Below are 57,671 nucleotides of genomic sequence, written 5' to 3'. Positions count from 1 at the left end.
GGTTCATGGGAATTACTTTTAACGTAGCTCCTGAACGTTCACAGGCAAATTGCCAAGGCACAATATTCGAGTGGTGTTCTAAAGCGGAAATCACCACTTCATCTCCAGGTTGCAACAAAGCACCAAAACCACTGGCCACTAAATTGATTCCAAACGTAGTTCCCGGGGTAAAGATGATCTCTTTATCTTCTTTTGCATTGAGGTGCTTCTGTACTTTTTTTCTTGATTCTTCATATGCATCTGTTGCCAATTGACTCAACGTATGAACACCTCGATGAATATTTGCATTAATTGTATCGTAATATGTTTTGATCGCTTCTTCTACCACTTTGGGTTTTTGAGCTGTAGCAGCATTATCAAAATATACTAAGGGTTTTCCGTTTACCTGTTGCTTCAGGATCGGAAAATCTTCTCTAACTGCTTTTATATCTAACATAATCTGTCTTTTTTAGTCAAAATTATAGACAAAGATAGTGAATCCCATTGGTTTGCAGAAAACAATCTATTCGCAATACATTGCGTTATTTTTTAAAAATTAGCTGTTTAATTTGCTAAAACACCTTATACCTTTTACTTCTAAAAGGTGAAATATAAAAACTCTACGACTAAATGTCTTAAATACAAGACCTAAAGATTTTAGATTTAACTTTATTTTGACTTTTCGATGGGATGAGATGAAAACTTCATACGATGGATCAAACGAAAAAAGGGCAGTTTCAATTAAAACTACCCTTTTATCTATGAACTCATCTTGACTATCTCTTCAAGCAAAAAAGTCAAGATGAGTTCTATTTAATAAAAATTACTTTTTATCTCCTTTTTTAATTTTGTCTTCTACGCGTTTCACGCGTTTTTCACTATCGGGGTGACTTGAAGACATCTTAGCTCCTAAAGATTTATCTGCGCCATACTCTTTTTCCATATCTGCAAATTTCTGAAACCCATCAGCTAAAGCTTGTGGATTCTTTCCATTTGCAACCAAAAACTTATAGGAATAATCATCTGAATCCGTCTCTTGTTTACGCGAAAAAGAAGCGCTCATAAATTTTTCAGCCATTCCTCCTAAATTGGAATTCATCAAATCTGCGGCAGTTCCTTTTGTAGAACCAACAAACTTAACAGCACCTTCAGCGATTAAAATTTGCTTATATGCATTTAATGTATGTTCTAACTTCACATGCCCAATTTCATGTCCTATAATGGCTAATAACTCGTCATCTGACATAATATCCATCAACGAAGAAAATACGCGAATACTCCCATCCGCACAAGCGAATGCGTTGATATCAGTTACATAATACACTTTGTAATTTAAATTTAATCCATCATAGTTTTTATAAGGACCAAAAATGCGTTCTAAACGCTCAGCATACTCGCGCATGTCTTTTTGCTTAGAATCAAGCGAACACACTTGATTGTTCTCATCCATCCACTTAACGGCTTCTTGTGCCGATTGTTTAATCTCAGCATCTGATACCGTAAATGCAGAAGCAACCGTTGTTAAAGCATCGATTTTTTTTCCACTCAATTTACCCAATTGAGCTTGAGCTGTTGTTATCCCCAAACAAACGACAGCTGCAGTAAATACAAATTTTTTCATAGTTATTCTTTTAATGAAGCAAAGATAACCCAAATAAAAGATTAGCTATTCCACCATACAAGAATAAACCACCTAAAAAAGCGACCGCTGTTCTTGTTCATTTTTTATTTTAACTCTTCGATTTTAAACCCTTTAACGACTAATTTCTTAGAATTGAACTCATCTATATTTCCATACGACTCTATTATTTAAAATTAATCTTAATATATTTTGTATGAGTTTAAAAAATCCTATTTTTGCCTCTATTCAGATTTAATTAAAATAAGAATCCGGTATGAAAAGATCTGCCCTTTTAGTCCTACTCGCATTATCCGTTGTTGCGTGTAAGAACAGCAAAGAAGAGAAAGCTGTTGAGACAACGAACACAGAAGTAGCAACTTCAAACGAGCGTATTGTATCCCTAAGTGGAGCCATTACAGAAACTTTAGTTGATTTAGGTCAAAGAAAAAATATCGTGGGAATCGATATTACCAGTACCTATCCAACAGACATGAATACGACAGCGACACAATTAGAGCACGTAAATAAAATCAATATTGAGGCTTTAATGGCGTTGAAACCCACACTTGTTTACATCGCGAAAAAAGATTTAAACGACAATTTGAAAAAACAATTGGAAGACGCTAAGATTAAATTAGTAGTCATCGACCAAGATTTTTCAATTGAAGGGACAAAAACCTTAATTAAAGACATAGCTGCTTCGTTAAACCTAACAGACTATGATGGGTTATTGGCTAAAATTGACCAAGACACAGCACAGCTAAAAACGTTGGAGAACAAGCCTAAAGTACTATTCATCTATGCAAGAGGAGCAGCGAACTTATTTGTAGCTGGAGACAAAACGCCAATGCAAAATATCATTGAATTAGCAGGAGGACAAAATGCAGTAACTGGATTCGACGATTTCAAACCGCTTACTCCAGAAGCTTTATTAAACAGCAATCCTGATTACATCTTGATGTTCGACACAGGATTACAAAGCATGGGTGGTGTTGATGGCGTTTTAAAAATTGAAGGTTTAGATCGTACAAATGCAGGAAAAAACAAAAAAATCATCGCAATGGATGGTTTACTTTTAACAGGTTTCACTCCTAGAGTTGGAGCTGCAGTTACACAATTGAATCAACAGTTATCAGAATAAGGGAAACAACATGCAAAAAAAGCTCTCTTTTTATATAGGCACCTTGAGTATTGTAGTATTGGGTATGGCAGCTGTGTCTATTTTTTTAGGAGTTTACAACTTTGAAGATAGTAGTCTAAATACCATAATCCATTTGCTTTTTCATCCTGAGAAGGTAAATGCCAGCGATCAATATGTCATAACTCATGTGCGATTACCACGTATTCTTATGGCTATACTAGCAGGTGGTGGTTTGGCATTATCGGGTACAGCGTTACAAGGGATGTTCAAAAATCCCTTGGCATCGCCAGATTTAATAGGAATTACCTCTGGATCTGTGCTCTTTGCTTCCATTACTATCGTTTTAGGCGCCTTTATCAAGCCGTTTATCCCCGAATTTCTTCACTATTCGCTTTTGAGTATTATGAGCTTTATTGGGGCTATTCTAACGATGAGTTTTGTTTATAAAATGTCCACTGTAAACGGCAAAACCAATATTAGCATCCTCCTGCTCTCAGGGGTTGCCATCACAGCATTATCAGGTTCTATTACAGGATTGCTAACTTTTGTTTCCAACGATGAAGAGTTAAGAAACTTAACCTTCTGGACATTGGGAAGTTTAGCTGGTGCTACGTGGACGAAAATAGCCATTTTAGCCGTTGTTATCGGAGTATCATTAATTTATTTACTTAACTTAGGCAAAGCATTAAATGCCATGATGTTAGGAGAGAGAGATGCCAACCATTTGGGTATAACTGTAGAGCGAATCAAGAAGAGAATTATTTTGTTTTCCGCTTTAATGGTGGGAACCATTGTTGCTTTTACAGGAACCATCGGTTTTGTCGGCTTAGTAGTACCGTATATTTTGCGTTTAATCTTTAAGTCCAATTACTATTTTATTCTTCCTCTGTCCTTTCTCGCAGGCGGTATTTTACTGTTACTTGCGGATGGGGTTAGTCGAACTTTAGTTCCTCCTACAGAAGTTCCCATCGGAATCTTAACTGCTATTATGGGAGCTCCGGTTTTCATTGCTATTTTACTTAAATTCAAAAAATCACTGTAATTATGATTGAAGCACTTCAAGTTAGTTTTAAAGCCAAAGATACCTTTCTGATCAACAACATCGATTTTAGTTGTCAGAATGGCGAATTTATTGCGGTATTGGGACCTAATGGTGCAGGTAAATCAACCTTTTTGAGTTTGCTTGCGGATGAATTACATCAACCAGGTAATCGCATTTTACTCAAGGAATGTGAATATCCAAAGTGGTGCAAGAAGACATTGCCAAAACACAAAGCAAAATTCTCTCAATCATTTAATACAGATATTCCCCTTCAAGTGGAGGATGTTGTCATGATGGGGCGTTATCCTTATTTTGAACATACCCCTTCTGAAGAAGATAAAAAAGCCATCCAACACAGCATGGAGTGCATTGATGTATGTCCGCTTCAACACCGGGAGTACAATCACTTGTCAGGTGGAGAAAAACAACGTGTACACTTAGCGCGTGTTTTATCACAACTCAACAACTCCATCGAAAACAAATTGTTATTTTTGGATGAACCTTTAAACAATTTAGATGTTTTACATCAACATAAAATTCTTGATTTAATCAAAGAATTTACCAAACAAGGCAATACAGCCATTGTTGTGATTCACGATTTGAATATTGCTGCTCAATATGCGGATCGCATTCTTTTACTCAACAAAGGAGAAAAAGTATTATACGATACACCTGAAAAAGTTTTGACCCAAGAGACCATTTCTCAAGTTTACAAATTTCCGTGTATCGTAACGAAAAACCCAGTTAATAACGCTCCTTTAATCATCTTTGGAGTATAAAAACATTAAAAATGAATACTGAAATATTAGCTTTAAAAGAACGTTGGTCTAAATTAAAAGAAGAAAATCCACGTTTGCGTATACGAAATGCCGCTGCTGAATTGAATGCAAGTGAAATGGAATTACTAGCCACTACTTTAGGTGAAACAGCTACTTTGTTAAAACCTGAGATGGTTGCCATTTTAAGTGAAATTGAATCTTTGGGAAAAGTTATGGCCCTAACGCGCAATGACGAATGTGTACACGAAAGAAAAGGCGTGTACAGCAATCCTGATTTTTCAAACCCTCACGCTGGTTTGTTCGTAAACCCTGATATTGATTTACGCATCTTTTTATCGCATTGGAAGTACGTTTTTGCCGTTGTAGAAGAAACGGGAAATATTGTGCGAAAAAGCTTACAATTCTTTGGAAAAGACGGAGAGGCCATCCACAAAATCTATTTAACCTCAGTGAGCAATGCCGAAGCCTTCGACGCCTTAGTTAGCAAATACAAAGCTGATGTTCAGGAGTTTAACGAAAAAACAGAGCCTTATATTCAAAATCTTGATGAGCGTTTAGACGAAGAAGTTGACGTTGAAGCATTTAGACAAGAATGGGAAAGCTTAAAAGATACACACAATTTCTTCAGTTTACTAAAGAAATACAATGTAACGAGAACACAAGCTTTGCGTTTAGCACCAAACGAATTTTATGCCAAACAAATTTCCAAAGAGGCTATTATTACTTTACTGGAACAAGCTTCTGCTGAAAAAACGCCAATTATGGTATTTGTAGGAAATAGAGGAAATATCCAAATCCACACTGGAGAGGTAAACAAAACGATGTGGCACCAAAACTGGTACAACGTATTAGATCCAGATTTCAATATGCATCTAGACATGGATAAAGTCGCTCAAACTTGGATTGTCCGTAAACCAACGGAAGATGGTATTGTTACCGCAGTTGAAGTTTTCAATGAAATGGGAGAAATTATCGTTCAGTTCTTTGGAAAGAGAAAACCTGGGATTCCTGAATTAGAAACTTGGAGAACCATTGTTGCTCAATTAAACTAAATCAAAACATACCCATACTCTTGTGCATCTATTCAAACAGAATGGATGCACTTTTTGTTTTCAACGCCCGTTATTTTTTCTCCTCCACCGTTAAAAAAACTTGATTCCTATAACCTTTTTTTTCACATAAATAAGCATTTTTTTTTCAAACATCGGCTAAATTAGCGCAAAGTCAAGGTAGAATCAGGGGTATAAAAGTTATTAACAATATTTGATAACTTAATCTAAAATAAAGTTGACATCATAGCTTCTAAATAGTAACTTAGCACTGTTCACTTTTGATTTACCTCTTCTTTGTAAGAGTATAAACCCAAGAGAGTTAAGCAAAAACCCTGTGATATTTTCAACCAATACATCCAGTGTTTCCTGCCTTTGAAAAACCTACGTCTGTTATTAATTTAAAAATATATTGCTATGTCTATTTTTGATAAAAGAGTTAACTATAAACCATTTGAATACCCAGGTATCTATCAATTTACGGAAGCTATCAACAAATCTTTTTGGGTGCATAGTGAAGTAGATTTCACCGCAGATACGCAAGATTTCCATTCTCACTTAACCAAAGAAGAGCAAATGGCAATCAAACACAGCTTGTTGGCTATTGCACAAATTGAAGTAGCAGTAAAAACATTCTGGGGTAATATTTACGGCCATTTTCCAAAGCCAGAATTCAACGGTTTAGGTGCTACTTTTGCAGAATGTGAATTTAGACACTCAGAAGCTTATTCTCGCCTATTGGACGTGTTAGGTTACAATGACGAATTTGAAGCCTTATTAACTATTCCAGTAATCAAAGAACGCGTTGAATATTTATCTTCTGTTTTAGAGAATTCAAATAACAGTACCGATCGCAAGAAATATGTAGTATCGCTTATATTATTTGCATTGCTTATTGAGAATGTATCTTTATTCAGTCAATTTGCCATCATCCTATCTTTTACAAGATTCAAAGGATTAATGAAAAACGTAAGTAATATTATTGCCTGGACTTCTGTAGATGAGCAAATTCATGCGAATGCGGGAATTTATATCATCAATATCATCCGCGACGAATACCCAGATTTCTTTGATGATGAATTAATCAACCACGTAAATGACGTAGTTAAAACATCGATTGATATTGAAGCGAAAATCTTAGATTGGATTTTTGAAACTGGTGCTATCGAGACAGTAAACAAACATGACTTACTAAACTTTATGAAATTCAGAGTAGACGAGAGTATGTTGAAAATTGGATTGAAAAAAGTATACAATATCACACAAGAACAGTATAAACCCATGGCATGGTTTGAGGAAGAAGTTTTCGCTAACAGTTTAGATGATTTCTTTGCCAAAAGACCCGTAGATTATACCAAGCACGACAAGAGTATAACCGCTGAAGATTTATTCTAATAACCCCTTATAATTGCACAAAATACTATGAACAATTTCGCATTACCACTAGAAGTAAAAGAGAATGATAACCTACAAGAAAAACTGTGGTGGAAAAACTCAGAGAGTGAGCAGATTCTAAACAGAGGTTATTTGTTGAAAGGAGAAACGGTTGAAGGAGCTATTGACCGTATTACAACGGCAGCTGCAAAGCGCTTGTTTAAGCCTGAATTGAAAGAATCGTTTCAAGAGATGATTGAACGTGGATGGATGAGTTTAAGTTCGCCGATTTGGGCAAATATGGGAACAGAACGCGGATTGCCTATTTCTTGTTTCAATGTCAATATTCCAGATAGCATCGAAGGAATTACACACAAATTAGGGGAAGTTATTATGCAAACTAAAATCGGTGGAGGTACTTCGGGATATTTCGGAGGCTTACGCGAAAGAGGAAGTGCAGTTACAGATAATGGTAAAAGTAGTGGTGCAGTAAGCTTTATGAAGCTTTTTGACACGGCTATGGATACGATTTCACAAGGGGGCGTAAGACGCGGTGCATTTGCGGCTTATTTGGATATTGATCACCCAGATTGTGATGAATTCTTAAACATTAAGAATATCGGAAATCCAATTCAAAACTTATTCTATGGAGTAAGTATTCCTGATTATTGGATGAAAGAAATGATTGACGGAGATAAAGAAAAAAGACAATTATGGGCAAAAGTACTGGAAAGCAGACAGCAAAAAGGAATGCCTTACTTGTTCTTCTCTGACAACGTAAACAGCAATAAACCACAAGTATACAAAGACTTAAATATGCGTATCAACGCAAGTAATCTTTGTTCAGAAATTATGTTACCTTCTTCTGATGATGAATCTTTCATCTGTTGTTTATCTTCTATGAACTTAGAGTTATACGATGAGTGGAAAGATACAGAAGCAGTAAAACTAGCTATCTTCTTCTTAGATGCAGTATTACAAGAATTCATCGAAAAAACAGAAGGAAATTACTATTTAGCATCTGCAAATCGCTTTGCTAAAAGACACAGAGCCTTAGGTTTAGGTGTTTTAGGATGGCATTCTTACTTACAAAAGAACATGATTCCTTTTGAAGGATTAGAAGCTAAAATGTTGACGAACAAAATTTTTGAGGATATCAGTGCAAAAGCAGATAAAGCTTCTCAAGAATTAGCTCGTATTTACGGAGAACCAGAAATTTTAAAAGGATATGGCAGAAGAAATACAACAACGATGGCGATTGCGCCTACAACGTCGTCTTCTGCTATTTTAGGACAAACATCTCCTGGTATTGAGCCTTTCAGCAGTAACTATTACAAAGCAGGTTTATCGAAAGGAAACTTCATGCGTAAAAACAAATACCTAACGACTTTATTAGAGTCTAAAGGAATGGACAATGAAGAGACTTGGAGAAACATCATGCTTTCTGGCGGAAGTGTTCAACAATTAGAAGGCCTAACAGAAGAGGAAAAAGCAGTATTCAAGACGTTTAAAGAAATCAGCCAGTTGGAAATTATTCAACAAGCGGCAATTAGACAAAAATACGTTGATCAAGCACAGAGTTTGAACTTGAATATTCCATCTTCATTGCCAATTAAAGACGTAAACCGCCTAATGATTGAAGCATGGGAATTAGGAGTAAAAACTTTATACTACCAAAGAAGTCAAAGTGTTTCTAAAGAAATGGTGACTAATTTAGTAAACTGTAGCAGTTGCGAATCTTAATCAACAACGATAAAAAAAGCCTCAAAGAGAAATATTTTTTTGAGGCTTTTTTCATTTTTCTTGTCAATTAGGTTATGTACCCCTTGCTTCAACCTCATCAAAGCGATTTTAAAGGCTGTTTTAGGCTGTTTTTTTGTTGTGTCGCCTCAATTACAATTAGCCACTACTATGTGTCTTAAAACAAGTCTTGACCGTGTTTTTGTCTATATTCACCTTAGTGCAGTACAACGAAATGAACTAGCTCTCCCAATTAATTGAAAAAACCTCAACCTTTTAAATACGTTGAATTTCTTTGAAAAACCAAAGACGATAGAACAACTTCTACTTCCCAATCTACTCCTTTGCACATTGGATATGCAACAAATCGTCCTGCACGAAAATCGTTGATACAAATGCTACATCTTCTCTGTTGTTTTGCCAATTTTTAACGGTTGTTTTGTGAAAAGGTAAACCGATGAGTTCAAAGGTGATAATATTGTAATCCTTCCCTCAAACGCCCCATTTTTCCACTTGAATTGCTGGAGCTGTTTCTTCATGTAACACCAGTGTTATTCTATCTTGTGACAAGGCAATAGACCCTACAAAAAACGAAGTAATCCAGTAGGGTAAAGCCTTTTTAGAAAGGTACTATTGTCTACGATATCGAGTATATTCATACTTTTGCTATTACAACAACTTCAATTACATACTCGAGTATATCTAACCCAAGTAGTTTGGTCAAATCTTCGTTAATCAGCAGTAAATCAACTTGGTGATTGTACGTCATTTTTGCTATCTCATTGCTATCAAATAACAGCTTTAATCCAAAATATTCTTCTTTAAAGCGCAGAAAAAAAATCACAACTTCTCCCTCGCTAAAAATATGTCTATTCTCTAAGAAATACGCCTTTGCTTTTACATATGATTCTTCTTTATCCAAGTACACATGTGTTGTCGAATCATAATAACTGTATTCTTTTCGCTCAACAGATGACTCTATGCTTCTACTCTGATTATATTTCCAGTACACCGCAAGTTCTTCTCCATGAAGAACCTTTATGATTCCACTATTTGCATAGATCTCTTTAAGCTGTTGCTTATACAAATTGATCTTTTTTTCCTCAAAGCTTGAATTCATCGTTATCAATAATTATGTTTTTTTATATTACTTATCCCTTTCATATTTTCGGGTATATGTCCATCATGTTGATTGTATTTACCAGGTGATAATGGAGATCCCTTTTTATCATCTGCTGTGTGTAAATGAGGTCCTCTACCAAATTTATCCTCAGCATGCATAACAATAAATTTCCCAGAATGGTCTCCTGTAAAAGCCCATACTGTTCTATTTTCATATTGCTTATCAAAAACATAAACAGGCTTTGGATTATTAACTACTTTTGGTATTCTCAATTGTTGTTTGGCTCTTCTAAAGGCTTCTTTAAAAGTCATCTGATCCGTTAGATCCAACCCAAACACATCCAGCCATCTCGTAGGATCGGCCACATACCCATACAACGTAGGGTTGTTACCTGCTAAACCAATGGGATCTTGAGAAATATAGTTTCCAATTTCCGGATCGTAATAACGGAATCGATTATAGGCTAAGCCTGTTTCCCTATCGTAGTGCTGTCCTTGATAAAGGTAGTTACAAAATCCTTCTTCACCAACCGTCATTCGCGCATTTCCACAACTATCCAACTCGCGTTCCCACACTTTATCTCCGCTCGCACTATAGGCTCGAATGGGAGTTCCCAAATGATCACTCACCAAACTATAGCACTTCTCCCCTTTTATCTTCGCCATTGGAACAAAGCTATTTTCTTCAAATACCCAAGTAATAATATCCTCAGCGGTTGTCTCGCGGGCATCCCAAGTTTTGTACTCATGCAATACAACATCGCCTTGCCAAACATAATGCGTAGTGGTACTCTTATATCGCTTACTCACCCGTCTACCCAAAGCATCGTACTGAAACTCTACTGCATATCCGTCTGGTCGCAATACTTGACGCAGCATACCAGCACCATTCCATTGATATTGCCACTTTTTACCTGTGCACTTTTCTTCTTTCTCAATCAAATATCCTTCTTTGTCGTATTGATATCGGGCTACTTTCGTTTCTTCTAAACGATTTTTGTTGTACCTTCTATCCTTGCAATTCAACTGACTATATAAGTTTCCACTGGCGTCTACTCCTCTTTCCTCTACGTCATTTTCTCCGTAGTGAATCTTTTGCAAAGAACCGCTTGTGTTGCGTTGAAACAACCTGTGTTTATGCCCAATCTCAGTAAATTGACTCAATAAACCTCCTACATCCCAAACATAATCTCTATAAAATTGAGGAATGCTTACACCAGATACCTCTTGTTTGTTGACACGCTGCGTTCTCAACCTTCCAATTGCATCATATTCCCATATTTGTTGCATTCCCCCAGCATAGGTTCGCAAACACTCCATACCGAAAGAATCATACGCATGCATCACCTTCCAATCGTTATATTGACTCGCTATGACTTGTCCGTTAGCATCAAACTCATACTCAAAATTAGCCCCTAAACTGCTGTGTACACTCAAATGACGTCCATAAGCATCATATGTGCTTTGCACTTTTTGACCATTAAAACATTCCTCCACAAGCTGGCCAAGTAGATTATATTTCATTTCAAGTGTTCCACTGCTATTCACTGCTTGTTGCAACAGCCCCGCTTCGTAAGTATACGATTCATGCGTTTCATCGCTGTAGTTCACTTGAATCACTTGTCCCATTTCATCATGCACATAGTTGGTCCAGCGCTGATTAGGGCGGTGAATCGCCGTAATCCAACCTACTTCGTTGCGTTTATACTTCTTTACGAGTCCATCGAATCCCCTCTCCTGCACAATATTTCCTACCACATCTAACTCAAATTCAAACTGTTGTCCTTCTTCATTCGTAATAGTTCTCAACCGTTCATTTGAATCATACTGCAATCGAATTACTTTTCCATCCTCCCTTCGACTCACCAATTTATGTACCCCCTTATAGTTGAAGTAAATGCAACGGTGATGATCTTCATATTGAATTACATTATCTAAGGCATCATACTTCAAGTGGATGGTATTACCATCAAAATCATGAACCCATAAAGTGCGTCCTAATCGATCTAATATTCTACGCTGTTCGGCCCCATAAGCATTTGTCGTTTGCGTACAGCGATTCCACAAATCATAGTGATACTGTGTTCTTCTATTTGCAATTCCAGTAATACTTGCTACATTATACCGTTTATCATATTCCAACACAGTAGACATCCCGAAACCGTTGGTAATCGTTGATAATAGCCCATCCATATTGTAGGTAAAACAAGTCTTCGCACCTAAGGGGTTAAACTTTTCGCTTAGACGACCTTCTCCTGTGTAGTGATACCTCCATTTTCCTCCACGTGAATCAATAACTTCTGTTGGGAGATAAGGAAAATTTCTATTGAGATACTTCAAGCGAGTAAATTGTCCATCAGGTTCAATAATTTGTATCACATTTCCCCAATCATCTCGAATCAGGTTTTTTACATTCCCTAGAGGGTCTGTACTGCGTTCAAGTTCACCGTATTTATTATGGCATTTTTTCCACACAGCACCTTTGGCGTCAATGGTTTCATATACCATTTGATTGCGATGTTTGTAAATGGTCTTATTTCCCTCTCCGTCCAATACATGTGTTTCTCCTTGATAATAGTTCAATTTAAAATGTTGAATCCCGCCATCGCCCCATGTTTCAATACAACGCGCTCCAGTTTGCTTACCCTCGTACTTAAAAAACCAACGATGCCCATTGCGCCAAACTTCTTTGACTAATAAATGTTGCTCGTAGTACAGTTGTAACGGCTGACGAACCTCATCATAATGCACGATTAAATCTCCCGCATCACTATAGGCATATTCAGAGATGCACACCTTCGGCATTCCTCTTTCTGGAGCATCTGTCCACACCTTAATTATGCGTCCTTGCTGATCACTTTCAATCTCGTAAATGCGACAAACCGAATCGATTATCTTGGTTAAAATTCCTTTAGTCGTATACTTAAATCGTATAGCAAACCCTTGATTATTACAGATAGCAGACAAGAGATATGTTTTTTGCTGAGCGCCAGATACAAGCGTTTTAAAGTGATACTGTTCTTCCTTTTTGTTTTTGAGGTAATAAAAACCTTCCTCGTGATAACAAAGCCATACTTGTTCTGAACGATGGTAGCGAGGTTGTTGGAATTCTGGAGTTGGAATTCGATCAAAATTAATTAATCGGCCATCGCCTAAACGCACTTGGGCTCTCCGTTGCGTAGTATCTACAAACAAGGCCATATCATAGCTATGGTGCCAACCATGACCTAGAGGTCCTATATAATCACTATCGCTATACCAAACGCGCTCAAACGACAAGGGAATAACTCCAGAGAAACTAAAGTCAATACTATCTGTAAAAAGATCCCCTCCTGCTACATCGACAGGATGTCCTACATAGGTCTTTAGTTGTTTGTCTATTTTGTCATACAGCCCTTGGGTATACTTATGATTAAAAAGTTTGTTGTTTACTTTATTTAAGGCTTTAGAAATAGCACTACACGGTTTTCCTTTTTCTGCATTTTTCTTAATTCGATTTGTATGTTTTCCCTTCAGCTTATTAAACCCCATTCGAAAGAGTATTTTGGGTATTTCTAATGGATTAATCGCCGAAGGTATTGGGTTAGTCAATACATAACGAGTTAAGGGTAAAGGAATAAGTAAACCTGTTGGCGTATAGAGTTTTGCTTTGACTCCATTTTCGGGATCTGCAGGTGGTCCTGCATCGTGAATCGAGGTCATTCCAACATCAGAACAAATATTTTGAAGATGCAATAATGACCCTGCAAGTGGCGAACCATCAGCCGAAACAAACATACTTCCCATCCAAGCATGTCCCATATTCTTTTTTATCATACTCTCCACAAGGGAATGAAATCCCACTCCGCTTGGTATATGTGGAATAGGTCGAATGGGCGTTCCAGCAACGGCACGAGGTATCACTTCGCCTATTTTAACAGAAGCACCAAGTTTACCAATAAAAATACGAGCAACATTACTAATCAATCCAGCAGTTTCGACAATCATTTCTGCTCCTTCTTCTGATAGTCCTTCACGCTCTACTTCCTTCTCAATCGATTTTTCAACGCCATCCTGAGCAGCAATACACACTGTCATCGCTACTAGGGCTAAAAAATCCTTCACATTAAAAGAAATACCAATAAAGGGATGAGGTAATGGAGTTGGTGAGGGGGATGGTGGTACTTTAATCATGTGGATATTCATCAAATTAATGACGGGATCCAATTGCTTTGCAATAGGTAAATAACCAATACCTCGAGTGGCATTCGTTACCCGCAAAAGCGGATACATTAAGGTTGAACTCAGCTGACTCGCAAACCCAGTTACTTCAGCAAATGCAGCTAGACTTGTTTTTCCTACAGTAAAAACCATCGAAGTAGCTTTCAATTCGGGACCATAATGTTCGTTGTTCATAATATGGTGCTGGTTATTCCATATACTAGTAAACGTCTCCTTGTATTTGTTATACGCAGCTACAAAAGCTTCATCATACAAATTGGGGTACTCTTCTTGATTCTTTATATGTCCATCAGATGCCGTTTTTCTTGCATTTTCTTCTTCTATCATAATGATTATTCCTTTTTACAATAACAATACTTATGACTTTTTTTCTCTACCTCACTATAACTAAAATTTGTCCATTTATTTGCCTGTCATACTCACAACCCGCAACCATATCCCTAGCGCTATGAAAGCGAGCCCCACTAAGATGATCCCCCAAGCAATAAACAAGTTTAAACGCTGTGCAACAGCCTCGCCAAATGTATTCCTGACCCAAGTAATATTGCTAAAAATCCCAGGGCCTCCTGTATCATACATCCATTCCTCTCCCTTGATTGCCCAATACCGTATCAATAGACCAATCAACAACAATAGAATACCTGGTAATTCAGGAAATACCCATAGTAAATCCATGAACCACCCTTGCTCCTTTTTATTCATTTTAAATTATTATTTACAATTATACTTTTTACATTTTTACCTTTTACCCGCCATTGTCTTCCTAACAAAGGAGTAACAATGGCATCGAGCTCCTGATCTGAGATATATGAATTATATCGAGACTTCAAAACGTCCATAACCAATAAGGAATACGTTGAAGACTGAGCTAATGTTGCATCCATATTTAATCCTAACCGCACTCCTTTATTCAAAGCTTCATGTTTTAAATTTTGATTGCCCATCTTTCTAGCTACTTCTGCTATTAATCGCAAAGCTTCAATTTGCATCAAATAATCTTGACCGTTTTCGCAATACATTTCTCCTTTCACAAAGTCTGCTTTAGCCACTTCATATTGTTTCAAAAGAAGGTAAATATTACCCCGAAACAGCAGTCCTTGTACCAATAAACTTTTAATTACTACATCTGATAATCCTTCCTTGATATCTTGTATACTTTCAATCCCTTGATCAATGTAATTAATTGCTTCCTTATACTGTTTTTCACCATATTTAAAAGAAGACAACATACTGTATATCATCATTTTTTGCATAGACCAATTGGAGTCTTTTTCTATATTTTCATCTGCTATAGCCAGACAAATATCCGCGTGTTTTTTTAGGCTCTTAAAGTTGTGTTTATAAAGCGCATCATACATTTGCACCAGGTGCAACCTAAATTTCGTCTCAGGAGCTTCAGGATCTCCCATTGCGCCAATTTCTTTTATCGCTTGATTCAAGTCAAAGCGATGAGACAGTAATTGAGTCGATTTTGGGGCATAATCTTTAAGCGCATCAAATGCGGGATTTTCAAAGGTGTCACAGACAATAATATTGACCCTTGGATGTAACTCCAATTGGGCCAAATCCTTTAACCAATGTAGTATTCGTTTAGCATCGTCATTTTGGTATTGGAGTACACAGACGATATTGGAATCTTCTTCCAATTCAACAGCAGTACAAAAAGCATTCATATTGGCAACAAATAAAGCGGCTACATTTTTATCTGATTCACAGCTCATATCCATCTCCCAATCCAAATAATTACTTTCCACGTCATTTGGTTTTCCAGAAAAATTCCATAGAAACACCCATGAAAACAACTCTTCGACCAATGTTTTACTATATGTTTTCGACTGATATAAAGGGGATTGAAAAACAAGAACAACATCGTTAATTTCGTTGTCTATCCCCAGCATAAAATCACAAAAAGCATCCAACATCTCCCAATCTTCCTGTGCCGTTCTCAGAATTAAATAACGATAGTCATGCGTATATCGCAGCTCTAAATATTTCAATTCAAATTCCTCTATCCTTTGGTGAATCGGGTTACTTACCATAACAATTAATTTAGTTTAACAAAAGATCCTTCTATAGACGCGACTCCACCTGCCGTTATCCTGGCTTCTGACCCTCCATCGACAGTGACCTCGTCTGACCCTATAATTGCAGTTGAATCTGAACTCAACGTCGCTTTATTGTGCTCTGCATTTAGGGTTAAAACAGCATTTCCACTTTGCTCCGTTATTTTTTTTTGAGCAACATGCGTAAGAGTATCTCCTTGTATGCTTACATCTAGTCCTTGCAGAGAAATATTTCCACTTTCCTCTAGAACTAAACTTGACTTACCTGATTGCAACTGAATTGATTTTGAGCTTTTTACAACTATTCCTCCATTGCCATCTAGGTGAATAACATTGGCTTTCTTATCTATTATTAGTATTCCTTCTTGATCATCTAATTCAATTGTATGTCCACTTTTGGTACTCCAACTTTTAATGTTGTTGTCTTTTCCGCCGCCTTCGGCAATTTTTCCGTGAAACAAACTTCCTTGAACAAAGGGTTGATCAGGATGTTGGTTGATAAAACCAACCAACACTTGATCTCCAACTTCAGGAATAGCTACAAAACCGCGATTCGAATTTACAGCAGTACTACTTCCTGCATCTGGAGTCATCACCTGAATAAAAGCAGTATTGAGATGGGTATTCTGCCAGTCAAATCTCACTTGTACTCGTCCTTTATTGTGTGGATCAGTATTATTGACAACTGTGGCTATTTGTTGCTCTACAATCGGATTCTGGTAATTCACACGAGGAATACAACCCGTTTCTGCATCAACAGCTTCAAAAAATCCTTTATAGGTACCTAGCGCATCTACTCCATGTGCTATACTCGTAATCATCATTTTGGTAAAAAAGTGTTGCTCTCTTTCTTGAGCGTCGAACATACTGAGTTCAACAATACAACCTGGATATAAAAAAGGAATACTTGTGGTGCCCGAAATAGTAAATACACTCATTCCCACCCGACCAATCAGCCCTTTTTGAGCATTGGTAACATCTTGATTCGTCGAGGATTTCAGTGGAGCTGCTTGCACAGATGGAGCCGTAAAAACGCGTTGAGATTGCTCATACGCCTGTTTGGCTAGTGTTCCTTTCACTTGTAAATTTGTATCTGCAGTAGCACTTAAACGCTCGTGATCTAAACTATTATAGCCAAATAATGTTCGATTGACATGTTGAGCAGCCAAACAAACCTTAACCTGTTCGATATCACGTCCATAAACCAAGGATATTGGCGCTTCAACCTTCGGAATAGCACCAAAATACAGCACTGCTCCATCATAAAAAAACTGTTCTCCATAAGCTTCAGCCATACGCGCTAAATAATTGTATGCGGTTTCATTGCACTGACAACTATAAGATAGCACAGATGACTTATGAGATTCTATGTGGTAATTATACTTCCCCTTTTGGGCATACCCCTCTTCAACCAATTGATTGACAATAGCTTGTAAGGAAATAGATTCACTACCCCCAAAGCTTTGGATATGAGGTGCCCGATCTAATAAAATAGTTGGACTATACCCTGTAAGGATAATATCCCCTCGACTTTCTCTAGATTGTTCGAAACTAACTTCCGTGATGACTCCTATAAAATCTCGTTCGGGTTTTTCTTGTCCATATCGGTAAGTGAAGCGCGCTAATAGGCGTTTCCCTAATAATTCTTGTGTTTGCACCATCTGATAAGTTTCATTTTCTCCTAGTGCATGAGGAGGAAGAGATAAAACAAATGTATGATGCCCTTGAATACTTTGTTGCAATTGAAAATCTTTAAAACCTTCGATTACAGTTCCTTCAACTACAATTTTCACTTCAACTAAAGGATTCACTCCAGCGTGTGAATAATTTGCTATTGCTTTCGCATTGCTTATTGTCTTTGAACGAATCGTACGCAATTGATTCAAATCAGGTTGATTTAAGTCCTGTTCCTCCGATAAAATATTATTTATCATAATTTAAAGGGATTAATACCCGGTAAAGGGGTTGTGAATAGTAAGAGAAGTATACTTCTCTAGCTTATTTTTAAAGAAGAAAATCCATAAGAATATAAATACTTTTTAGAACGAACTTATCGCTTGATGCGTAATGGATGATAATCCTGAATAAACAACAGAACAGCGTTCTAAATAAGCTGTTGTAAATAAAAAACCCAGCAAAAGAAAAGCCTATTCAACAGAAGAAAAAAATCAACTAAATAGCAGGCCTTGAAAACAATCAATACAGTTCGTTTTATACTTTTACTGGGCTAAAAACCAAATTAATTCAACAATTAGTTTTTACTTAAGCACTTGGCCAAGTTCCTTGGTAAGCTGAATTTCCATAGTCAATTTGTTCTGCACTCACCACAAACGTAATGTACATCGCATTGGAATTGATTGCATCAAAATCTACATGATGTTGAATGACATACCCATTGGACCATTTTAAGTTAATTAACGTCCCTTCTTCATGTGATTTATTGAAGATGATTTCACCCGTTGTGGGCTTGTACTTGCCATTAAGTAAACTTTCTAAGACATCTGATTTGTCGGTTGCCTCCACTGTAATAGTGATAAGTGCATTGGAAGGATCAGATGCTACTCGACCTGATACGTCTACTGATCGAGAAACACCATACTTTAAGTTTAATACCTTTTGTGCATCACCACCATTGAATTTCAAAACGGCTCTTGAATTGTTTTCTGCCATGTGTATTAGTATTTAAATGATTACTATTTCAAACTTAAAAACTAATCGACCTAGCTCCTATAATCTCACCCATTTTATTGAAAATCAACGGGATTATACTGTAAAAAAAAAGTTAAAAATATTATATTCAATAATTTTAAACCACTAATACTGCTATTATTTTAGATTTTTTAAAGCACCGCTCTACTATTATTTCTATCAGTCATTTTAAAAATAAAAAGAATTAATAACAATATAAATACTATTGAAACGAGCGTCTACTAGTCTTCAAAAGAAAAAAAGCTTTTTACATTCAAAGCGCTAGACTAAAGCACTCAAAGCGACTTTCCTTTAGACACCTTTTTTGAGTAATTTCTACAAAAAAAGCCAGCAGTTTTAAAAAACTACTGACTCCAAAAAAACAGTTTCTTATTCTTGTATATACTCCGCTTCCCAATCATTTCCATCATCCCCCTTGTGTCCATCTAACTTAATAACAAAGCTTTTAGCAGGAAAGTAAGGCGTTAGTCGAATATCCAACCACACCCGATCTTTTTGGTGCTTGTCTTGCTCAAAACGCACGATTTTAAACTTTTCGATTAACTTATCTGCTCCTTTAATTCCGTCTAAGAAAACGACAATTTGCTTGCGTAAATCATCCTCATTTTTAGCATTCCAATTTTCAAAAGCTCTTCGGTTCAAAAAGTCTAACAATACCTTCGTTACATAATCGAAAACACGAACAACGGAATACGTTTGAAGTCCGATATTATCCCCATCAAACAACGTCTTAGCTGAAAAGGCCATTATTTTACCATATTCGTTTACCATAGGCACTAGTCCCATCTTTTCGAGTTGAGAAATTTCGCTTTTTTTCAACTCAAATTTAACGGCATCAACCTCGTTAATACCTCCGTGTTTTTTACCTGCGGCTACTTGAGACATCAACGTTTTGTGAATCTTCCCTGTCAAAGATGTAGAGGGAGCAATGAACACATCTTCTTCTTCCCCTACTTCTTCAGCACGTCCACGTCCTACTAGCCAATTACACGTCATAATAACGTTGCTTTTGTGTACGTCACCACTTGTCAAATTTGCCGAATAAAATAAGTCCACAACATCATCTGGTTTGTCTAAATTGGCAAAATCTGTTAAGAGCATGACTTTATTCTCGTTGCAGATTTTTGCCCATTTATCAATCACCTTATTGGATCCCATATAACCAGGAATAGACAGCAAAGAATAATTATCTCGTAGATCCAAACGATCGTAGTACAACTTAAACTCTTCGGCTATGTGATTAATAAATACGGGGTTATCTAAATCTGTTATTTGTTCCATAGAAGCATTGATAATATGAACGTTATCGACTTTATCCAATTCGGTATTTTTGTAAAATTGTGCAATTGTGCGATAGTTAATTTCTAAAGGTCGACATTGATTCAGCGCTTGTTTAAGATTGCTTTTTAAACAGCGAACTGCTTCACTCGATTTTTGCTTGCAGCGGTCAATAAGCGCTTCTATTGATTCATCCGATTCCAGCAGTTCTAACCATAACGTAATGTTCTTCAACAAGTCTTGACGTTCTTGTTTTTTACTTGAATCCGTAAGAAAAATTTGCTTTCGTGCTTTTCGCTCTGGATTCATATTAGCCATGCCATCTACCACCGTTTCAATAAATCCAAATCCTCCCAACTTTTCTAATCCGAGCCCAATACCTTTTCGCTCCTCATTTTGAACTGAATCACCCCTCGCTTGTAATTCTTGATTTACTTTTGCCATTCGCTTATTTTTATTGTTCTAATTCTCTTGCAATCGCTTTCAGCGTTTCTGCAAAGTCACTTTTTGCTTCTTCATCCTCCAGCATTCTTCGGAACATTTTGTTTGCTCTTAATTGCTTTATTATCTTATTATGTTGTTCTTCATCAACTTGTAGTCCCTTTAAAAAAGGGGAATTTTCAATCATCTTCTTTGGTGTAAAATCGCCCAAATTATTGAATCGGAACTCTTCTTTTACTGTTTGTCCTTCAGGAGTACTGTGTACGATTTCCATGTTAGGTGCATAGTATTGAAATACTTGATCTACCGTTTTTAATCCAGTGACTATCTCCGGTGACGTAGCGTCATTGGTTGTCAGTTTAGCGACCAACAAACTTTTATTTCCCTGAATTTCTTGAATTGCATCGTTAGCGTCTACTTTTATTTCGTTGCCGCCGACACCATAATTAAACATTGTCATAGTTTCATTTTTAAATAGATTAATACTTGTTACTTCTTCATAGAAGACAAATTGATTCTTACTATTCGAATCCTCTTGATATTTTTGTTTCTGGAATTGTTGCTCTGGAACATCTTTTTTTCTGATTACATCCTCCTTAAGGGGTCGAATAAACTGAATTACTTTTTTCAACTGATTGAACAAACGCATGCCTTGGTATTTGGTTTTAGTCCAACACACTCCAACCGCGATTGGATTTGGACATTGGTGTTACTTCTACTTCATTTACAATGATATTTTCTTTGCGTTGACCGATATAATCCAATTCATTTAATCGCAGAAAAATTTTCTCTAAACAACAGAGCATGGTCTGTATATCCTGAATCGGCGTTTCACAGTCTAGATGTTGATACCTAATTTCTGCTACATTGGTCAATTGATGTAAAAATGTATGAGGTGCAATCTCACTCCACTCACTAATGTAATTGAGTAATTCCTCTAAATCAGGAGGTGAAAGCGTTTGTGTCACCTGATGCAAATGGGCCGCTATTTGAGAAAAACACCCAATAAAATAAAGTGGGGGCAAGTGAGGCACTACATTTCTAAAGTGAAAATACACCGTTCCTATATCGTGAATTATAGTTTGACACAACATTTTTACATGCTTCGCTAACTTGGCGTTTTGTTGGGTATTGATTTCCTTTTGCAGAATTTTTAAGGCATATTTCTTTAGTGAGGGTATGAGCTGAGCAGTGCGATTATACTGACTTAACAACACGGGATGACTAAGAACACTACTACAAGGTGGAATGTACGTATCCTCTTGTTCAAGCTCTTCCCCTACAATAGTAACCTTGCCGATAATGACATAATCTCCTCGGTTATTTGATTCATTCCTATCAAAAACAGAAACTGGAATAAATTCTAATTGGCAGCTCGCTTTGACATAGGGATAACGGGGAGGATTTTCTTCTACATCTATTGTCCCATGCGGAATTTTATCAAATGGATTAATGGTAATAATCAAATAATACGTTCTCCTTTGATTTTGTAACGCTTCGTCTAATCGAGGGATTAAAGGCTTCAAGTTGAATCTAAAATTCGCGAGTTCCACCCTACATCCTGAGGGTGTAATGGCATTGCATTTTTGAAGCGCCAATTCCATATCTCCAGTTATTGTCACAAAGGAATCAAAGGAGCCAACCGCTTGATTTATCGTCACCAAAGGCAATAATCCATAAGAAAAAACTGGATTCATAGAAGCACGTACATCTCGTAAGCCATCGAGAATAAAATTGGTCTGTGTTTCTAAGTGCTTTTGCGAAATTTTCATGCCGTCAACCCAGTTAACAGCTTCGTATTGGATTGGTTTTATCATAACAATTCATTTATTTTTGTTTGTTTTCCACTACTCTTTTACAGCTAATGACGTCGTTTTCTCTTAGTTTATTCTGCGCAATATCTAATTCGAAATCCAAGTATCGCCGAAAGTGAAACAAGGATCGTTTTGTATAAAATATCCAGTCGTAATACGCTCCATCCTCTTGTTGTAGTTCAATGGTATTAGTTCCATTTTTAAAATTGTAATCTTCTAATACTTTCTGAAACCAATCGCCAAATGTGACTCCTGTAGTAAGCGTTTTGGCTTTAATTCGAAATTGGTTTCCATCGTTGACATTCTTGGTTAACTCAACCGTCACGACCAGCAATTTATTCAAATCAACCCCATCAAAGTCAACCACTTGTCTATTAAATTCATAACTCCAAGTTTTATAAATACTAAAGGGAATTCGCAAAAATGCTTGGTAAGTATAGTGGAAAAACAGAGGGATAGTATAGGATATACTTGAGGTTGCAGACGGATAGGCATACCCCTTAAAAGGACTCAACCAGTCAAAAATATAAGCAAACAAATACACCCCAAACAACAAATTAAAGACCGTAAGTATTACTTCAAAAGACATTGATACCCATGGAGGTACGTCTTGTCCCCGGAATCGCTTTTTCAACTGCTTGACGTGTATCAATCCAAAGAAAAAATAATACATACTTCCAATCAAATACCAATAAGGATTAAAGGTGTTACCTGAGAAACCAAATAAACCTGGCAAAGCGAGAATTATTCCACTGATTAAAGCATACAGTATAACCTCTTTTGTTTTAATAAAAGGCATTTTCTTTTGAAGCAAAACCATAGGCAATACAAGAAGCACTAATAGTGTTGGAAGGAGTAGATGAGTGAGAAAAAAAGCTTTTATAAATTCCATTTGTATCATAGTATACATTTTTATATCATAAGAAAGTAGAGTAACCTAATAAACAACTATTGGTTCTACTCATGTCAAAAGACTGTTCGTTTTTAAGGGTTTTAAACGTTTCTGTCACCGAAACAGTCACAGGTAAACAATAATCGTAAATCACGTTTAACAAAGCGCGTAAAGGGCTTCCTTCGAGGTATATATGTAAATCTTCGTAAGCAATAGGTCCATACTCAAATGCCCAATGATGCGCCCCATCAAAAAAATCATCTGCCAATACTGTAGTTAACCCCAATTGCATTTCACCCAAAACAATCGCAGGCAACACGTCTTCAAATGCCTGAATTTTACTGGGAATAAAATGCAATTGAACAGGAATATTGAGCAAAGTATGTAGGCATTTTTCTATCCAAATTCTCTTACCTCTTGCTGCGTGAAAATGAGGTAATAAACAAGCGAATACCTTCGCATTTTTATCGTCCAAAAGCTGAAGGAGTGGCCATAATTCTTCTAGCAGAAGTAAAAAGTGATTTTGCGGCTCCATCCCATCAAAACTATCCACTAACTCTAAGCCCTTGAGATGAGAAAAATACACCTCCAATTCAAAAGGTTGGAAAAAAGATCGCAAGTTCTGCTCTACTCTTTTTTCATGTCTAATTTGCTCTACAACCTCTACAATATGTTGCCGTGAATTGGCAAAAGACGGCGGATGAAACATTCCCTCAGGTAGGTAATCGTAAAGTCCTTCTCTGTAGCTTTCTACGCTGATTATCCTTTCCTTTACATCGACAAGTTCCACTTTAATCTGCTTGAGGTCTTTTTGAAAGCTTCGGTTATTGCTACCTAGTCGCTTGAGAAAAACACCATCAATCTCACAGTTGTTCTTCCAGATATTATAAGCAATTACTTCTGTTTTGTAATCCGTGTATAATCCATTGTACTCTTGGAAATTTTTGGGGTCAAAATCGCTCATATTTTAGTCCTCTTCCTTTAAATTTTCTCCTTTAAACTGTATGTTATACTCAATGCCATCTATGGTTCTATTAATCAATTGTCTTTTAAAATTACGCGCGTAATCTACCCAGTAATGAGCATTAAACGATGCATAATTGTCCACGACAATTTCAATATTTATCGTTCGTGAAAAGCCTTCTTTAGGTTTATCACTCACTTGAATTCCCTTAGATATACGCACTTCTTTACAATGTTCTTCCAAAACCATTTGGCAATAGTTTTTGATGTCTTCTCTCGAGATAATCTTATCGCGTGTTGTCAAGGCATATTTATAGGCCTGAATGGCATCTGTACCTTTCTTTTCTTGCTCTCCGCCTTGGGAGGTACTCAATAAGACAAGATGTCTATTTACATTGGCAAAAACCTTATCTTGTTGGGTGAGTTGGGTCCCTTTGCGTATATTATTAGCTAAAGCACAATGTGTAATCCAATAAGACGCTTTCACCGTTTCTGTGTAAGTTAGAGGTTTGACAATGATATAGTACACCTCACTCGCTACTCTTCCATTGACGGCTTTCACTTTTTGATCCAACGTCTGCATTTGATATACCATCTTTTGAAGTGCTTCAATCACTTTATCTCTTTCGAGAATACCAAAAGCAGAAACCTCATCGCGAGTTAACTCAATAACATAACTAATCATATCGATGGCATTGCGCTCACTGAAACGTTCCATTCCTCCCTTTCGAACAGTATAAAGACCTTGATTAGAACTGCTATCTTCCAAAAAGGGAATTTCACTATACACTCTAGACTGGCTATCGACCACGTGTTGTGTATAGAGAAAATCCTCCCCTACATCGGTAACAAGAGGGATGGTATTTCCCATAATATCCAAACTCGATTCGTTCAATCTCCATCCTCTATTATACACAGGAAAAGCATTGAGATGAAAGGAGAAACCCGTTATAATTTCCTTGTTATATTGAGGTGGAAAATCAACTTGAATCCACAGCAAACGCTTATTGTTTATATGTTTACTTCCTACTTCATCTTCTGCTAAAAATGAAATCTCTTGAGGAAGAACATCCAATTCTAAATCTGCTACTTTCTTTTTCAAACCTCTTAATTCTATGAATTTACTTGCGTAGATTGTCTTGATGTGTTCTTGAATTCTTCCCTCCATGGAATAACCATCAAATGCAGCTTCATATCCTGTTTTGCTTTGCCTCATTGGATAAGATAATCCTTCCGTTACCTCGAGTAAATTTTCCTTCACTGTCATCGTGGTAAAAGGCAATAATTTGTATACAAACTCAAGATGATCAAACAGTGGATTATCGCAATACAAACTCAAACATTCAGGCATGCTTTCTAGTGTATACTCACTAAAATCAAGAGCTAAAAACAAGCGATTAACTGCCAGTGATTGACTCGTTTGCACAATAGGATTTTTAGTATTAAAAGCGCCATATTCCCAGAGTGTATTTCCAATAAGACTATAAAGAACCTTTGCTTTGACAAGGTTGATGTGATCAATAGCTGTAAAAGGAATATCTACTTTAAGATCTGCTGCAGCTTTTACATTGGAAGTAAACATTTTCGTAAAAAAAAACTCCTGATGATCCAAAAGCATCTGTTTAGATTCTTCAGGTTCAATAACAGCAATCGCATGAGCAGGTCGTGAATAAGTATAGATACTCGGCGTTAACAAGCGAGCAACTTTTTCCAAAATACCGCCTTTCATCTGATCTATATCGTTATTTATTTTAAAAATCTCTGTGCTAAAAGCATCAATCAACAAGGTTACAAATGGATCCAATGCATTGGGATTATTCACTCCCCAAAGTTTGGTTGCATTTTGTAACATTCTTGATTTTATTACTTCTTTGGCGTAATTACTTAGTGTCTTTTTCATTCCAACTTCTTTTAATCTACCGCCATTGGACTTAAATAAATATGCGTACTAAACGTAAAGCGCTCCCCTATTTCCGTCAATATAGCATTGATTCCTATTTTGGCTTTCTTTCGAATTTCAACAAAGTTCTTTGTACCATAATGGTGTTCCACATATTCAATGTGAACTTGAATTTGTGGATAGCTTATACGTGGTTCATAGTATTTAATTTGCTCCAATAAACTTTCTTCAAAAACTCGTTCCCATTCGACAGCAGTCACTGCATTGTCGAATTCCAAATCCCACACTGCATTGCCATAATCAGGATTAAACCGATTTTCTCCCTTTCGAGTCAAGACCAACAGCATAATGTGCTGTGCAATACTTTCTGCCAAGCTACATGTCGCTAGAGATAATCCTTCTGTCATGGCGTGTTCGGGATTAAAAGGGAATTTTAAATAGGTTTGTTGCATACTTCTACTGGTGTTAAAATTTGAAATACAACTCCTTCATTTTGCCAGTCAACAAGAATTTTTTGTTCCTTCCTAAGTTCTCCTTTGACAATCATCTTGGAAATAGGTCGGGCAATTTCTTGACGAATAATACCGCCTATTTGCCTTGCTCCGTATTGGGTGGTAAAACCCAAAATCGCTAATTTTTGAATGGCTGTATCTGTGATTTCAAAAGCAATATGCAAACGCTGAAACGAATCGATTAGTCCTTTTAATTGGATAGAGAATATTTGTTCTGCCATCACTTCCGTAATGGGCGCAAAAGGAACAATCTCTGTAATACGCGCTAAGAATTCTGGGCGAAAATGCCCTTCCATGCCCTGCATCAACTCCTTTGAAGTTGGAATCGTATGATCCTCAAAAGCAGCAATAATATGCTCACTTCCGATATTAGACGTAAACAAAATAAGAGCATTGCTAAAATCGCCTACTTTTCCTAATTTGTCGTGTATCTTTCCTTCGTCCATCAACTGAAGAAAAACATCAAAAACAGAAGGATGTGCCTTTTCTATTTCATCAAATAAAACCACAGCATAAGGTTGTTGACGAATTTTATTGACCAACATTCCACCTTCTTCATACCCTACATATCCAGGAGGGGCTCCGTATAATAAAGCTGCTGCATGTTCTTCTTTAAATTCAGACATATCAAAGCGAATCATGGCTTTTTCATCATTAAAAAGCAGGGATGCAATTGCCTTTGCTAATTCCGTTTTACCCGTTCCTGTCGGTCCTAAAAAGAAAAATGAACCTATAGGTTGGCCTATTTTATTCAATCCACTTCGACTTTCAATAATAGCATCTGACACCACTTTTAGGGCGTGTTGTTGGCCAACTACACGATGTGCTAAGAGTTCTTCCAGGGTCAATAGTTTTTCTTTTTCCTGAACTTGAATTCTTCCTAAGGGAATTCCTGTTTTGGCAGCCATGACCGCAGCTAACTCTACACTGGAAACACTACTCCTTTTTTGCTGAGAATGTGCAACTAACTCGGCGTAAATGCCTTCGATGTTTTCGTGTATTTGTACACTACCCATACGGAGTTCCAAAGAAGGCTGTTCGCTCATCAATCCCCAGAGAATCGGACTAACTCGCTGTTGTAATTGAGTGAAAAGCCACAGCATTTCACTTGATTTACTTTGATCATCCACAAATACTTTCGTTAGACTTTGATCGTAATTCTCTTTCCAAGCAGACAATTCTGCAGCAGACAATTCATCAAGTAACCCTATAGCTGACATTGTGCGATCCAATAAATCAAAAGCAGCATCAGGTAGTCTTTTATCCTTGGCATAGCGTTTGGCTAAAGCAACACAACTAGTTAATGCTCCAGATTCAATTTGGACATGATGGTGATTTTCATAGCTTTGAAGGCTAGTTTCTAGCATTTTTATGCACGTTTGATCATCTGGTTCTACAACTTCAATTTTTTCAAATCTTCGATTAAACGCCGTCTCAGGTTCAATTAACTTGCGGTATTCTTCAAAAGTTGTTGTACCGATCACAGTGAGCTCTCCTCTAGCTAAATCGGGTTTCAACAAATTGGCAACTCCACTCAAACTACCTTTTTGATCAACGATAACGTGAATTTCATCAATAAATAAGATACCTCCTTCTGCTTTGCATGCTTGTAAAACCTTTTTTAATCGATCTTCTATTTCCCCTTTATAACTCGTGCCCGCTACTAACAAACTGAGATCTAACTGATACAATCCTCTATCTTTCAAAGACCTAGGTAATCTACGTTCTTGTAAAAGCTGTGCAAATCCCTCTACTAATGTTGTTTTACCCACTCCTGCCTCACCAACTAAAATCACATTGGGTTTTGACTTTCGTCCCAGTATCTCAACAAGTGTTCTCACTTCTCCTTCTCGTCCTATAATTAAACTGCGTCTCTCTGCTGCCATCTTTTGAACTAAATTCACACAATAAGTTTCTATTGCTACAGAAATCGAATGCTTAGATGTTCTCTTTCCTTCTTTCTCAAGACACTCTTGTTTATCCCCATAAACACCACCTGGATGCGCTTGTTCTATGGCCAAGAGTACCTCCGATTCACACAAGGGAATCGATTTCAATTGTTCAGATGTAAAAACAGTATTGGGTTTAATCAAACTAGCCAAGAGACACAAAGGCGTTATCTCTCTTAATCCTAGTTTACTCCGAACCTCTTCCGCATTGTCCCATAGCCTCTCAACATCGCGACTTGATTGAACCTCAGTTACAAGTTGTGTCGTTTTGGGATACTCCTCTATTCGAACTTCCGCCCATTCATGAAAATAGCCTGAATCTTTCCCTAAACTGCTCAAAAAATCGTGTAAATCGATATTTTTATGCATTAAGGCTTGTAAAATGTGAGCGCCAGAATACGAAGCATTGTAGTTTTCTCTTGCTATTGACTTCGCAATATGAATCACTTCTTGTACCGATTCATTGGATAGTAATACATTCATCTTTTTCTTATTTAAGGCATTCCTTTTTTTACTCGTGTAATATATTTTTTGGTATCGCTTTTATATTTTTTCTTTTGGACTGAAGTCGCTTGAATTCCCTCTAATTCAAAAAGCAGAAATTCAAAAGTTTCCTCTTCTTTCTTAATTGTGCTATCATCCAATAGAGGGATAAAATCTTGGTTCAACCAATACAGTTTAGTTCCATTTTTTTGCAACACCCCCTCTTGATTCTCTTTGTTTTCTTTAATTTTATCTGCTATGGTTTGAAAGCTTTTAAAAAAATGTTCTAGCATGGTTTGATTTACAAGATCTCTTCGTTTCCACTGCTTTAGTTCAAGCTTTGTCAGTGTATCCAAGGTGGTTAAGTACAGTCCTGTTTGTTGAAATAAACCTATTGCCATAGGATTCGAGCGCCAAAATTTTCTGTTCATTTTCACAGGTACAACACTATTTTTTCTGGCTGCTGTAATATACCTGCGAATCATTTTCTTGTTGTTTAAACTACCATTTTTGAACACATTAGCATGAATACGGCGATAATAAGCTTCTAATTGCTCCATTTCCTCTTCATTCAAAAGCACACCATACACTCTGTTACCTTCCTCTATAGAAGTCTGTTCCTTCAAGATTCCCTCTTGCATAAAAGCGTGATTTTGATTGACTAATTGCTTGGCTATTGAACTAGGGACATCCGTTCTTTCTTGTTGATACATAGGCAAGTAAATTGGTTTAATTTTGGTGTGAGAAAGACCTAAGTCACTGTTAAAAACGGCTGTAAGTGTGCTGTCCACACGTTGATTATCCCAAGCCTTATCACGCACTATTTTGGTCAATGTATTTTTCAATAATATCGGTTTATTCTCCTCTCCTTTTCGGGGAAAAATAATCGCACCTTGCTGCATACTTTGCGTTGGGAAATCCAATTGATAAACCCCCTGATCTCCTTGAGAAAGATCAAAAACATTAGATTCCACGATTTGCTCGTAAGCAACGATACGTTGTTTTTTGTCTTTGCTTATTTGAGCTGCTGATCTTTTGATTACTTCTTCAGCTGTTAAGACAAAATCATGGTGTGCATCACTGCTATTTGCAGCAACTTGATAAAAAATAACGCAACTACCTGTACTTGCAATTTGCTCAGCCAACTTCTTTTGTCTTACTTGATCTTCAGGAGATAAACGCTGTCCTACAATCACCACTAAATTGCTTTGATATTTTTTCGTCTCCAGCAAGCGCTTTAAATCTTCCATTGCCTCACTTAATGTAGTTGTCATACTAGGAGTTAGCTTGTAGGGAGAAGGAAGCTTCAGATTCTTTGACCAATTCTCAAAATCAAGCAGTTGAACTTTGTCATTTTTCTTTTCTTGTCTATCCACATGATAAAAAAGAGAAGCAAACGAAATTGCCTTGAAGTAATCATGAGAGGCAAACTGCATACCCAACCCTTGAAAAACAACTTGTAAAGGTGCCATATGTTGAACAACCTCTTTTGATCCATCCAAAACGAAAATCACATTCAACTGCCGATTATCAGCGAGAATACGCTTATATGACTCATAATAAATGGGATTCCCTTCTACGTTGTACACTTTATTCTCACTATAATCCAAAACCTGATCCAGATAATTAATTTTAAAATCATCTGTAGTAGAGCGATAAGAGATAGGATAAAGATGTCCTAAATCAAGCGTATCCAGACGCGCATCAAATTGGAGTATTGGAGTAAAACTAGTCGTACTATCTTTCATCGTTTGCATTCCTATGGGAGCAATTTGTTCCTGAGCAGAAGATTTCATTCGAATGGCTGTACGCGCTCCCCATATTCCCAACAGACGAGCATCTACCCATCCCAACACTTTATTTTGAGAGTTACCCTCTTCAATAGTAGTCGATTCACCAATAAACACTTTTTTGTGATCCTCAGTCAGCGCATAGAGGTAGACAATCGAATTAAGGGGTATTTTTCGATCCCCTCTATGCAGTAAACTTGGGTCTTTAAAAACAAACATTGAATCCTTCTCTATATACTTCTCAAGAGAAGAAAGCACTGATTTTTCTTGTATTGCCAATACACCTTTCAAGCGAAAACCTGTCTTTGCATCACACAGTGATTCTGTCCACAAAAGCAAATCGCTTTGATGCATCCAACCTAGTTCTTTAATTTTGGTTTTCTCTATTTTATTTTCAACACGACTTCCAGCTTCATATTGTGCCACCTTAAACCGATTCCCCTTTTGCTGTAGCACAATAAGAGGCGTTAAGAAGGCAACATTATTTACTGCTAATTCACTTGTTGCCTTTGCGTACAATGAGGCGTTATGCTTCCCTGCGTAAACCACCCAAGCCGTCTTCTTTTTGGGATATCCAGACTGCAATAATTGGTCTTGATGTGTATAAACAACAGTGGCAGTTGGCGTTTTTTGAACGGCAACTTTTTTCACAGTACAACTTGATAAGAGAATACCTCCTAAAAAGCATAATCCCCAGATTTTCAACTTATTTCTATCCTTCATTATTCATTATTTATTTGAACAATACTCAGTTTCGTCACACAATTCTCCCTTTCATTAAACCCTACTTTAACAGATTGAATACTTGCTGTTTGATCAAATCTCAATCCCATACAATAGTAATAGAACGAGTTGTGCTTGGTAGTATTCACACGAACCACGGCGTTCTCGTTTTCACATAAATAAGTATTAACCAGATAATTATAATGATAATTAAAGGGAGCTCCATCGGCAATCTGTTGCAGATGGTCTTTAAAATCATTGTCAATGATTTTATATCTATCTTCCACATCTAATTCGTCGTTGAGGTTCTTAAACGAAGGATAAATTGTTATTTTATGTACGACGGGATAAGCCGTTTCATCTGTATAGAGGTACACTTCAAATTCTCCAACTTCTTGATAAGCATAAATCGCAAAAGACTCTTTAGCATCGATTGTTCCGGTTTCACCAAACTTCCAACTAAACATACTAGCCTTGTCCGTAATTGCTCTAAACATTACATTTTCAAATTGCATAGCCTCAGATGGTGCCTCAATTTCTGTAAAATAGTCCCCAGAATCCTCTTTCGTATTCGGTTTAACCTCGATGGAAAACATTTGGATATCAGTGTCATTAACGGTATATTTTACTTGATAAAAACCAGGTTTTTCATAGCGGTGGTACCCCTGTGTTTCCAGTGATAAATTGCCATCTCCAAACTCCCATTTCTTTGGAAAGTGATGGGAGGTCTGTTCGCCAAAATACAACGTATCTCCAACTTGTAATACAGAGGGATAAACAGACACTTCTACCTTTTCCATCGATTGATACAAATACTTCTGAACGAAATAAACGATCATAAAGCCTAGGACAAAAGCAACCCCAATAAACAGTATTATTTTTTCCTTATTTTTTTCGATATAACTCATCCTTATTTATCTTGCTAATAACATATTTCTACGTTGAATTAATTGTTGTTCTTTATCTTTAAAACCAATTGAACATTCTTCAAATTGCTTGCGAAACAACTTGATATTTTCTGTTTTTTTGGCCATGATTTTTTTGTCTTCCAGATACATCCTATAGAAATATCCCATCTGGATATAAGCCTCTTTACGAGGATCGTAAAGCGTAGTATTTGCAAATGAAAGAGCAACTTGATTAATACTGTGAACGATTTCGTTTTCTTCCATGGGTTTTAAACTTGTAAAAGCCAGTGTATTAATTTTTTGAAAAGTCGCTGTAATTAAAGGCTCTACCTTTTTTTGCTGCTCGTTAAACTTGTATTGCTGTTCTAGCATAGCTGCATCCATAAGCGTGTTTCCAGCAAAAGGTGAATGGTATCCCCGTAGAAAAATAATACTTAAGAAAAGTAAGGCAAGGAATAACATTCCTATCAAATACAATAATTGATAGCGCTGTTCTTTTCGAGAGAGAGACTGATGGATCTGTGTCATCGGCCTTATTTTTTATTGAACTTTCGCGTGGGGTCATCCGTCAATTCCGCATAAACATTTTTAAATCGATGCATACATTCATTGAGATCGCGTAAGGCTACTGTTTCTTGATTATTTACTGTAATCAACTGATTTTTTAAAACCAATAAACTATCCAATTGAGTAAAGAGCAAATTGTAACAATTAAAATTTTCTGCATTTTCATTATTAATTAGTTTTTTTATCTCTTGATAATCTCGACTAATATACTGCTCTAAGAAGAGGTCATTCTCCACCTTACCCGTGTTGAGCAGGCTCATATTATAATAAATTGTATCGACCTTACTCTTTAATAAATACTGTTTATTCCATAGTGTTTTATAAGCTAACAGATCCTTTTCTATGCGTTGTTGTTGTTGGCTAGAGCTTTCATAAAAGAAATATATACCTATAAAAAATACAAAAATCAATATTAAAAAATTTACACTAAAATAAACAAAACACAAATATATTTGTTTATAATTTATACATTTCGAATACATAAAATAATTAAATTAGTTATTTATTAAGAATAATTCAACAACCCAAAAATAATATTATTTTTACATTTTCCAAGCTAAAAAAAAATAAATGCCAATTCACCTCTCCCTATGCGAATCTGATTTACACTTCAAGAGTCTCCTCTTTGAGCACATAAATCGAACCTTACATTTAAATTTACTAGACTATTACTGCAATGGTTTCGAGCTAATTAACCGCTTAAAATACCAACAGAATAATTTTCTACTAATTGACGCTTTTACACCAATTATGACGGGTATAGAAGCCATAAAAATATTGCGAAAAAAACAGAATAAAACACCCATTATCGTTTATACACAAGTCTATCAAGAAGATATAGATGCTCTTTTTACCTCTTATGAGGGGGTTTATTATTGTCAAAAAAACAGTTCTATTATATTTAAGATACTTCAACATTTAGTGCATCAAGACTCCATTGTCCATGAGCAACATCTTCAGCAATGGAGAAATTATGACCAGGCCTTTCACAGCCCTAATCTCGTTCAGCAAACCCAAATTTACACGCCGTCTCCTATTGAATTACAGATTATTAATTACGCCTGTAAAGGATTGACAAACAATGAAATTGGGAGAAAAGTACACCTCAGTGGAAGAACGGTTGAAACGTATATCAAGAAATTGACAAAAAAATTTCAAGTGAAGAATAAAATTCAATTAATTACTTATTGTGTTGAACAGCATTTACACAATTACAATTAAAACGAGGAAGGAGAAGTCAATCACTTCCTAGAAACAAAGCACAACTAAGCGATAAAGAGCGTTATTGGTTATAATCAGACACTATTTCTCTTTCGTTCATACCAGAATCACCCAAGGAAAAATAAGTCTTTAAAACGCCTAAAAACAAAAAAGGGTACTCAACCGTGGTTAAGTACCCTTTTTATTTATAACGAATAAAATATTATTAAATATCAAATCCCATTGATACGCCTAATTTTGAGGCAATCACTTTAGCCACCTTTGCTTTAAGTTCTGGAATTTTAACGGATTCCATAACTTCATCAGTAAAGGCGTACATCAACAACGCTTTCGCTTCTTTTTGAGGAATACCGCGTTGACGCATATAGAACATCGCTTCTTCATCCAATTGACCAATTGTACATCCATGAGAACAACGTACATCATCTGCGAAAATTTCTAACTGTGGTTTGGTGTATACTTGGGCTTTATCGCTCAATAAGATGTTGTTACTTTGTTGGAAACCATCTGTTTTTTGTGCAATTTTATCCACGTAAATTTTACCGTTGAATACACCTACAGAATTGTCGTCGTACAGTCCTTTGTAGTTCTGGTGACTCTCACAATTTGGACTATCATGAGAAACCAAAGTATAGTGATCTACGTGTTGTTTACCGCCAATTAACGTAATTCCTTTCATTGTACTATCAATACGCTCTCCGTCTTGGTAGAAATTCAAGTTATTACGCGTTAATTTACCTCCAAAAGAGAACGTATGTACTGAAACTCTACTCTCTTGTTTTTGTTTGATAAAGGTATTGTCGATTAACGTTCCTGTATCTAAGTCATTTTGCAACTTATAAAAATCAACAATGGCGCGTTTGTGTGCTACAATTTCAGTTACTGCATTGGTAAATACACTACACTCATCTAAACTTTGGTGACGTTCTAAGATTTGTACATGTGCATTTTCGCCAACGATAACCAAGTTGCGTGGTTGTACTAACAACGCTTGTTCTCCTGCAGTAGACAAATAAATGATTTCGATCGGTTTAGAAACCACTTTACTCTTGGGAATATTGATAAAAGCTCCTTCAACAGCATAAGCCGTATTCAAAGCCGTTAAGCTATCATTTTTATCTGCAATCGTATTGTAATACGTATCAATTAGCATTTTGTACTTTGGCTTAGTCAAAGCAGAAGACATCAAACATACGTCTAAACCATCATGAGTTGTTGAAGACAAATGAGAGCTAAATATACCGTTGATGAATACTAATTTATACGTATCTGAGTCACTCAAAAAGTACTGTTTTACATCTTTGTACTCAATTGCAACTTCTTTTTTAGGCACTACGCAAAAGTCATTCTTTAAAATTGAATTCAAAGAAGTGTATTTCCACGCTTCTTCTTTTTTTGTAGGGAAGCCTTTATCTTCAAATGTCTTAAGTCCTTCTATGCGGATATTGTGAAGTGTATCATGTTCTCCACTTAACTGCTGTTCAAAAGCTACAAAAGACGTTATTAATTTATCTTTAAGTTCCATATTCTTATTTACCTAGTAGATTAAAATGATTTTGTCTGTATTACGTTGCTTATGAAAGCGATTCTTTAATCCAGTCGTATCCTTTTTCTTCTAATTCTAAGGCTAACTCTTTTCCTCCTGTTTTTACAATTTTTCCATCGTATAACACGTGTACAAAATCAGGAACGATATAGTCTAACAAACGTTGGTAGTGCGTAATTAAGATTACGGCATTATCCTCGCTTTTTAATTTATTAACTCCATTAGCAACAATGCGCAATGCATCGATATCCAATCCAGAATCTGTTTCATCCAAAATAGCAATTTTTGGTTCTAGCATTGCCATTTGGAAAATCTCATTTCTCTTTTTCTCTCCTCCAGAAAATCCTTCGTTCAATGAACGAGATAAAAATTTTCTATCGATCTCCAACAATTCTGATTTTTCTTTAATTTTTTTCAGCATTTCACTTGCAGGCATCTCTTCTCCACCTTTTGCTTTTCTCGCTTCGTTGATAGCCGTTTTGATGAAATTAGTAACCGAAACACCAGGGATTTCAACTGGATATTGGAACGATAAAAACACCCCTTTGTGCGCTCTTTCTTCTGGAGCTAATTCTCCTAATTCCTCTCCATCCAATAACATTTCACCTTCCGTTACTTCAAAAGCCTCATTTCCAGCAATTACAGAAGACAAGGTACTCTTTCCAGCACCATTAGGTCCCATAATCGCGTGAACTTCACCCGCTTTTACTTCTAAATTAATTCCTTTTAATATTTCTTTATTTTCAACACTTGCGTGTAGGTTTTTTATCTGTAACATAAACTCTTGTTATTTTATATTTGTAATGATACGAATGTCTCCATTAAAATGATGTAGATTAACCTACACTTCCTTCTAATGAAATCTCTAATAATTTTTGTGCTTCAACTGCAAATTCCATCGGTAGTTTATTTAACACCTCTTTAGAGAACCCATTGACAATCAAGGCAATTGCTTTCTCTGTAGGAATTCCACGTTGGTTACAATAGAAAATTTGGTCTTCTCCAATTTTACTTGTTGTTGCCTCGTGTTCAATTTGAGCCGTTGAATTTCTTGCTTCAATGTAAGGGAATGTATGGGCTCCACATTCGTTACCCATCAATAACGAGTCACATTGAGAGAAGTTTCTTGCATTTTCAGCACGTGGTCCTACTTGCACTAAACCGCGATAACTATTTTGAGATTTACCTGCTGAAATACCTTTTGATATAATCGTTGACTTCGTATTTTTACCTAAGTGAATCATTTTAGTTCCTGTATCGGCTTGTTGAAAATTATTCGTTACCGCTACTGAATAAAACTCTCCAACTGAATTATCTCCTTTCAATACACATGAAGGATATTTCCATGTTACAGCAGATCCCGTTTCCACCTGTGTCCAAGAAATCTTAGCATTGGTTTCACACAATCCGCGTTTTGTTACAAAGTTGAAGACTCCACCTTTTCCTTCTTTATCCCCTGGATACCAGTTTTGTACTGTTGAATACTTAATTTCTGCATTATCTAATGCGATTAATTCAACAACAGCCGCGTGTAGCTGATTTTCATCGCGAGAAGGTGCTGTACATCCTTCTAAATAAGAAACATAGCTTCCTTCATCTGCAACAACTAATGTACGCTCAAATTGTCCCGTTCCCGCTTGATTAATACGGAAATACGTAGATAATTCCATCGGACAGCGAACGCCTTTTGGAATATAACAAAATGATCCATCAGAAAATACAGCCGAATTCAAGGCTGCATAGAAATTATCCGTTTGCGGCACTACGGTTCCTAAATATTTTTTTACCAATTCAGGATATTCTCTAATTGCTTCCGAAATAGAACAGAAAATAATTCCTTTCTCCGCTAACGTATCTTTAAATGTTGTGGCTACTGAAACGGAATCCATAACAATATCCATAGCAACGCCAGACAAACGCTTTTGTTCGTCAATTGAGATACCCAATTTATTAAAGGTCTCCAACAATTCTGGATCCACTTCATCTAAACTGTTGTACTTGTCTTTACTTTTTGGTGCTGAATAGTAAGAAATGGCTTGAAAATCTGGTTTTTCATAGTGTACATTCGCCCATTCTGGCTCTGTCATCTCTTTCCAAATACGGAAAGCTTCTAATCTCCAGTTAGTCATCCATTCAGGTTCTTCTTTCTTTGCAGAAATTGCTCTGATGATGTCTTCATTCAATCCAATCGGAAATGTCTCAGACTCTATATCTGTATAGAATCCATACTCATACTCCTTACCTTCTAATTCTTTTTTTAAATCTTCTTCTGTATACTTGCTCATATATTGGTACTTAAAAGCAATTATTACCTGCTTCTACATTAGACTTTACTTTGTTAAAAGGGAAGAACTTAATCTTCCCTTTGTGTACTATAAAGAAAAACTTTCTCCACATCCGCAAGTTCTACTTGCGTTCGGGTTGTTAAAATAGAAACCTTTTCCGTTTAACCCTCCTGAATATTCAAGAGTTGTTCCTACTAAATACAAAAAGCTTTTTTTATCAACAGCAATTTTAACCCCATTATCTTCGAAAACTTTGTCGTCTTCTGTAATGCCGTGGTCAAATTTCAATTGGTACGATAAACCGGAACATCCTCCGCTTTCTACCCCTACGCGAACATAATCCTTTGTAGAATCAAATCCTTCATCCTCCATCAAAAGAGCTACGCGCTTACTTGCTATATCTGAAACTTTTATCATACGTTTTACTTAAAATAGATTAATTCTATACCGATGGACAAAGGTATTATAAAAAAATGGTTTCTAACACTAACTAACATATTTATAACGATTAGAAGTTTTAATACTAAAATCGATAAAATCTATTGTTCTAATCCATTTTTAATTACTTATTAAGCAGTAGATTACCTAATTTACTACCGATTCAAAATCGGTTTAATACGGTAAATAAATTCTTTTTCTATTTAAAAAGCTTTCGTTACAAATTTCGTATCTATTTTTTGATAAAAAAGGCACAAATAAAAGAAAGGATTGAACAATTCCAAGGAAAGTAGTTTTTAAGGGTGGGTTGCGTTTTCGCGTTTTCGCGTTTTCGCTTTTTTGATTTTTTGTAAATTTTCGTTTAAAAACGGTCAACCTTATTTAGGGACGTTCACCTTTCTTCTCTTTATCTCATTAGGTTTATATTCTATTTTAAAAAGTCAATTCATTTTATTTGGCACAGGACCCTGTGCCCCTACACCTCTTTCTTCTCTCTTCTTTCTTCTCTCTTCTTTCCAATTCACTATAATTTTCTTACTTTGCAAGAATCAGAGTTAAACAAAGACAACATGAAATTATATAGCATTGAAAGTGGCAATTTTAAATTAGACGGTGGAGCCATGTTTGGGGTAGTACCCAAATCGATATGGAACAAAACCAATCCCGCAGATTCAAATAATCAAATTGATTTAGGTGCTCGTCTGTTGTTAATTGAAGACGGAAACCGCCTGATTTTAATCGACACAGGAATGGGAACCAAACAATCCGACAAATTTTTTGGCTATTATTCGCTATGGGGAAATCACACCTTAGAAAAGTCACTAGCCAAACACGGTTTTCACCCCGATGATGTTACAGATGTATTTTTGACTCACCTGCATTTTGATCATGTAGGTGGTGCTGTAAATTGGAATGCCGATCGCACAGGCTATATCAATGCCTTTAAAAATGCGCGTTATTGGTCCAATGAAGCGCATTGGAATTGGGCTATCAACCCCAATGCAAGAGAGAAAGCCTCTTTTTTACCCGAAAACATTCTCCCTATTCAAGAAAGTGGTGCGCTACACTTCATTGAAAGACAAGACACTGATGTACTTCTACAAACAGAGTTGGGATTTTCAATCTTTTTTGCAGATGGACATACGGATAAGCAAATGATTCCTATTTTGGATTACAAAGGCCGTAAATTAGCCTTTACTGCGGATTTGTTACCAACTGCAGGGCATATTCCCCTGCCTTATGTCATGGGATATGACACCCGTCCTTTGTTAACGCTAAGTGAAAAGGAAAAATTTTTAAAAATGGCTGCAGATGAAAATTGGCTCTTATTCCTAGAACATGATGCTCATAACGAAATAATTACAGTTCATCATACCGAAAAAGGAGTGCGATTAAATGAAATACTCCAGACGTCCGATATCTTAATTTAATGTTAAGCATAACGTTTTCAATCAATTAAATACTATTTTTATCGGTCTTAAACGAAATAAAAACAAATACAATGCGTTTGATTAAACCAATTTATCTTTCAGCAGCCTTAGCTTTTGCTTTAGCTAGTTGCGGAGGCTCAAAAGCTATCATTCAAAAACCAATTTCAGATGTAGATCAGTTACCTACAAGAACATCTGCATTACCAGAAGAACAATTGAAAAGATGGAGTCATTTAGACATCCTAAGAGATACGGTACCTGGAATGTCAGTAGATCGTGCTTATGCAGAACTTTTAAAAGGAAAACCATTGCCTAAAAAAGTAGTTGTAGGTGTTATTGACTCGGGAATTGAAATTGACCACGATGATTTGAAAGATCAAGTTTGGACCAATCCAAAAGAAATCGCTGGAAATCAGATTGACGATGATAACAATGGTTATATTGACGATATCCACGGATGGAACTTCTTAGGAAAATCAGTACATGAAAACGTAGAAATGGTTCGTGTAGTACGAAGAGGAGATGATGGATCAGAGCAATACAAAAGAGCTGTAAAAGAGCTTGCAAAAGAAATCCAAGAAGCAAAAGAAATCCAAGTTAGAGCAGACATGTTAATGCGTGCAAACGAGAGATTAGCTGCTTTCTTAGGTAAAAAAGAGTATACCATCGAGGATTTAAATGCGATTGGAGAAGATGCTTCAGAAGAAATTGCACATTCTAAAAAAGTAATTTCCAACATTCTAAACAATGGACGTGAGCTTTCTTGGTTAGAAACATACAAAAACTACGGAGATAGCAAATTGAAATACCACTTAAACGTGGATTACAACGGACGTGAATTAGTTGGTGATGACCATGCGAATATCAATGATCGCGTATATGGAGACAATAATGTAATTGGTCCAGATCGCGATGAAGCAAAACACGGAACACACGTTTCAGGAATCATTGCACAAACAAGAAACAATAATTTAGGTGGAGACGGTGTTGCATCTGAAGTTGCTGAAATCATGGCTTTAAGAGCGGTTCCTGATGGAGACGAATACGACAAAGACATCGCATTAGCTATTCGCTATGCAGCAGACAATGGAGCCAAAGTAATCAATGGAAGTTTCGGAAAATACTTTGAAGAAAACAGCCAATGGGTACGTGATGCTATTCAATATGCAGAATCTAAAGATGTATTAATCGTTGTAGCCGCTGGTAATGACGCCATGGATTTAAATATCGAAGGTGGTGTAGAGCGCTATCCAAATGACAACGTAAAAATGGGACCTGAAGTTGCAAGCAACTTTTTAGTTGTTGGAGCTTTAAATCCAAAATTCGGAGAAAATATGGTTGCTACTTTCTCTAACTACGGACACTATGATGTTGACGTTTTTGCTCCTGGAGTAAAAATTTACGCCACAACACCACATAATTCATACGAATATTTACAAGGAACGTCAATGGCTTCGCCAAACGTTGCTGGAGTTGCTGCTTTAATCCGCGCTTACTACCCACAATTTACAGCTGCTGAAGTGAAAAAAATCATCATGGATTCAGGTGTAGCAGTAAATATTAACGTAATTGTAGGAGAGAAAAGAGAGGTGAGAAATTTCAATTCTATTTCGACATCTGGAAGATTTGTTAATGCATACAATGCCTTACTTTTAGCTGAAAAATTAGCTAAGGCAAAAAAATAATCTTTTCTATTTTTTAAAGAAAACGATACCCTACTCCACAACTTAGCACTACTTTGTTGTGGAGTTTTAATTTAAACAGAGATATGAAAAAATTAGTTGTAGCTTTCTTTTTTTGTTTGCCTTTTATTCATCAGGCTAACGCACAGCAAAACCCCAACCCAGGGTATTGGCAACAACATGCTGATTACAGCATGGATGTCAAAATGGACGTTAAAAAATTCACGTATACAGGTACACAATCTGTTGCCTATACGAATAACTCTCCTGACACTTTACGCAAAGTTTTTTACCACTTATACTTTAATGCGTTTCAACCCAATAGCGATATGGATGCGCTGTTAATGAGTATTCCTGATCCTGATCCGCGTATGGTGGATACTAAAGAAATTCGCGGTAGAAAAATAACAGAGAGCCGAATCAATAAACTCAAAGACAATGAGATTGGTTTTGTTAAAGTAAAAAAACTAACCCAAGATGGTTCTGCAATCGAAGGTAAAGTTGTAGGAACAGTATTAGAAGTGACCTTAAACACACCTTTAGCTCCCCATCAAACAACAATATTGGATTTGACTTTTGACGGTCAAGTACCACAAATGATTCGCCGTGCTGGACGCAACAGCAAAGAAGGGGTAGCACTGTCTATGGCTCAATGGTTTCCAAAATTAGCCGAATACGATTTCGAAGGCTGGCATACAGAACAATACTTAGGGAGAGAATTCCACAGTGTTTGGAGCAATTACGATGTAAAAATCACCTTAGATAAAGACTATACAGTCGGAGGAACAGGTATTTTACAAAACCACAATGAGATTGGACATGGATACCAAGATGCAGGTGTAACGGTTCCTTCAACGAAAGGAAAAACCTTAACTTGGCATTTTAAAGCAGAAAATGTATTGGATTTTACTTGGGCAGCAGATCCCAATTACATCCACGACATCTATGAGGGACCAAATGGTGTTAAACTACACTTCTTGTACAAAAACAATCCAACAATTTTAGAGAATTGGAAAAAATTGCAGCCGATCACGGCACAGTTAATGGAATTTTTCAATACCAATGTAGGTGAATATCCTTATTCACAATACTCCGTAATCCAGGGAGGTGACGGAGGAATGGAATATTCCATGTGTACATTGATTACAGGTGAAAGAAATTTTCCAAGTTTAGTAGGTGTTACAGCGCATGAATTAGCTCATAGCTGGTTTCAACATACACTAGCTACAAATGAAACAAAGCATGAATGGATGGATGAAGGTTTTACTACGTTTATCTCAGACTTGGCCCTATTGCAAATTCTTCCAAAGGAAAACTTAGAAGATGACAATCCTTTCGCTTCGACCTATAAAAGCTACTACAATATGGTCGCGCGTAACATTCAAGAACCTTTGACTACGCATTCCGATCACTATTTGACCAATAGAGCCTATTCGATATCTGCCTATAGCCGTGGATCAATCTTTTTGACGCAATTGGCTTATATCATTGGTTGGGATAATATGATGCAAACACTGCGCGAATTCTATAGCCAATATAAATTTACACACCCTACACCTAATGATTTTAAACGCACTGCGGAGCGAATCACTGGAGCAAATTTAGATTGGTATATGACCGATTGGACCATGACAAATAATACGATTGACTATGCGGTATTATTTGTTGAAGAAATTCAAAAAAACCAATCATTAGTTACCTTAAAACGCATTGGCCGTGCCGGAATGCCATTGGATATTTTAGTAACCTATCAAGATGGTTCAATGGAAACATTTTATGTTCCCTATACTTCCATGCACTGGAACAAACCCAATCAATATGTAGAATATGAGCGCACAATTTTAGAAGGATGGGGTTGGGCACAACCGGAATATAAATTCATCATCAATAAACCCAAAAGCGCAATTAAAACGATTCTGATTGACCCTAGTCAGTTTATGGCTGATGTCAATCAAGAAAACAATGTTTTCCACAACTAAATAAGCAATTTAGCGAAACAATTAAAAGTCCTAGAAATATTCTAGGACTTTTCTTTTATACATATCGTTTTCCTTTTCTACCTTTGTACCACCTATGACAAAACAAAACGAAACATATCCCAGAGAAGAAAAACTAAAAGCCAAAAGGCTTATAGATGAATTATTTATAACGGGTAAATCTGTTAGTAAATATCCCCTTCGCTTGGTGTATATTGAAGTAGAAGACGAAAATGCTCCCGCTTTTCAAACAGGAGTATCCGTATCTAAACGCTATTTTAAAAAGGCCGTGGATCGCAACTATTACAAGCGTTTACTTCGTGAAACCTATCGCAAAAATAAACATATCCTCACCGAACAACTGGATCAAAAATTTGCAATGATGTTGTTTTATCAAACAAAAGATCGTCTAAATTATCAAGAAGTAGAACACAAAATGAAAGGCTTGTTTGACAAGTTTATCAAACAACAGCAAACAACCCCTTCAGAAAGTGATAATCATGCGATTTAAACGTATTTCTATTCTGAAATACCCAAACCTACAACTTGTTTTTATTAAAGGCGTAAATCGCCTGATTTGGTTTATAATAAACGAAAGCCGAGCTCTAGCTCGGCTTTCGTTTTATTTAAATACCTTTAAAGTTCCCATAATAGCTTCCAATTCAAGCATTACATCGCGTTTACTCATCGAAGGATTATAGGTAAACCCTTCAATAATCAAATAGTAGTCGTCTTTTTTGACGATATAGGACAAATAGGGACCGCCCATAAAACTATTCTCCATATCCCACGTTCCCTTTACTTCTGTAATTTCTTGATTCTTTATATAAATCGTCCGATAGAATGGTTCAAAATCAACACTCATATTCATAAACGTATCAGGTTCTGAAGAATGAATGTATTTTCCAACTACTGAATCCCTTAAATAATCCATATCGAGAATAAAATCTCTTTGTGTTTTAAACGGTTTGACCAATTGAAAAGGCAAACTATATACTAAGATATTGTTATTTCCCGAGGCTATTTCTTTTTTGTACCAAACAAAATTATCATCCACTAAAACGCGCTTATACGAAGTGGGTAAATCAATATCTATATTGTATTTGTCGTGTAAATAAACCGTTTCAAATAAGGGACCTTCTTTTATACGCTTTTGAATATCCGCAATTTCTTGTTTGTGAAATTGCTGAATAATCGAATCTTTGTTTTTTAAGAATGTCGCAATAATACTCTTGTTGTCGGTTCCTTCGATTAAAAAGTAATTCTGCGGTTGAGCATATTGATCGACAATTAATTCAAAATTACTTCTATTTTCATTGGTCGAAACATATACAATATTCTTTCTGCTTTTTGCGGTATTGGCAAAAATACCAGGTGACTGTTGATCCAAATCAAATCGCGGTTCAACAGGTGTGATTCCGTCTATACCAGCAGCTAAATAATGGCGAATGCTATCTCCGACATTGCTCAACCACAAATCGTCATCCATCACCAACAAAATATGATTGATTTGTCCTTGCGAAGGAGCCCGCATATCTTCTTTTTGCATGGGGTTTTTACAACTCACACAAAAGAGAAAACACATCATATAGAATACCGTATACTTCAATGCAGCATTTAATTAATTCGCAATTTCATACCAGGTTGTAGTGTGGCATTCTCACTCATATTGTTCAATGCCTTTAACTTTGAAATGGTAACACCTGGTAGGTTTTTACTGATTGAATAAAGTGAATCTCCTTTTTTAACAACATAAAATCCATTGGTAGATGCTTGAGCTACGGTTGATTTACCGACCACTAACTTCTTACCAGGATAAATAACATTGGTCTTCATATTATTCAATCGCTTTAATTCCACAATAGACAAGCCGTATTTTTTTGCAATCACCCCCACACTTTCTCCTTTTTTAATTGTGTGATATTTATTGCGAACACCCGAAGTTTGTGCAATGGCAATATCGTAATTTGGCTTTTCTTTTCTATTTTCCTCAAAGTCTACATAAGCGTAAATTTTTTCTTCATTTGAAACCAACAGACCCGCTTTATCTAATGGCAAACGCAAAAAATGCAATTCACTTGAAGAATAGGGCACTACTTTCAATTTATAAGTGGGATTAAGAAACTCTAATTCCTCTTGACTAACGTCTAACAATTTGGAAATTTGATCGAAACTCATCATGCGTTTAACCGCCACTGTATCCGTTTGAACCAATTTCATTGGAATATTTGCATTTGCTTTTATTCCGTGCTCTTTAGCATATTCAAAAATATACATCGTCGCATAAAAAGCAGGGAGATAATTTTGAGTTTCACGCGGTAAATTAGGACGAATATTCCAGTAATTCGTCAAACCATTCGAACGGCGAATTGCTTTAGATACATTTCCAGGTCCAGCATTATAAGAAGCTAAAACCAAATCCCAATCACCAAAGATTTTATACAAATCACCCAAGAATTTAGCCGCAGCTTCGGATGATTTTAAAGGATCAATACGGTCATCTTTAAACGAAGAAACGTCTAGATTGTATTGTTTACCAGTAGCATACATAAATTGCCATAAACCAGTTGCTCCCATATGAGAAACCGCTTTCGGGTTTAAAGCTGATTCCACAATAGCCAAATACTTCACTTCCAACGGAATATTATTTTTGGCTAATTGTTCCTCAAACATGGGAAAATAGTACTCTGAAAGTCCTAATAGGCGTTCAAATGACTTTTTTCTCTTCTTTAAAAACGACTTAATTAAGCGTTCTAAAGATTCATTGTACTCCACATTAAAGGGGGTTTTTTCATTCAACAACGCCAATCGTTCTTTCAAAACGGCTGTTGTTAATCCATCCCATTCACCATCTTCATCGCTAAAGAATTCGTCACTAGTCAAATCATCCGTCATCTCTTCAAACAAATCCTGATTAATCAATTCATCTAGCCAAAGCTTCTCGATGCGTTCGCTAGTAGAATGATTGACAAAACTGGCTTTTATAGAATCCAAATACATTTGGGGATCTAATTCTCTACTTTTTACTTCAATTCCTTCTGTTTGTTCTTGTGCACTTAACGTAAAAGATAATAGGCTAAAGAGGGATAACGCTACTCCTTTGTAATTCATAATGTTCTATTTTGAAAATAGGGCATAGCCACATCCCGTGGCTATACCCTAAAATATTATTCTTGTATTGCTTTGATACCTGGCAAAATTTGTCCTTCTAACATCTCTAACATCGCTCCTCCACCTGTCGATACATAACTCATTTTTGGAGCTAAACCAAATTGCTTAACCGCTGCTACAGAATCACCTCCTCCTACTAAAGAGAACGTTCCATTTTTAGTTGCTTCTGCAATGAAGTTTCCTAATTCAATGGTTCCATTAGCGAATTTATCCATCTCAAATACCCCTAAAGGTCCATTCCAAAGAATGATTTTTGAATCTAAAATTACTTTTTTCAAACTAGTCAAGGTTTCAGGACCTACATCTAGCCCTTGCCATCCAGCTGGAATTGCATTTACATTGACGATTTGTGTATTGGCATCTGCAGCAAAGGCATCTGCTGCAACCACGTCAATTGGCAAGTGAATTTGAACATTTTTTGCTTTGGCTTGTTCCATAATGCGCAAGGCCAAATCCATTTTGTCATCTTCGCAAATTGAATTTCCGATACTACCACCTAATGCTTTAACGAAAGTGAAAGCCATTCCTCCACCAATAATCATATGATCAACTTTATCTAAAATATTCTCGATAATGGTGATTTTTGAAGATACTTTTGATCCACCTAAAATAGCAGTAACAGGTTTTTCGGCGCTATTCAAAACCTTGTCAATACTTTCAATTTCTTTCGCTAATAAATAACCGAAACACTTGTCATTTGGAAAAAATTTAGCAACAATTGTAGTTGAAGCATGGGCGCGGTGAGCCGTACCAAAAGCATCATTGATATAAAAATCAGCAAATGCTGCTAATGCAGCCGCAAAAGACTCCTCTCCTTTTTCTTCTTCCGCATAAAAACGCAAGTTTTCCAATAGAATAATATCTCCTGCTTGACTTTGATCCACAGCGTTTTTTACTGTTTCGCCAATACAATCCTCAACAAATGTAACCTTAGCACCTAAAACTTCTTCGGTTTTTGCTACAATGTGACGCAGGGAATACGCCTGGTTTTTCTCCCCTTTTGGACGTCCCAAGTGAGATACTAAAATCGCCACTCCCCCGTCTTTTATTACCTTCTCAATAGTCGGTTTTGCGGCTTCGATACGATTAGTATCTGTGACCTCAAAGGCTTCGTTTAAAGGTACATTAAAATCAACGCGAATTAATACTTTTTTATTTTTAAAATTCACATTATCAATTGTTTTCATAGTTGTATTGTTCTATAATATATTCTGATTAACGCAAATATAAATCTTTTTAAAATCCAATGGACGTTTATTTTTGATTATTATATAACCAATGGTACTTTTTAAGTACCTTTTCCTAATACTATTTCTGTTGTATAACAAACGCCTACTGTTTTCTCAAACTTTATTGGAGTTTAACTCCTGTTTTAATCTTGTAGTTACTCCAATTCAACTTACATTGAAATGAATTCTATTCTTTCTCCGATTACTTTGAGAAAAAGACAATCTAGTAAACCTCAAAAAGAACCTTCTCCCGAAACTAATTTGAATTTAATTCTAATTCTGTCCGAAAGAAATCCATTATATTTGCATTATGCTATTTTCAGAAATCGTTGGTCAACACCACATCAAGAATCACTTAATACAAAGTGCCACTTCAGGTCGAATCCCTCATGCTCAATTGTTTATTGGACAAGAAGGTACAGGAACATTGGCTATGGCAATTGCCTACGCACAATACTTACTTTGTAAAAATATAGGGGGAGAAAACACCGGTGGAAACGAAAGTTGTAACACTAAATTCAATGCGTTAATGCACCCGGATTTACATTTTGTTTACCCTGTTGCAACGACTACAGAAGTAAGTAAACATCCAACCAGTGATAAATTTGCCGAACAATGGAGAACATTCCTAAAAGTCAATCCTTATGCCAGTCTTTTTGATTGGTATAACCACATTGATATTCAAAATAAACAAGGGCAAATTGGCGTAGATGAAGCAGGTGAAATACTGAAAAAACTAGCGTTGAAATCCTATGAAGGAGGATATAAAATCATGATTATTTGGATGGCTGACAAGTTGAATACAGAAGCTTCCAATAAGATTTTAAAAATTTTGGAAGAACCGCCTGCCAAGACTATTTTTATTTTGATAGCTGAAAATGAACAATCCATTTTACAAACCATTTTATCGCGTTGTCAACTGTTGCGATTTAACGCCTTAAACAGCGTTGAAATTGAACAAGCCTTAATCTCAAACCAAAATTGCGAGAAACAACAAGCCGCATTAATCGCCCGTCAGGCACAAGGCAATTACAACAAGGCCATTCAATTGGTCTCTAATGCTGCTGACTCTGCTGATTTTGAACAAAAATTTGTCACTTGGGTACGCGCTGCTTTTCGAGCAAAAGGCAATGCTACAGTGATTAAAGATTTAATTGAATGGAGTGAAGATTTGGCTACTTTGGGAAGGGAACAACAAAAACAATTCCTCGAATTTTGCATTGAGCTATTTCGACAAGCGCTTTTGTGCAATTACCAATCACCTAATTTAGTGTATTACCAAACCTCTGTTGATAAATTTAAACTGGAAAACTTTGCTCCTTTTGTCAATGGAGCCAATATAGACGAAATATTCGAAGAATTATCCAATGCCATTTATCACATTGAACGCAATGGAAATAGCAAAATGATCTTTACAGATTTATCGATCAAATTAACGCGTTTAATCCACAAAAAATAGCGAAACTATTCGGTTTCGCTATCGGGTATTGTTCGTTGATATAACTTTAATTCCTCCCAAGTAAATTCGTCATTTGAAGCACTTTTTATTTCGGCTAATGATTTCCCTACATTCGAAGTAAATACTTGCTGTAATCGCTCTATTTTGCTTTCTTCTAACACCTCATTCAGTTGGATCTTGCCATCTGCAATCAATTTTGCTAAATGAGAAAAAATAGTCGTTGGAGTTAATTTTCGCTCTTGTGCAATCGCATCGACGCGTAGACCTTCCATCCACAACTCATGCGTTACGGCAAATGTACTTTTCTTCTTCTCCTTTTTTTGCTTGTCTTTGTTCTTTAAATCTTCAATTAAATCATAGTCATCTTGCAAATCTAAACGAGTACTTCTCAATAAAGTAGCAATATGAGTAAGGTGATTTATTCGATACTCCCCTACTTCTAAACTCCTCAAATTCTCTTTGGTTAACCGCTCTTTTTTTACTACTAAATCGACGATTTGCTTTGCTTTCTTTACGTCCAATACTGCCTTAATGGTTTGATCCTCTAAAACTTCTAATTCCGTAAAAAAGGTCTTCATCTGTCGTTTGCCTCTCACTTGAGCCATGGTAAACAAAAGCTCAAAAACTACGTGATCTAAAGTGGGAAAAAAATAAGCATATGCCTTGTCCACGCGTTCTTTTACAAACTTAATATCCATCTTAGATTGATAAAAAAGATGTCTTAACTGCAAGATAAATTTATCTGCTAAGACAACCAACTCCTCAAGCGTCTGAACAATTTTCAACGTCCAACTCTTAAATTCACTCTTTTTACTGCGTTCCGCTTCCTCATTATATGAATACAAGTGATTGCGCCAGTTTTGACTCAATGTCTTCCACGAAAAAGCCTCCACTAAACGCTCTTCAAGGAAAAGCAAAGTTTGCTTGTGTATTTCTTCCTCTAATGTTTCTTTATCAGCTCGATTTTTAGCATACTGCATCACATCATCGTCATTCTTTAACCCATTCATCTGAATAGGCGATAAAAGGACCAATCCCTGTAGCGATTTTAAACGAGAGAGGGCAACATAAGCCTGACCAGGTAAAAAGACCTTAGAAACGTCTAAAATCGCTTTTTCAAAGGTTAATCCCTGACTCTTGTGCACTGTAATTGCCCAAGCTAATTTTAAAGGATAATGCGTAAAGGTACCCAAGAGTTCTTCCTCTATTTCCTTGGTATTGGGATTTACTTTATACCGAATATTTTGCCACTCATAGCGCTCTACTTCAATCACTTCATTTTCTTCTGGAAATTTGACATAAATCTCGCTTGAACTCAATTTTTGTACAATCCCCATTTTGCCATTGTAATACTTCTTCTCAAAAGACAAATCGTTTTTGATAAAGATAACCTGGGCCCCCACTTTTAGCTGCAATTGATTTTCAATCGGGAAAATATTCATTGGAAAATCTCCGACAACTTCAGCTTGAAAAGCATATGATTTTGCCTCTAAAGCCTCCAATGAATCAGAATTGATTGCATCTGCTTTAGCATTATGTGTCGTCAACGTAATATAACCACTTGCTTTTTGCCGTTCAAATGTAGGATTGACATACTGATTAAGCACTTGCAAATTGGTAGTCGTTATCGTATTATTTCTCAGGTTGTTCAAAATCTGAATAAAGGCGTCGTCAGATTGTCTATATACTTTATCCAACTCAATATACAACGGTGGATTAGACTGAATAACATGAGAATGGAAAAAATAAGATCCTTCATAATAGCGACGTAAAACCTCCCATTCTTCATTTTTAACTACTGGTGGTAACTGTAATAAATCACCAATAAACAACAACTGAACCCCTCCAAAAGGTTTGTTATTACGACGAATGGTCTGCAACATAAAATCCATCGCATCCAGTACATCAGCACGTAACATACTCACTTCGTCAACAATCAACAATTCTAAATTGAGAAAGAGCGATCGACGCATATTGCTCATTCGAAAATGCTTTTTAATCGATACGCGATTTTCAAACTTTACATATTCGCTAAAAATAGGAGGATTAGTTGCATCTGGAATAAAAGCAGCTAAGGGAAAATGGAAAAAGGAATGTATAGTAACACCTCCTGCATTTAAAGCTGCAATCCCTGTAGGGGCAACAATAACCGTATTTTTATGTGTACTACTGACGATTTCCTTCAACAACGTTGTTTTACCAGTACCTGCCTTACCAGTTAAAAAAATGGACTGCTTGGTCTCGTTTATAAACTGTAAAACATAGGTGGCTTCTCTAGAAAAATTCTCCATTTTTTAAGGTAAGATAAAACTAAAATTGGTTTAAAAATAAAAATAGTCCCAAGAATACTCAGGACTATTTGAACATTATACGTAATTAAATATTCTTATTTTTCTTCTTTAACTGCAGGAGCTGCTTCTTTTTTATCATCTACTGTAGTAGCAGCTGCAGATCCTTGGTATTTTGCATTCAATTCCTTGATGATTTCTTCCGTGATATTATATCCGTCTTTACCGTATATAACTGTAGAAGCCTCTTCTGTATTAAATACATAATCAAGGTTCTTTTTCTTCGCATAGTCAGCAATATGAGTTTTCACTTTCTTTACGATTGAATCCATCTCTTTTGAGCTTTCAGCTTGCAACTCTTGAAAAATAGTTTGTTGTTTCGCTTGTAACTGTTGTTCACGGCGTTGTAATTCACCACCTTTTTGTTGAGCCCAAGCCTGACCTTTTTCAGCTGCATTCGCTTGAAAGTTTTGAACCTCGCGTTGAAATTGTGCAATTTCTCCTTCGAAGGCTTTTCCTTTCTCCTCAGATTTTATTTTGTATTTTGATTCGATATCCTTTACTTCTTGATATTCTGTCATTAATTTAGAAGAATCAATATACGCAGTTTTAAATTCTGTTGTAGCAGCAGTGTTTGAATTGTTGTTACAAGAAAATAACAATCCCGCTAATCCTAATACGAAAATACCTTTTTTCATTTTTGATTTTTTTAAAAACATGTAAAATTAAAAAAACTTTTAATGTTTACTACATTATTTCCATTTATATCTATCTATAAATAATACTTATAGTTAAACCAACTAACATCAATAAAAACTATCAAAATAGGTTTTTATAGCTCTTATTACGTTAATTATCTTTTTTCAAGCATATAAATCCTTACCTCTACTATAGAAAGTTTCTTAAAACGCTTTAAAATCGTTTTTCTCTATCCTATTCTTGATTTTTTAGGCAAAACAAATGCTTTACACTTTTTTTGATAAACAATAAATCAAAGAAGAATATTCCATCGAATTTCTCGCTTCTACATTTGAACGCAATCCCACAAGAAAAGCCTTAATCCAATTTTTCTTTCCCGTCTTATATTCTTCTGATAAAAGGGATACATAAAAACTATCGAAAAGCATAGGTTGCAATTCATCCACCTGAAAGTTGAAAGTTGAAAAAATTAAAGCCACCGACTTTTGTGAAAAGTGCCAAAGGTGACGAGGAACATCAAAAGCAGCCCAATGTTCTTTATAATACATAGCATCGTAAGATTTATAATTGGGAACGGCAATAATTAATTTTCCACTTGGTTTTAATAAACGATCTAACGCTACAATCTGTTCTTCTAAATTGGAAACATGTTCTAAAACGTGCCATAAGGTAATCACGTCAAAAGAGTGATCCGGAAGTTCGCTTAATTCGCTCACCATCGCAATTCCTTTTTTCGATGCCAATTGGCTTGCTTTTTCACTCGGTTCAAATCCCGTAGTCCTCCACCCTCTCTTTTTTGCTTCAACTAAAAAATCACCCGTACCACAACCAAAATCCAAAAGTGTTCCTACAGTATTATTTTGCTTAAACAACAAATCTACTTTTTTTCGCAAGGCAATTTTCTTGACACTTTGATACAAGCGCTCAAATAAATTACGTTTGCCATCCGTATGGGAAATATAATTTTCACTTTGATAATAGCGACCTAAAAGTTCTTTGGGAGGAAAAGGATCGGTCAGCAACAAATCATAAGCATGATTATAGTATAAGGAAAATACTTCTTGAGAAACGGTATAATCTTTTACTTCCAAAAATTTTTCATCTTTACTAAAATTCATTTTTTTCATCTAATCTATGCTATTAAATTTTCTATTCTTTGAATAGCTAAAGTCCATTCAAATTTAAAATTTATTACTACAAAAGCACCGTCTTTTTCGAATTAATATTTGATCTGTTTTTTTAAAAAAAAATATTTTTCAAGTCAGGGGCAAATTGCAATTTGCCCTTACGGATCGTTTTTACAATTTTAAATTCCTTGATAAATTCTGATAATGGTTATGCCTTTTTCTGGTCAAGGGCAAATTGCAATTTGCCCTTACGGATCGTTTTTACAATTTCAAATCTCTTGATAAGTTCTGATAATGGTTATGACTTTTTCTGGTCAAGGGGCAAATTGCAATTTGCCCTTACGGATCGTTTTTACAATTTCAAATCCCTTGATAAGGTCTGATAATGGATATGGATTTTTCTGGTCAAGGGGCAAATTGCAATTTGCCCTTACGGATCATTTTTACAATTTCAAATCCCTTGATAAATTCCGATAACGCATATGTCTTTTTCTGGCCATAAGGCGAACTACAAGACTTTTTCACTTGATGTGTTACTTTAACTAACGCTGTAATTGATTGTAAAGATGGGGGTTAATTTCAAACCTCTAAACAAAAAAATAAGGATTGTTCCACGTGGAACAATCCTTATCTTATGCTTTACTCTCCTCTTTATCTCCCCATATGGATCAATAGAATCGAGATATCTGTTGGTGTAACTCCGCTAATTCGAGAGGCCTGAGAAATCGTAATTGGACGAATCTTTTTAAACTTCTCACGGGACTCAAACGACAAAGAAACGATCTTATCGTAATCAAAATTCTCTGGTATTTTGACATCCTCAAGACGGTTTAATTTATCTGCATTATTCTTCTCCTTCTCAATATATCCTGAATACTTTACTTGAATTTCAGCCTGCTCAATTACCTCTTGATCGATGCCTGATTCAGCAATATATTCCCCTACTTTTTTAAATTTTAAAATGTCATCTAACTCAATTTGTGGACGTGAAAACACCTTAAACATCTTGTCAGGTTGACTCATTAAAGAAGATCCCTTTGCTTCTAAAATTGGATTTGCCTCCTCCGTTTTCACACTCGTCTCTTTAAAAAACTCCACGAATTTTTCCGACTCTTCGCGTTTATATTCCATTCTTCTCATGCGTTCTTCTGATGCTAATCCAATCGAATAAGACATTGGAGTCAATCGGAAATCTGCATTATCTTGACGCAATAAAGTGCGATATTCTGCTCGAGAAGTAAACATTCGATAAGGCTCTTCAGTTCCTTTTGTAATCAAATCGTCAATCAAAACTCCGATATAAGCTTCATCTCTTCGCAAGATCAACGGTTCTTTTTCCTGCACTTTTAAGTGTGCATTTATACCTGCCATTAGTCCTTGAGAAGCTGCTTCTTCATATCCTGTTGTACCATTAATTTGACCTGCAAAATACAACCCATCTACTAACTTTGTTTCTAAAGTATGCTTCAATTGTGTTGGTGGAAAATAGTCATATTCGATCGCATAACCTGGTCTAAATATCTTCGCATTTTCGAAACCTGCTACTGCACGTAAGGCTTTAAATTGGATATCTTCTGGTAAAGATGTAGAAAATCCATTCACGTAAATTTCGCATGTATTCCAGCCTTCTGGTTCAACAAAAATCTGGTGTCTCTCTTTATCTGCAAAGCGATTAATCTTATCTTCAATAGAGGGACAATAACGCGGACCTAAACTTTTTATACGTCCTGTAAACATCGGAGAACGATCAAAACCTTCGCGAAGTAGGTCGTGAACCTCTGCTGATGTATAGGTCATAAAACAGTCTCTTTGTTGTTTTAAAGGTGATGTTACATCCATATAAGAGAACTTAGAAGGGTTGATATCCCCCCCTTGAACTTCCATTTTGGAGTAATCCAATGAACGTCCATCCACGCGTGGAGGTGTTCCCGTTTTCATTCGACCTGCAGTAAAACCAAGTTTTACTAAGTCTTCTGTTATTCCAAAAGCTGCTCCTTCACCTGCTCTACCCCCACCAAATTGCTTTTCTCCAATGTGAATTAAACCATTCAAAAAGGTTCCATTCGTCAAAATAACCGTCTTTGCTTTGATGGTTAATCCCAAACTGGTCACAACACCTTCAATCTTATGATTGTTTACAAGAAGTGATTTTACCATATCTTGATAAAAATCTAAGTTCGGTGTTCCTTCTAGCATCAAACGCCAAGTTTCAGAAAAACGCATACGATCGGACTGTACACGGGGCGACCACATCGCAGGTCCTTTAGACTTATTCAACATCTTAAATTGTATGGCTGTCTGATCGGAAACGATTCCTGAATATCCACCCAACGCATCTATTTCACGCACAATTTGTCCTTTGGCAATTCCTCCCATGGCAGGATTACAAGACATTTGAGCGATATTCTGCAAGCTCATGGTAATCAAAAGTGTCTTTGATCCCATATTTGCTGCTGCCGCTGCAGCTTCGGAACCAGCATGTCCCCCACCTACAACGATTACATCATATATATCTTGAAAAATACTCATTTTTAAAAAAATCTAGTCAATTATTGTTCCACGTGGAACATTTTCATCTTTTCTTCTTCTTTTTGACGCATTAAAGCCTCATCCTTCTCACTCTTGTCTTTATACCCACAATAATGAAGAATACCATGTGCCATAACACGCAACAATTCTTGGTCAAAAGCCACCTCAAACTCAGCAGCATTTTCTTTAACACGGTCAATACTTATAAAAATATCACCACTAACTACTTGATTTTCAGTATAATCAAAACTAATTATATCCGTAAGTGTATCGTGATCCAAATACTTAACATTAATTTCGTGTAAGTATTCATCTGTGCAAAAAATATAGTTGATTTCTCCAATTAGAAAATCTTCAGAAGCTAAAATGGACGAAATCCACACTTCATATTGATCTTCCTGTTGAAGCGAAAAATCTAATTCGTAATTAAAAGTTATCATATAAAAATCTAAATATCAGGCAAAGGTACGATGAAAATCAAAACAGTAATGCACTGAAATCTAAAAACATTCCTAAATAGAAAGGGCGTATTAAAAAAAAATACTAGCCTACTCTCATTTCCATCAAGAAGTTAGATGAAACCCAACTGAAAAAAGACCATTAACAAGAAACAAACGCTAATTAGAAAGAAAAAGAAGAAATGAAAAAAAACAACGCCTGACAATTGCTGTATTTCAAAAAAAAAAATACCAATTTTCAAATACGCAAAATACAGCTTCTCCTCCCTAAAACCTTCTTCAAAGATACAAAAAACAAAAAACAGAAACAGAAGAATCTAGAAAAAATCAACTTGCTTCAATCTAAAAAGGTAAACTGTATTTTTAGTATATCCATCTAAGGGATGGAAAAAAAAATATACGCAAACTACAACAGATACAAAATCAAAAAGAAAATTGAAAAACAATACTCCTTGCAAAAATGAAGTCCCTATAATTTCAGTATTTCCATACTCTTCACAGAAAAATAGATATACGCGAAATACAACAAGTCAAAAAATATAAAGATCTACAAAATTTTAAGTGGATAAAATAAATACAAGCTGTTGTAATCTTCGTATTTACTTCTACGGTCTACTGAAAAAAAAATACGCAAACTAGAACAAGCATAAAAAGAAAAAGAAGATCAAAATCAAAAAATGCAATAAAATGAAATCCCTATAATTTTTGTATTTCCATCTTACTTACACACAAAAAAAAATACGCAAAATACAACAGACCAAAAATTAAAACGCAGTACAAAATGAAGCTGCTATAATTTTAGCATTTGCATCCCACTTGCACAAAAAAAAATATACGCAAATTACAACAGACCAAAAATTAAAACGCAGTACAAAATGAAGCTGCTATAATTTTAGCATTTCCATCCCACTTGCACAAAAAAAATATACGCAAATTACAACAGACCAAAAATTAAAACTTAGTACAAAAATGCAGCTGCTATAATTTTAGTATTTCCATCCCACTTGCACAAAAAAAAATATACGCAAATTACAACAGACCAAAAATTAAAACGCAGTACAAAATGAAGCTGC

At 36.1% G+C, this 57,671-nt stretch carries 44 protein-coding genes (1 of these 44 cut by a window edge); 12 read left to right on the top strand and 32 right to left on the bottom strand.

Annotation, left to right across the window (positions count from 1 at the left end):
• Positions 1 to 436: the beginning of an aminotransferase class V-fold PLP-dependent enzyme gene (locus HX004_RS00875; protein ID WP_286440430.1), read on the bottom strand. The gene continues 779 nt to the left of window position 1, outside the view; only the first 436 of its 1,215 coding nucleotides appear in the window; the start codon lies at positions 434 to 436; its stop codon lies off the left edge, out of view.
• Between the two features lie 366 nt (positions 437 to 802).
• Positions 803 to 1,600 (bottom strand): M48 family metallopeptidase, encoded by a 798-nt coding sequence (locus HX004_RS00870; RefSeq protein ID WP_286440428.1) that lies wholly within the window; start codon positions 1,598 to 1,600, stop codon positions 803 to 805.
• A gap of 274 nt (positions 1,601 to 1,874) precedes the next feature.
• Between HX004_RS00870 and HX004_RS00865 the strand changes: the two genes are divergently transcribed.
• The 6 genes from HX004_RS00865 (at position 1,875) to HX004_RS00840 (ending at position 8,728) form a co-directional block, all read left to right on the top strand.
• Positions 1,875 to 2,741, top strand: coding sequence for a heme/hemin ABC transporter substrate-binding protein (locus HX004_RS00865; protein ID WP_286440425.1), 867 nt, complete (start codon positions 1,875 to 1,877; stop codon positions 2,739 to 2,741).
• Positions 2,742 to 2,751: 10 nt separating this feature from the next.
• Positions 2,752 to 3,783, top strand: a complete 1,032-nt coding sequence (locus tag HX004_RS00860) for a FecCD family ABC transporter permease (protein WP_286440424.1) — start codon at positions 2,752 to 2,754, stop codon at positions 3,781 to 3,783.
• A 2-nt stretch (positions 3,784 to 3,785) separates the two neighbouring features.
• Positions 3,786 to 4,562: a heme ABC transporter ATP-binding protein gene (locus tag HX004_RS00855; protein WP_286440422.1), complete on the top strand. Its 777-nt coding sequence runs from the start codon at positions 3,786 to 3,788 to the stop codon at positions 4,560 to 4,562.
• A gap of 11 nt (positions 4,563 to 4,573) precedes the next feature.
• On the top strand, positions 4,574 to 5,614 hold the full coding sequence (locus tag HX004_RS00850) for a hemin-degrading factor (RefSeq protein ID WP_286440420.1): 1,041 nt from the start codon (positions 4,574 to 4,576) through the stop codon (positions 5,612 to 5,614).
• Between the two features lie 414 nt (positions 5,615 to 6,028).
• Positions 6,029 to 7,006, top strand: a complete 978-nt coding sequence (locus HX004_RS00845; protein ID WP_286440418.1) for a ribonucleotide-diphosphate reductase subunit beta — start codon at positions 6,029 to 6,031, stop codon at positions 7,004 to 7,006.
• Between the two features lie 27 nt (positions 7,007 to 7,033).
• Positions 7,034 to 8,728 carry a ribonucleoside-diphosphate reductase subunit alpha gene (locus HX004_RS00840; protein WP_060875310.1) on the top strand — a complete coding sequence of 565 codons (1,695 nt, stop codon included), beginning with the start codon at positions 7,034 to 7,036 and terminating at the stop codon, positions 8,726 to 8,728.
• 652 nt (positions 8,729 to 9,380) lie between these two features.
• Here HX004_RS00840 and HX004_RS00835 read toward each other — a convergent pair.
• From HX004_RS00835 to tssO, 18 genes are all read right to left on the bottom strand, one after another.
• On the bottom strand, positions 9,381 to 9,845 hold the full coding sequence (locus HX004_RS00835) for a hypothetical protein (protein WP_286440417.1): 465 nt from the start codon (positions 9,843 to 9,845) through the stop codon (positions 9,381 to 9,383).
• Positions 9,846 to 9,850: 5 nt separating this feature from the next.
• Complete coding sequence (locus HX004_RS00830) at positions 9,851 to 14,395, bottom strand: DUF6531 domain-containing protein (protein WP_286440415.1); 4,545 nt, start codon at positions 14,393 to 14,395, stop codon at positions 9,851 to 9,853.
• Between the two features lie 75 nt (positions 14,396 to 14,470).
• Positions 14,471 to 14,770 (bottom strand): hypothetical protein, encoded by a 300-nt coding sequence (locus HX004_RS00825; RefSeq protein ID WP_286440413.1) that lies wholly within the window; start codon positions 14,768 to 14,770, stop codon positions 14,471 to 14,473.
• Positions 14,767 to 16,107, bottom strand: a complete 1,341-nt coding sequence (locus HX004_RS00820; RefSeq protein ID WP_286440411.1) for a hypothetical protein — start codon at positions 16,105 to 16,107, stop codon at positions 14,767 to 14,769. Before HX004_RS00820 ends, HX004_RS00825 begins: the two co-directional genes overlap by 4 nt.
• A 5-nt stretch (positions 16,108 to 16,112) precedes the next feature.
• Positions 16,113 to 18,065: a type VI secretion system Vgr family protein gene (locus HX004_RS00815; protein WP_286440410.1), complete on the bottom strand. Its 1,953-nt coding sequence runs from the start codon at positions 18,063 to 18,065 to the stop codon at positions 16,113 to 16,115.
• Positions 18,066 to 18,393: 328 nt separating this feature from the next.
• Entirely contained in the window at positions 18,394 to 18,801 is a 408-nt protein-coding gene (gene tssD / locus HX004_RS00810; protein ID WP_286440408.1) for a type VI secretion system tube protein TssD, read from the bottom strand.
• Between the two features lie 408 nt (positions 18,802 to 19,209).
• Positions 19,210 to 20,562, bottom strand: a complete 1,353-nt coding sequence (locus HX004_RS00805) for a DUF5458 family protein (protein ID WP_286440407.1) — start codon at positions 20,560 to 20,562, stop codon at positions 19,210 to 19,212.
• Between the two features lie 10 nt (positions 20,563 to 20,572).
• On the bottom strand, positions 20,573 to 21,238 hold the full coding sequence (locus tag HX004_RS00800) for a hypothetical protein (protein WP_286440405.1): 666 nt from the start codon (positions 21,236 to 21,238) through the stop codon (positions 20,573 to 20,575).
• Complete coding sequence (locus HX004_RS00795) at positions 21,225 to 22,376, bottom strand: hypothetical protein (RefSeq protein WP_286440403.1); 1,152 nt, start codon at positions 22,374 to 22,376, stop codon at positions 21,225 to 21,227. Before HX004_RS00795 ends, HX004_RS00800 begins: the two co-directional genes overlap by 14 nt.
• A 10-nt stretch (positions 22,377 to 22,386) precedes the next feature.
• Positions 22,387 to 23,274: a TssN family type VI secretion system protein gene (locus HX004_RS00790; RefSeq protein WP_286440402.1), complete on the bottom strand. Its 888-nt coding sequence runs from the start codon at positions 23,272 to 23,274 to the stop codon at positions 22,387 to 22,389.
• Positions 23,275 to 23,290: 16 nt separating this feature from the next.
• Positions 23,291 to 24,229, bottom strand: a complete 939-nt coding sequence (locus tag HX004_RS00785) for a hypothetical protein (protein WP_286440400.1) — start codon at positions 24,227 to 24,229, stop codon at positions 23,291 to 23,293.
• A 3-nt stretch (positions 24,230 to 24,232) separates the two neighbouring features.
• The gene (locus HX004_RS00780; RefSeq protein ID WP_286440389.1) at positions 24,233 to 26,128 is read right to left on the bottom strand and encodes a type VI secretion system baseplate subunit TssF; all 1,896 of its coding nucleotides are present in this window, start codon (positions 26,126 to 26,128) and stop codon (positions 24,233 to 24,235) included.
• Positions 26,129 to 26,139: 11 nt separating this feature from the next.
• On the bottom strand, positions 26,140 to 26,580 hold the full coding sequence (locus HX004_RS00775) for a GPW/gp25 family protein (protein WP_286440388.1): 441 nt from the start codon (positions 26,578 to 26,580) through the stop codon (positions 26,140 to 26,142).
• On the bottom strand, positions 26,562 to 29,072 hold the full coding sequence (locus HX004_RS00770) for an AAA family ATPase (RefSeq protein WP_286440387.1): 2,511 nt from the start codon (positions 29,070 to 29,072) through the stop codon (positions 26,562 to 26,564). Before HX004_RS00770 ends, HX004_RS00775 begins: the two co-directional genes overlap by 19 nt.
• A gap of 11 nt (positions 29,073 to 29,083) precedes the next feature.
• A complete protein-coding gene (tssR, locus tag HX004_RS00765; protein ID WP_286440385.1) occupies positions 29,084 to 31,585 on the bottom strand; it encodes a type VI secretion system protein TssR domain-containing protein in 2,502 nt (833 codons plus the stop codon).
• A complete protein-coding gene (locus HX004_RS00760) occupies positions 31,585 to 32,493 on the bottom strand; it encodes a PKD domain-containing protein (RefSeq protein WP_286440384.1) in 909 nt (302 codons plus the stop codon). The genes tssR and HX004_RS00760 overlap by 1 nt, the downstream gene beginning before the upstream one ends.
• Positions 32,494 to 32,499: 6 nt before the next feature.
• Complete coding sequence (locus HX004_RS00755) at positions 32,500 to 33,021, bottom strand: type VI secretion system transmembrane protein TssO (RefSeq protein ID WP_286440383.1); 522 nt, start codon at positions 33,019 to 33,021, stop codon at positions 32,500 to 32,502.
• 5 nt (positions 33,022 to 33,026) lie between these two features.
• On the bottom strand, positions 33,027 to 33,542 hold the full coding sequence (gene tssO / locus HX004_RS00750; protein WP_286440382.1) for a type VI secretion system TssO: 516 nt from the start codon (positions 33,540 to 33,542) through the stop codon (positions 33,027 to 33,029).
• 88 nt (positions 33,543 to 33,630) lie between these two features.
• Between tssO and HX004_RS00745 the strand changes: the two genes are divergently transcribed.
• Complete coding sequence (locus HX004_RS00745) at positions 33,631 to 34,281, top strand: response regulator transcription factor (protein WP_286440381.1); 651 nt, start codon at positions 33,631 to 33,633, stop codon at positions 34,279 to 34,281.
• Between the two features lie 205 nt (positions 34,282 to 34,486).
• Here HX004_RS00745 and sufD read toward each other — a convergent pair whose 3' ends face one another.
• The 4 genes from sufD to HX004_RS00725 all read right to left on the bottom strand — a co-directional run bounded on the left by sufD (position 34,487) and on the right by HX004_RS00725 (position 38,529).
• Entirely contained in the window at positions 34,487 to 35,806 is a 1,320-nt protein-coding gene (sufD, locus tag HX004_RS00740) for a Fe-S cluster assembly protein SufD (RefSeq protein WP_286440379.1), read from the bottom strand.
• A gap of 49 nt (positions 35,807 to 35,855) precedes the next feature.
• On the bottom strand, positions 35,856 to 36,605 hold the full coding sequence (gene sufC / locus HX004_RS00735) for a Fe-S cluster assembly ATPase SufC (RefSeq protein WP_286440377.1): 750 nt from the start codon (positions 36,603 to 36,605) through the stop codon (positions 35,856 to 35,858).
• Between the two features lie 58 nt (positions 36,606 to 36,663).
• Positions 36,664 to 38,112, bottom strand: a complete 1,449-nt coding sequence (gene sufB / locus HX004_RS00730; protein ID WP_286440376.1) for a Fe-S cluster assembly protein SufB — start codon at positions 38,110 to 38,112, stop codon at positions 36,664 to 36,666.
• 87 nt (positions 38,113 to 38,199) lie between these two features.
• The gene (locus HX004_RS00725) at positions 38,200 to 38,529 is read right to left on the bottom strand and encodes a HesB/IscA family protein (protein WP_060875289.1); all 330 of its coding nucleotides are present in this window, start codon (positions 38,527 to 38,529) and stop codon (positions 38,200 to 38,202) included.
• Between the two features lie 590 nt (positions 38,530 to 39,119).
• On the opposite strand from HX004_RS00725, the gene HX004_RS00720 reads away from it, so the two are divergent.
• The 4 genes from HX004_RS00720 to rnpA all read left to right on the top strand — a co-directional run bounded on the left by HX004_RS00720 (position 39,120) and on the right by rnpA (position 44,149).
• Positions 39,120 to 39,980, top strand: coding sequence for an MBL fold metallo-hydrolase (locus HX004_RS00720; RefSeq protein ID WP_286440374.1), 861 nt, complete (start codon positions 39,120 to 39,122; stop codon positions 39,978 to 39,980).
• Positions 39,981 to 40,051: 71 nt separating this feature from the next.
• Positions 40,052 to 41,665 carry a S8 family peptidase gene (locus HX004_RS00715; RefSeq protein WP_286440373.1) on the top strand — a complete coding sequence of 538 codons (1,614 nt, stop codon included), beginning with the start codon at positions 40,052 to 40,054 and terminating at the stop codon, positions 41,663 to 41,665.
• 83 nt (positions 41,666 to 41,748) lie between these two features.
• Entirely contained in the window at positions 41,749 to 43,641 is a 1,893-nt protein-coding gene (locus HX004_RS00710; protein WP_286440372.1) for a M1 family metallopeptidase, read from the top strand.
• Positions 43,642 to 43,735: 94 nt separating this feature from the next.
• Positions 43,736 to 44,149, top strand: a complete 414-nt coding sequence (rnpA, locus tag HX004_RS00705; RefSeq protein ID WP_286440371.1) for a ribonuclease P protein component — start codon at positions 43,736 to 43,738, stop codon at positions 44,147 to 44,149.
• 111 nt (positions 44,150 to 44,260) lie between these two features.
• Here the strand turns inward: rnpA and HX004_RS00700 are convergent, their stop codons facing one another.
• The 3 genes from HX004_RS00700 to HX004_RS00690 form a co-directional block, all read right to left on the bottom strand.
• Entirely contained in the window at positions 44,261 to 45,187 is a 927-nt protein-coding gene (locus HX004_RS00700) for a DUF4837 family protein (RefSeq protein WP_286440370.1), read from the bottom strand.
• Between the two features lie 68 nt (positions 45,188 to 45,255).
• A complete protein-coding gene (locus HX004_RS00695; RefSeq protein ID WP_286440369.1) occupies positions 45,256 to 46,749 on the bottom strand; it encodes a lytic transglycosylase domain-containing protein in 1,494 nt (497 codons plus the stop codon).
• Between the two features lie 56 nt (positions 46,750 to 46,805).
• A complete protein-coding gene (locus HX004_RS00690; RefSeq protein ID WP_286440368.1) occupies positions 46,806 to 47,996 on the bottom strand; it encodes a phosphoglycerate kinase in 1,191 nt (396 codons plus the stop codon).
• Positions 47,997 to 48,348: 352 nt separating this feature from the next.
• On the opposite strand from HX004_RS00690, the gene HX004_RS00685 reads away from it, so the two are divergent.
• Entirely contained in the window at positions 48,349 to 49,497 is a 1,149-nt protein-coding gene (locus HX004_RS00685) for a DNA polymerase III subunit (RefSeq protein ID WP_286440367.1), read from the top strand.
• Between the two features lie 5 nt (positions 49,498 to 49,502).
• Here HX004_RS00685 and HX004_RS00680 read toward each other — a convergent pair whose 3' ends face one another.
• The 5 genes from HX004_RS00680 to ybeY form a co-directional block, all read right to left on the bottom strand.
• Entirely contained in the window at positions 49,503 to 51,788 is a 2,286-nt protein-coding gene (locus HX004_RS00680) for a helix-turn-helix domain-containing protein (protein WP_286440366.1), read from the bottom strand.
• Positions 51,789 to 51,883: 95 nt separating this feature from the next.
• On the bottom strand, positions 51,884 to 52,483 hold the full coding sequence (locus tag HX004_RS00675; protein WP_286440365.1) for an OmpH/Skp family outer membrane protein: 600 nt from the start codon (positions 52,481 to 52,483) through the stop codon (positions 51,884 to 51,886).
• 267 nt (positions 52,484 to 52,750) lie between these two features.
• Entirely contained in the window at positions 52,751 to 53,602 is an 852-nt protein-coding gene (locus HX004_RS00670; RefSeq protein WP_286440809.1) for a class I SAM-dependent methyltransferase, read from the bottom strand.
• A gap of 660 nt (positions 53,603 to 54,262) precedes the next feature.
• Positions 54,263 to 56,140, bottom strand: a complete 1,878-nt coding sequence (gene mnmG, locus HX004_RS00665; RefSeq protein ID WP_286440364.1) for a tRNA uridine-5-carboxymethylaminomethyl(34) synthesis enzyme MnmG — start codon at positions 56,138 to 56,140, stop codon at positions 54,263 to 54,265.
• Between the two features lie 20 nt (positions 56,141 to 56,160).
• Entirely contained in the window at positions 56,161 to 56,580 is a 420-nt protein-coding gene (gene ybeY, locus HX004_RS00660) for an rRNA maturation RNase YbeY (RefSeq protein WP_286440362.1), read from the bottom strand.
• Positions 56,581 to 57,671: the final 1,091 nt, after the last annotated feature.

This window comes from Myroides sp. 1354 (assembly GCF_030324495.1).
Classification (GTDB): domain Bacteria; phylum Bacteroidota; class Bacteroidia; order Flavobacteriales; family Flavobacteriaceae; genus Flavobacterium.
The sequence above is the reverse complement of the archived record's forward strand: the minus strand, read 5'-3'. Positions and strand labels throughout refer to the sequence as shown.

What these genes read in the sequence shown, in the direction of transcription:
- sufD (WP_286440379.1), bottom strand. Translation starts at nt 35,806, where the DNA reads ATGGAACTTAAAGATAAATTAATAACGTCTTTTGTAGCTTTTGAACAG.
- HX004_RS00710 (WP_286440372.1), top strand. Translation starts at nt 41,749, where the DNA reads ATGAAAAAATTAGTTGTAGCTTTCTTTTTTTGTTTGCCTTTTATTCAT.
- HX004_RS00840 (WP_060875310.1), top strand. Translation starts at nt 7,034, where the DNA reads ATGAACAATTTCGCATTACCACTAGAAGTAAAAGAGAATGATAACCTA.
- HX004_RS00825 (WP_286440413.1), bottom strand. Translation starts at nt 14,770, where the DNA reads ATGAATAAAAAGGAGCAAGGGTGGTTCATGGATTTACTATGGGTATTT.
- HX004_RS00700 (WP_286440370.1), bottom strand. Translation starts at nt 45,187, where the DNA reads ATGCAAAAAGAAGATATGCGGGCTCCTTCGCAAGGACAAATCAATCAT.
- HX004_RS00780 (WP_286440389.1), bottom strand. Translation starts at nt 26,128, where the DNA reads ATGAAAAAGACACTAAGTAATTACGCCAAAGAAGTAATAAAATCAAGA.
- HX004_RS00770 (WP_286440387.1), bottom strand. Translation starts at nt 29,072, where the DNA reads ATGAATGTATTACTATCCAATGAATCGGTACAAGAAGTGATTCATATT.
- HX004_RS00845 (WP_286440418.1), top strand. Translation starts at nt 6,029, where the DNA reads ATGTCTATTTTTGATAAAAGAGTTAACTATAAACCATTTGAATACCCA.
- rnpA (WP_286440371.1), top strand. Translation starts at nt 43,736, where the DNA reads ATGACAAAACAAAACGAAACATATCCCAGAGAAGAAAAACTAAAAGCC.
- HX004_RS00725 (WP_060875289.1), bottom strand. Translation starts at nt 38,529, where the DNA reads ATGATAAAAGTTTCAGATATAGCAAGTAAGCGCGTAGCTCTTTTGATG.
- HX004_RS00870 (WP_286440428.1), bottom strand. Translation starts at nt 1,600, where the DNA reads ATGAAAAAATTTGTATTTACTGCAGCTGTCGTTTGTTTGGGGATAACA.
- sufC (WP_286440377.1), bottom strand. Translation starts at nt 36,605, where the DNA reads ATGTTACAGATAAAAAACCTACACGCAAGTGTTGAAAATAAAGAAATA.
- HX004_RS00865 (WP_286440425.1), top strand. Translation starts at nt 1,875, where the DNA reads ATGAAAAGATCTGCCCTTTTAGTCCTACTCGCATTATCCGTTGTTGCG.
- HX004_RS00690 (WP_286440368.1), bottom strand. Translation starts at nt 47,996, where the DNA reads ATGAAAACAATTGATAATGTGAATTTTAAAAATAAAAAAGTATTAATT.
- ybeY (WP_286440362.1), bottom strand. Translation starts at nt 56,580, where the DNA reads ATGATAACTTTTAATTACGAATTAGATTTTTCGCTTCAACAGGAAGAT.
- HX004_RS00785 (WP_286440400.1), bottom strand. Translation starts at nt 24,229, where the DNA reads ATGAGCGATTTTGACCCCAAAAATTTCCAAGAGTACAATGGATTATAC.
- tssR (WP_286440385.1), bottom strand. Translation starts at nt 31,585, where the DNA reads ATGAAGGATAGAAATAAGTTGAAAATCTGGGGATTATGCTTTTTAGGA.
- HX004_RS00805 (WP_286440407.1), bottom strand. Translation starts at nt 20,562, where the DNA reads ATGGCAAAAGTAAATCAAGAATTACAAGCGAGGGGTGATTCAGTTCAA.
- HX004_RS00820 (WP_286440411.1), bottom strand. Translation starts at nt 16,107, where the DNA reads ATGGTAAGTAACCCGATTCACCAAAGGATAGAGGAATTTGAATTGAAA.
- sufB (WP_286440376.1), bottom strand. Translation starts at nt 38,112, where the DNA reads ATGAGCAAGTATACAGAAGAAGATTTAAAAAAAGAATTAGAAGGTAAG.
- tssD (WP_286440408.1), bottom strand. Translation starts at nt 18,801, where the DNA reads ATGGCAGAAAACAATTCAAGAGCCGTTTTGAAATTCAATGGTGGTGAT.
- HX004_RS00855 (WP_286440422.1), top strand. Translation starts at nt 3,786, where the DNA reads ATGATTGAAGCACTTCAAGTTAGTTTTAAAGCCAAAGATACCTTTCTG.
- HX004_RS00745 (WP_286440381.1), top strand. Translation starts at nt 33,631, where the DNA reads ATGCCAATTCACCTCTCCCTATGCGAATCTGATTTACACTTCAAGAGT.
- HX004_RS00850 (WP_286440420.1), top strand. Translation starts at nt 4,574, where the DNA reads ATGAATACTGAAATATTAGCTTTAAAAGAACGTTGGTCTAAATTAAAA.
- HX004_RS00675 (WP_286440365.1), bottom strand. Translation starts at nt 52,483, where the DNA reads ATGAAAAAAGGTATTTTCGTATTAGGATTAGCGGGATTGTTATTTTCT.
- HX004_RS00695 (WP_286440369.1), bottom strand. Translation starts at nt 46,749, where the DNA reads ATGAATTACAAAGGAGTAGCGTTATCCCTCTTTAGCCTATTATCTTTT.
- HX004_RS00760 (WP_286440384.1), bottom strand. Translation starts at nt 32,493, where the DNA reads ATGAGTTATATCGAAAAAAATAAGGAAAAAATAATACTGTTTATTGGG.
- HX004_RS00680 (WP_286440366.1), bottom strand. Translation starts at nt 51,788, where the DNA reads ATGGAGAATTTTTCTAGAGAAGCCACCTATGTTTTACAGTTTATAAAC.
- HX004_RS00720 (WP_286440374.1), top strand. Translation starts at nt 39,120, where the DNA reads ATGAAATTATATAGCATTGAAAGTGGCAATTTTAAATTAGACGGTGGA.
- HX004_RS00830 (WP_286440415.1), bottom strand. Translation starts at nt 14,395, where the DNA reads ATGATAGAAGAAGAAAATGCAAGAAAAACGGCATCTGATGGACATATA.
- HX004_RS00715 (WP_286440373.1), top strand. Translation starts at nt 40,052, where the DNA reads ATGCGTTTGATTAAACCAATTTATCTTTCAGCAGCCTTAGCTTTTGCT.
- HX004_RS00685 (WP_286440367.1), top strand. Translation starts at nt 48,349, where the DNA reads ATGCTATTTTCAGAAATCGTTGGTCAACACCACATCAAGAATCACTTA.
- HX004_RS00815 (WP_286440410.1), bottom strand. Translation starts at nt 18,065, where the DNA reads ATGATAAATAATATTTTATCGGAGGAACAGGACTTAAATCAACCTGAT.
- tssO (WP_286440382.1), bottom strand. Translation starts at nt 33,542, where the DNA reads ATGTATTCGAAATGTATAAATTATAAACAAATATATTTGTGTTTTGTT.
- HX004_RS00755 (WP_286440383.1), bottom strand. Translation starts at nt 33,021, where the DNA reads ATGACACAGATCCATCAGTCTCTCTCTCGAAAAGAACAGCGCTATCAA.
- HX004_RS00795 (WP_286440403.1), bottom strand. Translation starts at nt 22,376, where the DNA reads ATGATAAAACCAATCCAATACGAAGCTGTTAACTGGGTTGACGGCATG.
- HX004_RS00670 (WP_286440809.1), bottom strand. Translation starts at nt 53,602, where the DNA reads ATGAATTTTAGTAAAGATGAAAAATTTTTGGAAGTAAAAGATTATACC.
- HX004_RS00860 (WP_286440424.1), top strand. Translation starts at nt 2,752, where the DNA reads ATGCAAAAAAAGCTCTCTTTTTATATAGGCACCTTGAGTATTGTAGTA.
- HX004_RS00775 (WP_286440388.1), bottom strand. Translation starts at nt 26,580, where the DNA reads ATGCAACAAACCTATTTAAAATTCCCTTTTAATCCCGAACACGCCATG.
- mnmG (WP_286440364.1), bottom strand. Translation starts at nt 56,140, where the DNA reads ATGAGTATTTTTCAAGATATATATGATGTAATCGTTGTAGGTGGGGGA.
- HX004_RS00790 (WP_286440402.1), bottom strand. Translation starts at nt 23,274, where the DNA reads ATGATACAAATGGAATTTATAAAAGCTTTTTTTCTCACTCATCTACTC.
- HX004_RS00835 (WP_286440417.1), bottom strand. Translation starts at nt 9,845, where the DNA reads ATGAATTCAAGCTTTGAGGAAAAAAAGATCAATTTGTATAAGCAACAG.